This window comes from Roseomonas aerilata DSM 19363 (assembly GCF_000711725.1).
Taxonomy (GTDB): domain Bacteria; phylum Pseudomonadota; class Alphaproteobacteria; order Acetobacterales; family Acetobacteraceae; genus Roseomonas; species Roseomonas aerilata.
Genome location: NZ_JONP01000001.1, coordinates 224,455 through 279,539 on the forward strand (window position 1 = coordinate 224,455; position 55,085 = coordinate 279,539).

A 55,085-nucleotide genomic window follows, 5' to 3' on the forward strand; every position below is an offset into this window, starting at 1 on the left:
TAGAGGGAGCGGGCGCCGCCGGTGCCGCCGCCGGTCGGGATCTCGTCGGAGTCGCCCTGGATGATGCGGATCTTCTCGACGGGCACGCCGAGCTCGTTCGCGGTGATCATGGCGTAGGCGGTCTCGTGGCCCTGGCCGGTGGACTGGGTGCCGACGAGGACCTCCACCATGCCGTCGGCGGCGAAGCGGACCTCGGCGCGCTCGCTGTCGGCGCCGCCCGTGGCCTCGAGGTAGTAGGCGAGGCCGATGCCGCGGCGGCGGCCCCTGGCGGCGGAGGCGGCGCGGCGGGCGGAGAAGCCGGGCCAGTCGATGGCGGCCAGGGCGTGGTCGAGCACCTGAGTGAAATCGCCGGAGTCGTAGGTCTGGCCGACGGGCGTGGTGTGCGGCATCGCGGAGGGCGGGACCATGTTGCGGCGGCGCAGCTCGACGCGGTCGATCCCGGTTTCGCGCGCGGCGGCGTCGATCAGGCGCTCCACCATGTAGTTCGATTCGGGGCGGCCCGCGCCGCGATAGGCATCGACCGGCACGGTGTTGGTGGCGACGCCGATGACGTTCGCGTGGATGGCGCGGAAGCCATAGACGCTGGCGAGCACCTTCGTGCCCGCGGCGGTCGGGATGAAGGGCGCGTAGGTGGAGAGATAGGCGCCCATGTTCGCGATGTTGCGCGTGCGGAGCGCGAGGAACTTGCCGTTCGCGTCGAGCGCGATCTCGCCGGTGGTGATGTTGTCGCGGCCGTGGGTGTCGGAGAGGAAGGCCTCCGTGCGCTCGCTCGTCCAGCGGACGGGGCGGTGCAGGCGGCGGGCAGCCATCATGCAGAGGGCGTATTCGGGATAGGTGAAGATCTTCATCCCGAAGCCGCCGCCGACATCGTGGGTGACGACGCGGATCTTCTCGGGCGGGATGCCGAAGGTGGCGCCGGCCAGCGTGCTCTTCAGCGGCCAGGAGCCCTGGGTACCGGCGTGGAGCGTGAAGCGCTCGGTGGCGGGGTCGTAGTCGGCCAGGGCGGCGCGGCCCTCCATGGAGGCGACGACGACGCGGTTGTTCACGATGGTCAGGCGCGTGACATGGGCGGCCGTCGCGAAGAGGCGCTCGGTCTCGGCGGGGTCGCCGGTTTCCCAGTCGAAGACGGTATTGTTCGCGATCTCCGGCCAGACCTGCGGCTGGCCGGGAGCTGTGGCGGTCGCGAGGTCGGTGATGGAGGGGAGGGTTTCGTACTCGACCTCCACCGCCTCGGCCGCGTCGCGGGCGGCGTCGTAGGTCTCCGCGACGATGAAGGCGACGGGGTCGCCGACATGGCGGACGAAGCCGTCGGCCAGGGCGCCGCGGGGGGTATTTCCGCGGGGCGAGCCGTCGCGGTTCTTCATGGGGACGGCGCAGGGAATCTCGCCCAGGCCTTCCTCCTTCCAGTCGGCGCCGGTGAGGACGGCGAGCACGCCCGGAAGCGCCTTCGCCGCCGCCGTGTCGATCGACAGGATGCGGGCATGGGCGTGGGGGGAGCGGAGGATGTAGCCCCGCGCGGCACCCGCCGCGATGCCGTGGGCGGGCAGGTCGTCCGTGTAGCGGCCGCCGCCGATGAGGAGGCGGGGATCCTCGATCCGCCGCAGGGGCTGGCTCAAGCCGAACTTCGCCATGGTCGCGTCCCTCTGATCAGCCGTTCGGCGCATCATGTGCGATGCGGCGGGTGATCGGGAAGGGGGGCTTCAGGCGAAGACGATGCCGCCCTCGATCCAGCTCGCCGTCGTGGTCTTGAATTCCGTGCTTTCGGAGAAAGCGAGCACGAGGTCGGTGCGGGTCAGCGTGCCGGCGTCGATGCCGGTCTTCCAGTAGTTGAAGCCCGTGCTATCGGGCGCGCGGCCGAGGACGTTCACGTAGAGCTGGTTGATGAAGCCGGCATTGTCGGGGCTGCCGAAGCGGGCCGCGAACTCGCTGCTGGCGGTGAAGGCGACAGCCATGTCGCTCAGCGAGAGGCCGTTGTCGAAGGAGGTGTCCCAGTAGCGCAGCCCGGTCTCGTCCGGGTGGCGGCCGAGGGTGGCCTGGTAGAGGCGCGCGATGGAGGCGGCGTTCTCGTCCCCGTCCCAGAGGCCGTTCGGCAGGGTCGCGGCGATGCGGGTCTTGAACTCGGAGGATTCCGAGAAGTTGACGACCACGTCCTGCCGGGTGGCGCCGTGGGAGAGGTTGTTCAGCCAGTAGTTGAGGCCTGTTGGGTCGGGGGCGCGGCCGAGGACGTTCCTGTAGGTGAGATTGACGAAGCCCGCGTCGTCGAGCGCGCCGAAGCGCGTGTTGTACTCGGTGCTGTTGACGAAGCCGGCGGCGACGGCGGCGAGGCCCTTGCCGGCCTGCAGCTCGGCCGTCCAGTAGTTCTGGCCGACGCTGTCGGGGGCGCGGCCGAGGGCAGCCTGGTAGAAGCGGTAGACCTGCATGGCGGGGTCGTTGGAGGCGTAGACGAGCCGGCCGTCGAGGAAGGCGAAGTTCTCGACCGTGTAGAAGGTCGTGGTCTCGTCGCCGGAGCGGATTGTTCCGCCGAAATAGGGTACGGGACCGCCGTTGATGGTCTGCGTGGCGCTGGCGCTCGGGGTGATCGTGATGGCGGTCGCGCGGCGGCCGTGCTCGACGGCCAGCGTGTCGATACCGGCGCCGGCATAGACGGTGTTGATGCCGCTGCCGCCCGCCAGCCAGTCGTTCCCGGAGCCGCCGTATAGCGTGTCGTTCCCGACGCCGCCAAAGAGAGAATTCGCCCCGTTGCCGCCGTTGATGCTGTCGTTGCCATCCTCGCCGAACAGGCGCTCGTCGCCGGCGCCGCCCAGGATCGTGTCGTTGCCGCCGCCGGCGAAGACGACGGAGCGGCGGTTGGTGTTCCAGATCGTCTCGGCGCTCGCGTCGCCGGTCATGACGACGGAATCGGTGTCGGCGTCGTAGCGCGCGCTCGTCGCCCAGGCGGGTTCCTGCGACTGGGAGCCGTAGATGTAGGAGATGGTCGCGAGGTCGTAGGGCTGGAGGCCTGTCGGGTTCGGCGAGGAACGGTCGTAGGACATGACCGTGTTCGCCAGCTTGTCGAGGGCGGCCGGCAGGACCGTCAGGTTGCCGACGGTCCTGTCAAAGGGGTGTTTCAGGCCGAGCGTGTGGCCGATCTCGTGCAGCAGGACGAGGTAGCCGTAGGAGCCGGGCACCATGCTGTCCGCGCCGTTGCCGTATAGGGCGGAGGAGAGACGGATCGTGCCGCCCATCGGGTACTCGCCGGTCCCGGCGTAGGCCGAGGACATGTTCTCGTGCATGAAGCGGATGTCGATGCCGGCGCCGCCGGCATGGTCGGGCACCTCGACGAAGGTGAGGCCGGAGGCGCCCGCCCAGGCGCTGAGCGCGAGCCTGGCCGAGGCCATCTGACCGGCGCTGAGCGGGCTGAAGCCGTTGGCCGGGGTGCCGGCCTCGGGTGATTGGGCGAAGCTGAAGTTCACCACGCCGCCGCGCCCGATGGCGCCGTTCCAGCCGGGGTTCGAGTTGGCGAGGAGGGCCTGGATCTCGACCGGGAGGGCGGCGGCCTGGTCCGGCACGGGGGCTCCGGCGGCCTCGCCGGGGCCGTTCTCCTCCGGCATGGCGGAGCAGCCGAGGCCCGCGGCAAGGCTGGCAGGATCACACAAGGCGCACACGGGCCGACTCCGGGGCTTACAGCAACGTTACGATGCTCGTCCGTTCTCCTGTGCGCAAGGGCAATCCGGCGGTTTTACTCCGCCGGGCCCGTGCTGGGCACCGTAGCGGGCGTGCCCGGCGGCTTGGCGCCGAACCATCCCTTCACGCGCTCGCGCGTGGCTTGGAAGACCACGTAGAGCATCGGGATCATGAAGATGCCGATGATGGAGGCCGCGAGCATGCCGCCGAAGACCGGCGTGCCGACCGCGCGGCGGGAGACGGCGGCCGCGCCTTCGGCCGTCACCAGCGGCACGAGGCCGAGGACGAAGGCGATGGAGGTCATCATCACCGCGCGGAACCTCAGGCGCGCGCCCTCGGCCGCGGCCTCGCGGATGGGCATGCCGCGCTCGCGCGCCTCCTTGGCGAACTCGATGATGAGGATGCCGTTCTTGGCGGCGAGCGCGATCAGCACGACGAGGCCGATCTGGGCGTAGATGTCGAGCGAGAGATCGGCCAGCACGATGGCGCCGAAGGAGCCCAGCACGCCGACGGTGATGGAGAGAAGGACCGGGATGGGGATGGTCCAGCTCTCATACAGGGCGACGAGGAAGAGGTAGGCGAAGAGGACCGCCAGCGCGAGGATGTAGGCCGTCTGCCCCGTGGCGAGCTTCTCCTGGTAGGCGGTGCCGGTCCAGGCGTAGCCGTAGCCGCTGGGCAGCACGCGGTTGGAGAGCTCCTCCATGGCCGCGAGCGCCTGGCCGGAGGAGATGCCGGGCTTCGGCGCGCCGTTGATCGAGATGGCGCGGTAGTTGTTGTAGCGGAAGATCGTCTGCGGCCCGAGGACGGTGCGGATGTCGGCGAGGGCGCGGAGCGGCACCATCTCGCCGCTGTTAGAGCGGACCTGGATGCGCCAGATGTCGTCGATGTCGTTGCGGTCCGCGGCCTCGGCCTGGATGTTCACCTGCCAGACGCGGCCGTAGAGGTTGAAGTCGTTAACGTAGATGCCGCCCAGCGCCGCCTGGAGCGTGGAGAAGATGTTGGCGATGGGCACGCCGAGCGCCTGCGCCTTGTCGCGATCCACGTCGAGGTAGAGGGAGGGGTTGTTGGCCGCGAAGGTCGAGAAGACCGCGGTGAGGTTCGGGTCCTGGTTGGCGGGCACGATCAGGCCGAGCATGGCGGCGGAGAGGGCGTTGATGTCGCGGCCCTCGTAGTCCTGCAGGATGTACTCGAAGCCGCCGCCGGTGCCGAGGCCGATGATGGGCGGCAGGTTGAAGGCGAAGACGTTGGCGGTGCGGATGCCCTGAGTCTCGCCGAAGACGCGGCCGATGGCGGCCTGGACGGAGTTCGCCACGCCCTCGCGGTCCGCGAAGGGCTTCATACGGATGACGAGGAAGGCGGAGTTGGACTGGGCGCCGCCGTCGATGAGCGAGAAGCCGACGATGCCGAGCGTGCCCTGGACGGAGGGGATGGGGCGGACGATGTCCTCGATCTGGCGCACCACCTCCCGCGTGCGGGAGACGCTGGCGCCGGGCGGGAGCTGGGCCTGGACGAAGAAGGCGCCCTGGTCCTCCTGCGGGAGGAAGCCGGTGGGGGTGACCTTGCTGATGGTCCAGATGCCGAAGGCGAAGCCGGCCGTCAGCAGGAGGGAGAGGACGGAGACGCGGACCAGGCGGCGGACGCCGCCGGCGTAGCGGTCACGCGTCCAGTCGATGCCGCGCAGCACGTAGCCGATCGGGCCGCGGCGGGGGCCGTGGTGGGGCTTGAGGATGATGCCGCAGAGCGCGGGGGAGAGGGTGAGCGCGTTGATGGCCGAGATGACCATGGCGGCCGAGATCGTGACCGCGAACTGGCGGAACAGCTCGCCCGAGAGGCCCGGGATGAAGGCGATGGGGACGAAGACCGAGAGAAGGACGAGGGTGATGGCGATGATCGGCGCCGTGATCTCCTGCATCGCCTTCTTGGTGGCGTCCTTCGTCGATAGCTCCGGATGGTCGGCCATCACGCGCTCGACGTTCTCGACCACCACGATGGCGTCGTCGACCACGATGCCGATGGCGAGCACCATGGCGAGGAGCGAGACCGTGTTCGCGGAGTAGCCGAGGCCGAGAAGGATGATGAAGGCGCCGATGAGGGAGACCGGCACGGCGATGGTCGGGATGATGGTGGCGCGCCAGGAGCCGAGAAAGAGGTAGACGACGACCACGACGAGGGCGAAGGCCTCGAGCAGGGTCTTGATGACCTCGTGGATCGTCTCGTTCACGAAGTCCGAGCTGTCGTAGAAGACGGTGTAGTCCACGCCCGTGGGGAAGCGGGTCTTCAGCTGCTCGAGCTGCGCCTTCATGGCGTTGGAGACCGTGACGGCGTTCGCGCCCGGGGCGAGGTAGACGCCGAAGGCGATGGCGGGCTGGCCGTTGAAGCGGTTCTCCGTGTCCATGTTGGCCGCGCCCATCTCGACGCGGGCGACGTCCTTCACGCGCAGCACCGAGCCGTCCTGGTTGGCGCGGACGACGATGTCGCCGAATTCCTCGGGCGTCGTGAGTCGGCCCTTGGTCTCGAGGTTGATCTGGAAGGACTGGTCGTCGCCGATGGGGCGGCCGCCGAGGCGGCCGACGGCGGCCTGGACGTTCTGCGCCTGGATGGCGGCGATGACGTCCTGCGGCGTCATGTTGAGCGAGATGAGGCGGTCCGTCTCGAACCAGACGCGCATGGAGTAGTCCTGCGCACCGAAGACGTTCACCTGGCCGACGCCCTGCACGCGGGCGAGGTCGTCGAGCATGTTGATAGTGAAGTAATTGGAGAGGAAGAGCGGGTCGAGGTTCGTCGTGGAGTAGACGAAGCCGAACATCAGCACGGCCGAGGACTGCTTGCGGACGACGACGCCGGTGCGCTGCACCTCCTGCGGCAGGCGGGCGAGGGCGGCCTGGACGCGGTTGTTGACGTTCACCGTGGCCAGGTCGGGGTCGGTGCCGAGGGAGAAGGAGACGTTGAGCGTGTAGCTGCCGTCATTGGCGGAGTTGGAGCGCATGTAGATCATGCGGTCCACGCCGTTGATCTGGCCTTCCAGCGCCTGGCCGACCGTCGATTCCACCACGGCCGCCGAGGCGCCGGGATAGCGCGCGGTGACCGAGACCTGGGGCGGGACGATGTTCGGGAACTGCGAGACGGGGATGCTCAGCATTGAGATCGCGCCCGCGATCAGGGTCAGGATCGCGATGACGATCGCGAGCCGCGGGCGGTCGACGAAGGTGCCGGAGATCATGGTTTTCTACCCGGCTTTCTAACGGGCCGTGCCGGACTGGTTGGCGGGCGGATTGGCCGCCGAGGGCTGGCTGGTGCCGGGGTTGCCGGTCGAGGTCGCGGCCGGGGCGCCCGGGGGCGAAGCGCCGGCGCCGCCGGGCGCGCCCTGGGCCCGGCCCTGGTTCGCCCCGCCGGGGGCGGCGGAGGCGGGGCTGTTGCCTGCTGCGGCAGGACGGTCGCCGGCCGCGCTGCCGGAGGCGCTGCCGCCCGGGGCGGGGGCGCCGCCGCCGGGGGAGGAGCCGGGGGCGCCGGGCTGGCCCGGGCCGGGGGCTACGGGCGCGGCGTTCACCTGCTGGCCGGGGCGCACGCGCTGGATGCCCTCGACGATGACCTTGTCGCCGGGGTTGAGGCCTTCCTCGATCACCGCGACCTCGGGCGTGCTCTTGCCGAGACGGAGGTTGCGGCGCTGGGCCTTGCTCTCGGCGTCCACGACGAAGACGTAGCTGCCCTGCTGATCCTGGAGGACCGCGGCGCGGGGGATGGTGATGGCGAGCACCGGCTCCACGCCCTGGACGTAGACGTTGACGAACTGGCCGTCGATCAGGTCGCGATCGCCCTCGTTCCCGGTGGGCGGGTTGGGGACGCGGGCCCGGATGAGGATGCTGTCGGTCGCCCGGTTGATCTGGTTGTCGATGAAGTCCACGCGGCCGATCTGGGGGGAGAGTCGGCCGTCCGTTGTGCGGAAGCGGATCTGCACGGCATCCGCCCCGCCGCGGGAGGCGTAGCGGTCCCGCAGCTCCAGCGCCTGGCGCTGGGAGACGGGGAAGGCGACGCGCATCGGGTCCTGGCTGACGATGGTGGCCAGGGTGCCGCTGGTGGGGCCGACGACATTGCCGATCGTGACGTTGGTCCGGCCGATCTTGCCGTCGATGGGCGAGGTGATCTCGGTGTAGGCAAGGTTGATCTCGGCCGAGCGGGCGGCGGCGCGGGCGGCGAGGAGCTGGGCGTTGGCCGTGCGCTCCTGGGCAGTCGCGTTGTCGAGCGTCACGCGGGTGCCGGCGCCGGTGCGCTGGAGTTCCTGCGCGCGGGAGAGGGCGACGCGGGCGTTGGTCAGCTCGGCCTCGGCAGAGGCGATGTTGGCCTGGGTGCGGGCGACCTCGGCCTCGAAGGTCTGGCGCTCGATCCGGTAGAGGACGTCGCCGCGCTTCACCTCCTGGCCCTCCCGGAACACCACCTCCTGGAGGAAGCCGGTGATGCGGGCGGCGATGTCGACGCGCTGCACCGCCTCCACCCGCCCGACGAACTCGGTGCTCTCGGTGACGGGGCGGCGGGCGGCTTCCTGGACGCCGACGGCCGGCGGGCCCTGCGGGCCGAACTGCGCCAGAGCCGGTGCGGGCGCGCCGCAGGCCAGGCCCAGCGCGACAGCCAGGAGGAGGGCGGGGGCGGCCGGCCGTGCCGGACGGATTGTGCGACGCGTCATGGCGCGCATGTGGCGGAGCCTTCCCGATGCTGCAAGCGGGCTGAACCGTTTAGTTCAGCGCTGAGCGCTCCGCATAACGCTCTGAGGAACGTTTTCTGCGGACTGAGAATGCAACTAACGCGCGGTTCCGTATCGCGCTACAAATTTTCCTTCGCATATGTTTAAGTCACCTCTGCTAGTCTGATGTGCGGCCGTAGCATTGTGGTGAGCCTGGCCTTGAAGCGGGCTGAACCATTTCGGCTGGAATAACGGCGCGCCGGCGCCAGGAACGGGAGCTAAGCCTTTGGATCCGAATGTGCTGACCGACGAGGCGGCGACGATCCGGACGGAGATTTCCCCGCGGCCTGCAAGCTCGGGCGGGGATTGGGGGCGTTCCAAGGCACCCAAGGGGCGCCTGCTTTCGCCGCCCTCCACCGCATCGGGCGTGGCCGCGGTCGGGCGGGCAATGACGGTGCTCGGGGCTTTCCGCCCCGGCGACACGGCGCTGCCGCTGCGGGTGCTCGCGGCGCGGACGGGCCTCTACAAGAGCACGATCCTGCGGCTGCTGGCCTCGCTGGAGCGGTACTGCTGCGTGCGGCGCAATGCCGACGGGTCCTGGTCCCCGGGGCCGATGCTGCTGCACTGGGGGTCGCTCTACGTGCGCGGGCTCGGGCTGGAGACGCTGGTGCAGCCGGTCCTCGACTCGCTGACCGAGGCGACAGGGCAGGGGGCGACCTTCTGGGTGAAGCTCGACGACGAGCGGCGGATCTGCCTCTACCGCGCGGCGCCGCCGCGGACGCTACGGGTGGCGGTGCAGGCGGGCGACATGATGCCGCTCGGTTCGGCCGCGACGGGCCGGGTCTTCGCCGTGTGGGATCCGGCGGCCGGCGAGGCGGCGGAAGCGGCGCCGGAGGTGCCCGCGGGCGGCTACCCGGTGATCGCGACCCAGGGCAGCCGGGAGCTGGATGCGGCCGCCATCTCGGCGCCGGTTTTCCAGCCGGGGCGCGTGCTCTGCGGGGCGCTGACGCTGTCGGGCTCGAACGAGCGGCTCTGGCCGGAGGTGGAGCGGGTGAAGCCGCTGGTGGCCGAGGCGGCGGCGGGGCTTACCCGGGCGCTGGGGGGATAGGGGCGCCGCCGCCCCACCCTGTCAGCCCGCTGTAAGCTTCGGGTTCGTTCACAACTTGTTATTGCACTAGGTGGATAATTCTGCTCTCATTGTCGTGAGGGAGATCACCGATGTCGACTTCGATCACGAGCCTGAAGACCGAGATTGCGGATGCCGCGAGCGCCGCGCCCGAGCGGCTTCGGGTCGGGACGAGCGTCGCCGTGATTGGCGTTCTCTCCGGCGCGCTCTGGTACGGCATCTACGCCGCGGCAGCCTTTCTGTTCGACTGAACCTTCCGCCACAGCCCTTCCTGGGCGGGGCGGGAGAGCTTCTCCGGATATCGGCGGGCCCCTGAGGTCCGCCGTTTGCATTTCCGGAACCTGGAGCCGCCGTGTCAGGCGGGGCGGCGGGTCAGCAGGATGAAGGCCGTCGTGCTGGCGGCGATGGCCAGCGCGAAGAAGACGAGGCCGGAGCCGATGCCTCCTGCGGCCACGACCGGGCCGGAGGCGGCTTGCAGGAGTGCCGCGCCCGAGAAGAAGGCGAGATTGATGGCCGACATCGCCTTGCCCGCGCTATCGGCCGAGACCGCCGTGCGCGCCATGGCGAAGACGAGCGGCTGAACCGAGATCATCAGGTCGAAACTGAGCAGCATGGCGCCGTCCCAGGCGGGGCGGAGGGCGCCGAAGGGGCCGCCCGGGCCGCCGAGGGCGACGAGTGCCAGGCAGACGGCCGCGCCCACATGGCCGGCGATGAGCAGGGCGCGGCGGTGGCCGAGCCGGCGGTCCGCGATGCCCCAGAGGGCGGGGCCGACCACGAGGGCGGTGGTGGCGAGGAGGAGGATGTTGCCGGCCTCCACGCGGGGGAGGCCCTTCATCTCCATCAGCCAGGGGCCGCCCCAGAGGCCGCGCACGCCGATGACGGCGGCGAAGGAGGAGAAGGCGAGGATGGCTGCGCCGCGGAGCGGGGGCGAGGCCATGATGCGGAGGACTTCGCGGGCCTCGCGCGCGGGGCTGCGGCCTTGCGCGGCGGAGGGGCGGTCGTGGACGAGGAGGGCGACGAGGGCGATAGCCGCCAGGGCGAGGGCGGCCGAGGCCCAGTAGCCGGCGCGCCATCCCGCGGCCTCCACCAGAAGGGCGAGGGGGCTGGCCGAGAGGAGCATGCCGCTGTTTCCGATCGCCTGGATGAGGCCGGACCAGAGGCCGAAGCGGGCGGCGGAGAGGTTCTTCGCGGCGTAGGTGACGGGACAGATGAGCATGCCCGCGCAGCCCAGGCCGAGCACGACCTGGCCGAGCAGGAAGCCCGCCGCGCCGCCCGCGATGGCTGCGAGCACCGTGCCGAGGGCGATAACGGCGATGAGCGCGAGGGCGGTGCGGCGCACGCCGAAGCGGTCCAGCGCGACGCCGATCGGGATCTGCGCGAGGGCGAAGGAGAGGTTGTAGGCGCCGGTGAGGGAGGCGAGTCCCTGGGCGGTGACGTCGAGGTCCCGCCCCAGCATGTCCGCGGTGATGGCGGGCAGGGTGCGGACGGTGTTCGAGATGACGTGCCCGAGGGCGAGGGCGACGATCGGGGCGGTGAAGGCGATCGAGGTTTCCCGGACGTCGGGTGACGCCAAGGGGGCACCGGATGGGGCCATGGGAAGCGTTCTCTCCGCGCCCCGCCCGGCGATGGGGCGGGGTCGTTTTGTTCGTGAGTGCCCGGAGGGCTAGTTCCGGAAGATCTTGCCGGGGTTGAGGATGCCCTTGGGGTCGAGGGTGGCCTTGATGCTGCGCATCACGGCCAGGGCCTCGGGGCCGTGCTCGGTCTCGAGGAACTCGGCCTTGCCGATGCCAACGCCGTGCTCGCCGGAGCAGGTGCCGCCGAGCGAGAGGCCGCGGGCGACGATCTTGCGGTCGAGCGCCCAGGCCTGCTCGATGGCGGCGGGGTCGTCCTGGTCCACGAGGATGACGGTGTGGAAGTTGCCGTCGCCGACATGGCCCACGGTGCAGCAGGCGAGGCCGGAGGCGTCCACGTCCTCCTGCGCGCCGAGCAGGGCCTCGGCGAGGCGGGAGATGGGGACGCAGACATCGGTGGTGATGCCTCGGGAATTGGGCCGGCTGGCGATGGCGGCCCAGTAGGCGTTGTGCCGGGCGGTCCAGAGCTTGTTGCGGGTCTCCTGGTCGGCCGCCCAGGCGAAACCGAGGCCGCCCATCTCGGTCGTGATGGCCTGGACCGATTCCGCCTGCTCCTTCACGCCGGCCTCGGTGCCGTGGAACTCGAGGAAGAGGGTGGGCAGCGGCTCCATTCCCTCCAGCTTCGAGTAGGCGATGCAGGCGGTCATCTGGGCGGTGTCGAGCAGCTCGATGCGGGCCACGGGGATGCCGAGCTGCATGACGGCGATGACGGATTCGACGCAGCCCTTGAGGTCGCGGAACTGGACGACGGCGGCGGAGGTCGCCTCGGGGATGCCGTAGAGGCGGAGGCGGATCTTGGTCACGATCCCCAGCGTGCCCTCGCTGCCGATGATGAGGCGCGTCAGGTCGTAGCCGTTGGCGGCCTTGCGGGTGCGGCTGCCGGTGTTGATGACGCGGCCGTCCGCGAGGACGACCTCCAGGCCCATGACGTTCTCGCGGATGGTGCCGTAGCGCACGGCGTTGGTGCCGGAGGCGCGGGTGGCCACCATGCCGCCGAGGGTGCAGTGGCTGCCGGGGTCCACGGGGAAGAAGAGGCCCTGGTCGCGCAGGTGGTCGTTGAGCTGGTGGCGGGTGACGCCGGGCTCCACGAGGCAGTCCATGTCCTCCTGGCTGACGTCGAGGATGGCGGTCATGCGCGAGAGGTCGAGGGTGATGCCGGCGCGGACGGGGGTGACGTGGCCCTCGAGGCTGGTGCCGGCGCCGAAGGCGGTGACGGGCACGCCGTGGCGGTGGCAGAGGGCGAGGAGCTGGGACACCTCCTCGGTGGTCTCGGCGAAGGCGACGGCGTCGGGCAGGACGGGGGTGGTGGTGTCCTCGCCCCGCGAGTGCTGCTCGCGGATGGCGTTGTTGGTGGAGATCCTGTCGCCGAGGAAGGCGCGGGCCTGCGCGATGACGTGGTCGACGGGGCGGGTTTCGGCGGTCATGGCGGGTGGCTCCGGCCGGGGTGGTCTGGAAGGGTCGTAGGAGCTTCGCGGGACCCTGGGAAGGAGGGGCCGGGCCGATCCCGAAGCCGTGCGGCGGCGCATTCCCGGGATGGGGCGGATTGCGCGAGCGGGACGGCGGGGGAAGGATGCCGCCGCAGGCCACGCCGCAGATTCCCGTACCGGGAACAGGGGCGGGCGGGGATGGAGGAGCGCCGGATGGCGAACAAGCTCAAGGATGCCTGGAAGGCCGGGAAGAAGACGGTGAACGGCTGGCTGGCCTTTCCGACCGCCTTTTCGGCCGAGGTGATGGCCAGCCTGGGCTTCGACAGCCTGACGGTGGACCTCCAGCACGGGGTGCAGGACTACCAGTCCGCCGTCGCCTGCTTCCAGGGGATGCAGGGGCAGGGGCCCGCGGCTTCCCCCACCGCCATGGCGCGGGTGCCGTGGAACGAGCCGGGGATCATCGGTAAGCTGCTCGATGCCGGGGCGCAGGGGTTGATCTGCCCGATGGTGAACACGCGGGAACAGGCGGAGGCCTTCGTCGCGGCCTGCCGCTACCCGCCGCACGGGACGCGCTCGAACGGGCCGATCCGGGCGTCCCTTTATGCCGAGCCGGGGCGGTACTTCTACAACGCCAACGACGAGGTGCTGTGCCTGCCGATGATCGAGACGAAGGAGGCGCTCGACAACCTCGACGCCATCCTCGACGTGCCCGGCGTGGACGGCATCTATATCGGGCCGAGCGACCTCGGCATCTCGCTGGGCATCCTGCCGCCGATCATGGACCGCGAGGAGCCGGAGATGCTGCGGACCTACGAGCGGCTGGTGCGCGCGGCGACCGACAAGGGGCTCGCGATCGGTATCCACTGCACGACCGGAGCCTATGTGAAGCGCATGCACGGGATGGGCTTTACCTTCGGCACCATGGGCAGCGACATGACGAACATGGTGATCGGCGCGAAGGCGCAGATGGCAGCGCTGAAGGGCTGAGCGGGTGACTCCGGGGAGAGGAAGAAAGAATTCTTCCTCTCCCCGGACCCCTCTCCATCATCTTTTTCTTCAAGTTTGAGCGGCGCCAGTGGCCGGTGCGCCTCGGGTCGTGGACCCGAGGCGACTGCACGCGCAGGAAGGTCCCGCGACAGCCAAATAGGGATCCGAGGGCCTCAGGCCCTTGGCGGGTGAGGATCGGAGAGGGCAGGGCCCTCTTCGCGGCTCCGCCAGGGAAAGATCACCGCGTCTGGGCGATCTGGCGCATCAGGCGCAGTTCCTCGTGGTCGGTTTCGGCCAGGAGGCCGGTGAGCATTTCCTCTGAGGTCGTGCTTCCGGCCTCGTGCTCGATCAGCGCGCGTCGGGCGCTGCGGATGGCGGCCAGTCTGATCTGCAGGCGGGCGAGCATTTCCGCCTGGGTGCCGCCGGCGGCGACGCCGGAGTAGACGCGGTCGATGTCGCGGAACTCGCCCACCAGGTCGCGGGCGATGGCGCCGTCGAGCGGGCTGTCGAGCCGGCCCTGCACCTCGTCGAGCGCGGCGCGGGCCATGACGCGGCGAGCGGCGGCTTCCTCGCGGTCCATGCCGTCGCGGCCGGGGAGGGCGACCTTCAGCCGCATGATGATCCAGCCGAGCGTGGTGCCCTGGACCACGAGGGTCGCGAGGATGGCTACGAAGGCGAGAAAGACGAGCAGCTCGCGGTGCGGGGTGTCGTTGGGCAGGGCGATGGCGGTGGCCAGCGAGACCACGCCGCGCATGCCGGCCCAGCCGATGACTGCCGCTTCCCGCGGGAGAGGCAGGCCGTCTTTCTCCGCGAGAAAGCGGGCAAGGGAGGGGGGCAGCAGCGCGAAGGGCATGACCCAGGCGAGGCGGGAGAGGATAAGCGTGGCAGAGAGGGCCGCCGCGGAGAGGGCGAGGAAGCCGATGGGGTAGGGGCCGAGCCGCTCGAGGATGCCGTGCAGCTGGAGGCCAACGAGGATGAAGACGAGGCTGGTGAGCGCGAACTCGACGAAGCCCCAGGTAGCGCGCGCCTCCGTCCGCGTGCGCGCGCTGAGCAGGTTGCGCTGGCCGCGGACGAGGAGGATGCCGCAGGTGACGACGGCCATAACGCCGGAGACCTGAAGCGCCTCCGCGGCGAGATAGGCGACGTAGGCGGTGAGGAAGGTGAGGGCGACCTCCAGCAGGCTGTCGCCGAGGCGGGGGGTGAGGCGGCCGGCGACCCAGGCGACGGCCCAGCCGACCGCCATGCCGCCGAGGCCGACGCCGAGGAAGGTGAGCGCGGCCAGCGCCGGAGAGACGCTTCCGGCCGCGAGGGCGCCGACCGCGAGGCGGAATAGCACGAGGGCGGAGGCGTCGTTCATCAGGCTTTCCCCCTCCAGCACGGTGACGACGCGCTGGGGCAGGGGAAGGCGCTTGAGGACGGAGGCGGCGGCGACGGCGTCGGGCGGGGCGACGACGGCGCCGAGGGCGATGGCGGCCGCCCAGGGCAGGTCCGGGAGGAGGAGCCGGGCGACGACGGCGACGCAAAGGGCGGTGAAGAGCACCGCCCCGAAGGCGAGCAGGAGGATGGGGCGGATCGAGGCGCGGAATTGCCGCCAGTCCGTGCGCCAGGCGCTGGCCTGCAGGAGCGGGGGGAGGAAGGCGGCCAGCGCCAGTTCGGGGTCCAGCCGGAGATGTGGAAGGCCGGGGACGAAGGCGAGGCCCATGCCGCCGAGGACGAGGACCACCGCATAGGGCAGGCGCGTGCGGCGGGCGAAGACCGCGAAGGCGACACAGGCCGCCATCAGGGCCACGGTGATCTCGAGCAGGTGCATGGCGCCAGTTTGGGGCCGCCCGGCGGGCGGCGGAAGCGGCGCTACTTGCGGCCCAGGATCGCGAGGACGACGACGATGAGGGCGATCAGGCCGAGGGCGACCATGCCTGGACGACGGCGAAGTTCTCCGCCTCCCGCGAGGCGATGAGGGCGGCAATGGCGCCGGCGACGATGAGCAGGATGCGGAGCGGCATGGCGGCGGGTTCCGTGGGGAGAGGGGGCGACCGGGGCGGCGCCCCCTCTTCCATCCTGGCGGTCAGGCCCGGCCGTAGGTGTCCTCGAAGCGGACGATGTCGTCCTCGCCGAGATAGGCGCCGGCCTGCACCTCGATGAGGGTGAGCGGGATCATGCCCGGGTTCTCCAGCCGGTGGACGCAGCCCAGCGGCAAGTAGACGGACTCGTTCTCGCGCAGCAGCAGGCGCTCGGCGTCGCGCTCGACGATGGCGGTGCCGTTCACCACCACCCAGTGCTCGGCGCGGTGGTAGTGCTTCTGGAGGGAGAGCTTCTCGCCGGGGCGGACGAGGATCTTCTTCACCTGGAAGCGATCGCCCTGGATGAGGCCCTCGTAATGGCCCCAGGGGCGGTACATGCGGCGGTGGGCGCCGGCCTCGGGGCGCTTCTGGGCCTTGAGCTGGTCCACCAGCTTCTTCACGTCCTGAGCGCGGTCGCGGTGAAGGGCGAGCACCGCGTCCTCGGTCGCGACGACGATGACGTCCTCGAGGCCGACGACGGTGGTGAGGATGCCTTCGGAGCGGACGTAGCAGTTCGTCGCGTCCACGAGGGAGACGGGGCCGTGAGTGGCGTTGCCTGCGGCGTCCTTGGGCGAGACCTGCCAGAGCGCATCCCAGGAGCCGACATCGGACCAGCCCATGTCGGCCGGGACGACGGCGGCGTGGGCGGTGCGCTCCATCACGGCGTAGTCGATGGAGATGGAGGGGGCCTCGGCGAAGGCGGCGCCGAGGCGGACGAAGTCGAGGTCGCGGCCGGCGGTCTCGACGGCGGCGCGGACGGCCGAGACGAGCTCGGGCGCCAGGCGCTCCAGCTCGGCCAGAAGGGTGCTGGCGCGGGCGACGAACATCCCGGCGTTCCAGAGGTGGCGGCCGCCGGCGAGGAACTCGGCCGCGCGGGCGGCGTCGGGCTTCTCGACGAAGGAGGCGATGGCCGAGGCGCCTTCCAGGCCCGGCAGAGGGGCGCCGGCCTCCATGTAGCCGAAGCCGGTCTCGGGCGTGGTGGGGCGCATGCCGAAGGCGACGATGTGGCCGGCGCGCGCCGCCGCGGCCGCGCGGTCGAGGGCCGCGTGCAGCGCCGGCAGGTCCTTGATCGCGGCGTCGGCGGCCATGATCCAGAGGAGGGCGTGCGGGTTCTCCTCGGCGGCGAGGATGGCGGCGGCGGCGATGGCGGGGGCCGAGTTGCGGGCCGCGGGCTCGAGCACGATGCGGCCGCCGGCGACGCCGGCCTCGCGCAGCTGCTCGGCGACGAGGAAGCGGTGGGCTTCCGCGCAGATGATCATGGGGGGTGCAAAGCCGGGGCCGGTGGCGCGGCCGACCGTCTCCTGGAGCATGGTGGAGGTCCCGACCAATGGCCAGAACTGCTTCGGGAATCCCTCACGCGACAGTGGCCAAAGGCGGGTGCCGACGCCGCCGGACAGGATCACGGGAACAACACGATCGTCGGACATGGGCTCTCTCTGCGGACGCGGGAGAGGTAACGGAGAGGAGAGCAAAAGAAAAGCCGCCCCGGTTTCCCGGGGCGGCTTTGGCAGGGCCTGTTGTGGCCGGGCTACTCGGAAGGCGCTACTCGGCCAGGGCCTTGTCCTTGCCCGAGCGGAGACCCGGCAGGAGCATCGCGGCGAGCGCGATGAAGGCGATGCCGAGCAGAGTGGCGCTGATGGGCCGCTCGACGAAGATGGTGATGTCGCCGCGGGAGAGCAGCATGGCGCGGCGCAGGTGCTCCTCCATCATCGGGCCGAGCACGAAGCCGATGAGAAGGGGCGCGGCCTCCATCTTAAGCTTGGAGAAGATGTAGCCGAGGATGCCGAAGAACAGGGTCTGGTAGACGTCGAAGACCGAGTTGTTCAGCGAGTACACGCCGATCGCGCAGAAGACGAGGATGGCGGGGTAGAGGAACTTGTAGGGCACCTGGAGCAGCTTCACCCACATGCCGATGAGCGGCAGGTTGATGACGAGGAGCATCAGGTTGCCGACCCACATGGAGCAGATGAGGCCCCAGAAGAGGTCCGGCTGGGCCTCCACCATGCGCGGGCCCGGCTGGATGCCCTGGATGATCAGGGCGCCGACCATCAGCGCCATGACGGCGTTGGCGGGGATGCCGAGGGTGAGCAGCGGGATGAAGGAGGTCTGGGCGGCCGCGTTGTTCGCGGACTCAGGACCGGCCACGCCCTCGATCGCGCCCGTGCCGAACTCGTGGCGGTGGGACGAAACCTTGCTCTCGAGCATGTAGGAGCCGAAGGCGGCCAGCGACGCGCCGCCGCCGGGCAGGATACCAAGGACGGAGCCGAGCAGCGTGCCGCGGAGCACCGGGGCGACGCAGCGCTTGGCCTCTTCCCGGGTCAGCATGAGGCTGCCGACCTTGCTGGAGAGGACCGAGCGGGCCTCGGGGCGCTCGAGGTTGAGGATAATCTCGCCGATGCCGAAGATGCCCATGGCGATGGAGACGAAGCCGAGGCCGTCGGACAGTTCGGGCACGCCGAAGGTGAAGCGCTGCTGGCCGGTCTGCACGTCCGTGCCGACGAGGCCGAGGGTGACGCCGAGCACCACCATGGCGATGGACTTCAGCACCGAGCCCTGCGCGAGCACGGCCGAGATGACGAGGCCGAGCAGCATGAGGGAGAAGTAGTCGGCCGGGCCGAAGGAAAGGGCTACCTGGGTCAGCAACGGACCGGAGGCGGCGACCAGGAGGGTGGCGAAGCTGCCGGCGATGAAGGAGCCGAGCGCCGCGATGGTGAGCGCGGCGCCCGCGCGGCCGTTGCGGGCCATCTTGTAGCCCTCGAGCGTCGTGACGACCGAGGAGACCTCTCCGGGCAGGTTCAGCAGGATCGAGGTGGTCGAGCCGCCGTACTGCGCGCCGTAGTAGATGCCGGCGAGCATGATGATGGCGGTGGTCGCGGGCTGGCCGAAGGTGATCGGCAGCAGGAGCGAGATGGTGGCCACGGGGCCGATGCCCGGCAGCACGCCGATGGCCGTGCCGATCAGCGCGCCGAGCAGCGCGAAGAGCACGTTGTTCAGCGTGAGAGCGACGCCGAATCCGTGCGAGAGGTTGGAGAGAAGCAGTTCCATGGTTTCTTGGCCCTTCCTATGCCCGTCGGTTCAGAAGCTACCCGGCCAAACAGGCACACGGATATCGAGCTGGCGGATGAAGACGAACCAGCAGAGGGCGCAGAGAAAGACGCACATGCCGGCGACGCCCAGCGGCCTATGGTCGCGGTCCGCGAACGAGGCGATGACGCAAAGGGCGACGATCGAGACCATCAGGCCGAGGGGCTCGAGCAGGAGCCCGAAGACGGCGAAGGAGCCGAGCACCATGCCGAGCGGCCGCCAGGCCGGGGAGATGGCGAGGAGGAGCAGGCCGATGAGGCAGGCGGCGCCGACCTGGATGTAGTTCGTGTTGTAGCCCGTGGCCTCCATCACCCGCCAGATGAGGATGCCCACCGCGATGGCGACGGCGAGGGTGACGAAGTCGAGCTTCTTCCAGTCCTCGAGGTCGTCGGGGCCGCCGCGCAGCCCGACGATGAAGACGATCGCGCCGAGCCCCATCTGGAGCCAGAGCACCAGCATTGGCATGTAGCCGGGGCCCATGCGTCGGGCGGTGCCGAGGGTGTGCTGCTCAAGGCCGAGGCCGAGGAAACCGCCGTTGATCCACAGGCCGATGAAGGCCAGGAACATGAGCAGAAATCCGGCCCAGAGATCCTTCTGACTTATTTTCATGAACGCTCCACCCTTTGCAGGCCCTCGTCGATTGCTGATCCGACCGGCAGGCGCGACGGGGGAGGGGGAGGTGAGGGCCATGCCGACGCCGGCCAGGCACCAGAGGTGTCGGCCGCCACGTCTCCTGCTCTCCGTCCCTTCTTCCCTGACGTGCCTCCCGGTACGCGGAGTCCCGGCAAACTATGGGGCACGGCTCGGCTCCACAAGCGGCAGATTCGCTGCGACCTTGTCATGGATGCTTCTTCACCTAGGGTGCAGCGCAACATACTTGCGAGAGGAGGGATCATGTCGGAGCCTAACGGCATGAGAATCAATGATCCTGACCGCCAGATCGCCGAGGCCGCGGAGGCGCTGACACCCGGGCTCGTCGCCATCCGCCGCGACATACACGCCCACCCCGAACTGGCGATGGAGGAGGTGCGGACGGCGGGAATCGTTTCACGAGAACTGGAGCGGCTCGGGATCGCGCACCGCACGGGGCTCGGGCGGACGGGCATCGTGGGCATGATCGAGGGCGGGCGGCCGGGGCCGACGCTCGCGATCCGCGCGGACATGGACGCGCTGCCGATCCACGAGGAGACGGGGCTGCCCTTCGCCAGCACCGTGGACGGCAAGATGCATGCCTGCGGGCACGACATCCACACCTCCACGCTGCTCGGCGTCGCTTCCGTGCTGAAGGATCTCGCGCCGATGCTCGCGGGGCGCGTGGCGCTCGTGTTCCAGCCGGCGGAGGAGACGCTGGAGGGCGCGGCGGCGATGATCGCCGATGGCGCGGCCGAGGGTTTCGACATGGCGCTCGGCTTCCACAACCATCCGGACATGCCGGTGGGAGAGACGGGCTTCGTGCGCGGCGCCTGCCTCGCGGCGTCCGATCGCTTCGACCTCGTGCTGCGCGGGAAGTCCGGCCATGCGGCGCATCCTGAATCCGCCGTCGATCCCATCGTGGCGGCCGCGCATTTCGTGGCGCAGGCGCAGACGGTGGTGAGCCGCGAGGTCGATCCGCTGAAGCCCGCCGTGGTCACGATCGGCATGCTGGCGGGCGGTGCGACCTACAACATCATCCCCGAGCGGGTTGCGTTGAAGGGAACGGTGCGGACGCTCGACGCCGGCACGCGCGGTATCGCGGAGGGCGCGCTTCGCCGGCTCGTCGCGGGGCTGGAGCTGGGGTTCAGGGTGCAGGCGTCGCTCGATTACCGGCGTATGGTGCCGGCACTGGTGAACGACGATGGCGTGCTGGACCGTGTGCTGCCGGCGGTGGCGGCGCAGCTCGGCCGCGCGCCGGTGGAGGGGGTGCCGAGCATGGGCAGCGAGGATTTTTCGGAGTTCGCGGCGCTGGTGCCGTCCATGCATCTGCGCGTCGGCTCCGGCGCGCCAGGCCGGGCGGACCGGCTGCACAATGCCGGCTACCAGCCGGACGAGGGCTGCATTCCCGTCGGCGTGCAGGCGCTGAGCCGGGCCGCGCTGGAGTTGCTCGCATGAAGGTCTGCGTTTTCGGCGCCGGGGCGATCGGCGGGCATGTGGCGGCGCGGCTCTCCCGCGGCGGTGCGGAGGTGAGCGTGGTGGCGCGCGGCGCCAACCTCGCGGCGATCCGCGAGCACGGGCTGACGGTGGTGGCGCGCGACGCGACCTTCACCGCGCGGCCGGCCGCGAGCGCCGACCCGGCGGAGCTGGGCCCGCAGGACGCGGTGGTGGTGACGGTGAAGGGGCACCAGCTCGGCGGCGTGGCGGAGGCGATCGCGCCGCTGCTGCGGGCGGACACGCCGGTGGCCTTCGTGATGAACGGCATCCCCTGGTGGTATTTCGACCGGCACGGCGGCGCGCTGGACGGCACCGCGCTTCCGTCACTGGACCCCGGCGGCGCGGTGCGGCGCGCGGTGGGCGTGGAGCGGACGGTGGGCGGCGTCGTTTATTCCGCCTGCACCATCACCGCGCCCGGGCGCATCGAGGTGGAGAACGAGCGGAGCAGGGTGGTGCTCGGCGGGCTGGACGGGACGGTGGGGGAGCCGGTGCGCGCCCTTTCCGCCGCGCTGGAGGCGGGCGGCATGGGCTGCCCGATCGTGCCGGACATCCGGCGCGAGGTCTGGGCGAAGCTCGTCTCGAACCTGTCGAACGGGCCGCTTTGCCTTCTGTCGCGCCAGGGGCTGGCGGCGACGCTGGTCGATCCCGCCATCCGCGAGGCGGCGCGGGCGGGGCTGGCGGAGGGGGTGGCCATCGCGCGCGGGCTCGGGATCGAGCTCGACGTCGATCCGGCGGCGCGGGTGGAGGCCTCGCGCACGACGGTGCACAAGCCGTCGATCCTCCAGGACATGGAGGCGGGCAAGGCGATCGAGATGGAGGCGATGCTGCTGCAGCCGCTGGCCCTCGCCCGGATGGCGGGGGTGCCGACGCCGGTGCTGGACCTGGTGGTCGGGCTGGCGAGGAAGGCGGCGGAGGCGACGGGGCAGTACGCAGCCGCGGCCTGAAGACCCGGGGGCCGGTGATCCGGCCCCCGAACCGGTCAGTAGCGGTAGTAGCCCGGCGCCGGCGGGTAGTAGGCGACCGGCGGCGGCGCGTAGTAGGCGCGCGGCGGGGCCGCGATGGCCGCGCCCGCGATGGCGCCGAGCGCGAGGCCGCCGATGATGCCGCCGGCGATCGCGCCGCCGCTCGGGCCGCGACGGTGCCAGCCTTGCGCCTCCGCGGGGACGGCGGCCATGAGGGTGGCGGCGGCGATGCCGCCCAGGACGAGACTGCGGAACCTGTTCATCGACTTGCCCTCCGGGGGCTGTTGAGACTTGCTCTGTCTCAGGGAACGTATCGGAAGATCATCGCCGGATTGTGGCGGCGGCGGGGTCGCATCGTGGCCGCTTCGCGGGCCGGAAGTCCATCGTGGAACGCGCCTGGGCGCCGGTCCGATGCGTAACAAATGGTGGCCTGTGGCCCCGTCATCAACCGGGGCGGGGAAGTGCGGTCTGGCCGAGGACCCAGCCCTCCCAGCGGCGGACCCAGGGGTCGTCGGGGATGAAGTCGGGGCGGGCGCCGTCGAGCACGGCGACGACGCAGAGGAGGCCGAGGAGGCTGTCGATCCGGTCCTCGCCGGCCGCGTCGGAGCCGAATCCGTCCTCGATGGACCTGGCCAGGGCGGGGGAGGGGATGACGGCGAGGCGGTCCATGGCCTGGCGCAGGGTCGGGGCGGCGGCGCGGCGGGCGGACTGGGCGCGCTTGCTGCCGGGAAAGCGGACACCGAGGTGGCGCATGGCTTCGGCGGGGTAGGTTTCGGCGAGGGCGGCGGTGCCGGGGGCGAGGAGGGTGGCGAGCGGGCCCTCGAAGGGCCAGAGGCGGAGGCGGGCACCCGCGGCCAGGGCGGGCGCGATCCAGTCGCGCCAGGCGGAGATGGCGGCCTTGCCCGTCTGGTTCGCGCCGAGGGTCCAGAAGAGGGGAGCGCCGGCCGGGCGCTCGGCGGTGGCGCGATCGCAGAGGCGGGAGAGCTCGGCAGGGCCCGCGAAGCCCAGGGCGGCGGCGTGGGCGGCGCGGGTCATGCCGCGGAACCCGCGGGCGGGGTAGAAGGGGCGGTCGGGGGAGACGGTTTCGAGCGTCTCGCTCACGCGCAGGAAGTCGGGGTTGCCGGGCAGGGCGCGGAGGAAGGCGGGGAAATCCGGTTCGGGGCGCGCGGCGGCCCAGGCGCGGGGGAGGCCGAGCGGGAGGTCGAGGCCGAGGGCGACCGGTGCGCCCTCCGCGACCAGGGCGGCCGCGAGGGCGGCGGGGTCGCCGACCGGGCGCGGAGCCTCGGCGCGCCAGGCCCCGCCCTGCCGGCGGGCGATGCTCACCCAGCGCTTGGCGGGGTGGGCGGACCAGTCGGCATGGGCGGCGAGGAGCGCGCCTTGCGGGCTCAGCGGGAGGGCTTGAGGGGCTGCTGCGCGCGGTCCAGCAGGCGGCGGAAGAGGTTCGGCTTCTTGGGCGGGGCCACCTCCGCGGTGCGGCGGGCGGTCTCGGCCGTGGTCGCGCGGCGCTCCTCCTCGCGCTCCTTCTCCTTCAGGGCGAGCCACTTCTCGAGGCTCATGCCGTTCTTGGCGGCGCGCTTGGCCTCGTAGGCGCGCTGGGCGTCGGTCATGCGCGGGGCCGCGTTCGGCTTGGGGCTGGTGGCCATGGGGAACTCTCGCGGTCGTGTGAGGCGTGGTGAATGGCGCGGCGGAGCGCGGGCAGCAAGCCCCCGCGCAGATGCGCTCGCCGGCCCGCTCTTGCCAGGGCCCGCGCGCGGGGGCAGGGCAGCGCTCGGAGGGATGGTATGATGGAAGCGCGGGTGAAGGCGGGGCTCTGGGCCTCCATGGCGATCCGGATGGGGGACCAGGCGGGCCGGCCGGGCGTGGTCCTGCGGAAGGGCGACGCGGACAGCGGCGGCATCCTGTGCGTGCTGCGCGGGCGGGAAGGGCTGGTCGTGCTCTCCCAGACGCGGGACGCCCGGGGGCGGCCGGCCTGGATGCGCGGCACCGGCGCGGCGCCGGTGGACGACGCGGCGGCCGACGCCTACGTCGCCCGGCAGGTGAAGCGCGACCCGGACCTCTGGGTGCTGGAATTCGAGGCGCCGGACCTGCTGCCGCCCTTCGAGGCGGTGATCGTCTAAGGGCGGGTGCCGGTGGTCCCGGAGAGGGCTCTGTCCTCTCCGGACCTCGCCCGCCAAGGGCCTGAGCCCCTTGGATCGCCGTCTGGCTGTTGCGGACGCGATGACCAACGGCCGGTTCCGTATCCTGGCGCCCTTCCCGGGCGTGCAGTCGCCTCGGGTCCATGACCCGAGGCGAACCGGCTATCAGGCATTTCAGACCGATGGAAAAAGATGATGGTGAGGGGGCCGGGGAGAGGAAGAATTCCTTCTTCCTCTCCCCGGCGTCACCCGAGCCGCCGCATCGAGATCAGCGATCCGTGAGCCGCAATTCGATGCGCCGGTTGCGGGCGCGCGCGGCCGGGGTGTCGGCGGTGTCGATGGGTTGGAACTCGCCGAAGGCCGTGGCGGCCACACGGTTCGGGGGCAGGCCGTCCTGGATCATGAGTTGGGCGACGGCGATCGCGCGGGCGGCGGAGAGTTCCCAGTTGCTGGCGAAACGGGGATTGCCGCGGATGGGCAGGTTGTCGGCGTGCCCGTCCACGCGGAGGACCCAGTTGGTGCCCTCGGGAATGCGGCGGGCAATGTCGAGGAGGAGGGTGGTGACGCTGGCGACCTGTTCCTTGCCGGCGTCGGAAAGGTCGGCACTGCCCTGGGGGAAGAGGACCTCGGACTGGAGGACGAAGCGGTCGCCGACGATGCGGATCTCGGGGCGGTCGCCCAGGACGTCGCGGAGGCGGCCGAAGAAGTCCGAGCGGTAGCGCTGGAGTTCCTCGACACGGGCGGCGAGGGCGGCGTTCAACCGCGTGCCGAGGGCGGCGATCTGGGCGTCCTTCTCGCGGCCGGTGGCCTCCTGGGCGTCGAGGGCGGCGGCGACGCGGCGGAGTTCGGCGCGCAGCGCGTCGAGCTGCTGGTTGAGGAGGGCGGCCTGGGCGCGGGCGCTCTCGGAGAGGCGCGCATAGGCGCCGGCGCCGGCCTGGAGCTCGGCCTCGGCGGCGCGGCGGGCCTCGGCCTCGCGGGTGGCGTTGCGGGTGGCCTCGGCGGCAGCGGCTTCGGCAGTCTGGCGGGCGCGGGTGGCCTCGGTGGCGGTCGCCTCGGCGGCCTGGCGGGCGCGGGTGGCCTCGGTGGCAGTGGCTTCGGCGGTTTGGCGGGCACGGGTGGCGTCGGCGGCGCCTGCTTCGGCGGCCTGGCGCGCGCGGTCGGCGGCGGTGGCGGCGGCCTCGGCCTCGCCGCGGCGGCGGTCGGCGGCCTCGGCACGGGCGAGGGCTTCCTGGGCCGACTTCTCGGCCTGGTCGCGCAGGGCCGCGAGGGCGCGGAGCTGGTCGTTCAGGCGGGCGATGTCGGAGAGGCGGGCCTCGATGGTGCCGCGGTCCACCGCCACCTGCTGGTCGAGGGCGGCGGCCTGCTGCTGGATGGCGGCGAGGTCGCGGCGGGCGGCCTCCAAGGCGGCGCGGGTTTCGGCAAGGTTCTGTTCGGCCCCCTGGCGGGCGGTTTGTTCCGTGGCCAGCGCCCTGCGGGTCTCGGTCAGGCCGCGGACGGTGCGGGCGGCGTCGGTGCCAGCGGCGTCGAGGCCGCCGAGGGCTTCCGTCAGGCGGGCTTCGAGGCCGGCGATGCGCTCGGCATTGCCGCGGGCGGCGAGGTCGGCGTCGGAGAGGCGGGCGGCGAGTCCGTCGCGCTCCTCCCGCAGGGCGTCGCGGGCGGTGGCGGCGCGGGCGGCCTCGGTGCGCAGGCCCGCGAGGTCGCGGCGGGCGGCGTCGCGCTCGGCGGCAGCGGTGCGGGCTTCCTCCTGGCTGCGGCCGAGATTGGCGCGCAGGTCCTCGGCGCCGGCGCGCTCGAGCGAGAGGAGTTCGGCCAGTTCGGCCACCTGGCGGTTCAGCCGGTCCAGCGCGCGGTCCCGCGAGGAGAGGGCGACGGAGAGGAAGCCCTGCGCCAGCACGAAGACGAGCAGGACGAAGATGATGATGATGAGCAGCGTCGCGAGGGCGTCCACGTAGCCCGGCCAGGCATTGGCGGATTCGCGCACGCCGCGGCGGCCGTTCCCTAGCGCCATGGGCGGCCCCCTCGCGCGGTGTCGCTCATGGCGGGGGCGGGGCCTCGGCCAGGGCGGCAATGGTGCGGGCGAGCACCTTGATCTCCGAGCGGATCTCCTGGGTGGACTGGGCGCGGCCTTGCGCGGATTCCTCGAGCATGCGGGCGAGGTAGAGCTCGACGTTGCGCATATGGGCGCGGGTGGCGGATTCGTGCTCGCCGGGCTCGGCCATGCGGTGGAGGAGGGGGGCGAGGCTTGCCTGGGCCTCGGCCACGCGCTGCATGAGGTGCTGGCTGGCGCGCATCTGGTCGGTGAGGACGGAGAGGCGTTCCGTCAGCGTCTCCAGCGAGCGGGCGGAGTTGCTGCCGCGCTCCTCCCCGCGGGCGAGGAGGCGCTGGAGGCCTTCCAGGTTCTCGGCGGTCTGCTCCAGCAGGGCCTGGACATAGGCGGGCACGGAGCCGCCCTCCGCGGCGTCGCTGCCGAGCACGCCGGAGGAGAGGCGGGTGACGCCGGCGAGCCATTCCTCCAGCTCGTTGTAGAAACGGGCCTGGGCCTGCCCGGCCGTGAGGTCGAGGAAGCCGAGGACGATGGAGCTGGCGAGGCCTAGCATCGAGGAGGAGAAGGCGACGCCCATGCCCTGGAGCGGCTGGGCAAGGCCGGATTTGAGCTGGTTGAACAGGTTCGTCACGTCGCCCGTGCCGACCGACATGTTCTGGATGACGTCCGAGACCGAGCCGATGGTCAGGATCAGGCCCCAGAAGGTGCCGAGCAGGCCGAGGAAGATGAGCAGGCCCGTCATGTAGCGGGATAGTTCGCGGTCCTCGTCGAGGCGGGAGCCGATGCCGTCGAGCACGCTGCGCATGGCGCCCGTGGAGAGGGAGAGGTGGTCGGTGCGGCGGCTGGCCAGCATGGAGGCCATCGGGCCGAGCAGGCGCGGCGGCGGCTGGGCGGGCTGGCCGGGCTTGGCGGAGCGGAAGGCGTTCAGCCAGGCGGCCTCGCGCTTCAGCAGGACGACCTGGCGGATGCACCAGGCGATGCCGAGGGCGAGCACGGCGAGGATGAGGGAGTTGAGCACCGGGTTGACCGCGAAGGCGTGCTGCAGCTCGCCGAAGAGAAGGGCCGCGACCAGCGCCACGAGGGCGAGGAAGAGGACCATCCGCAGGAGGTAGCGGGTCGGGTTCGTCATCGGCTCGGCCCTCCTCCTGGCCCCGTATTGGCCGGGGTGCTGGCGGGATTGTTGGCGCGGCGCTGGGCGGGCGCGGGGGCCGGCCTTGCCTGGGGCGAGCCGGCCCTTCCGGCGCGGGGGGCCGGTTCGGCGGGGGGCGGGGGGATCGGCGGCGGCTCCGGCGCGGGCGGCGGCGGCTCCTCCTTCGGCGGCCGGGCCGCGGGGGCGATGATGTCGAGCGCGTCCCGCCCCTCGGGCGTGCGGCCCAGGGGCCGAAGGTCGATGCGCGTGCCAGGCAGGCCGCCGCCGGTGAGGGCGGATTTCACGGAGATGGCGCGGGCGAGGCTCGTGCGGCGGGCGATCGAGGGGTCGTCGGCCGGGCCGGAAACCTGGGCGACGACGGTGACACGGCCCGTGGTCTGCTCCGCGAGGTAGCGGCCGATGGTTTCGATGGACATGCGCGCGCCGTGGTCGGCCTCGCCCTTTCCGGCGCGGCCGGTGATGCGCCAGCCGCCGATGGGCAGGCGCGCGAAGCTCGGGCCGAGCTGAAGGTCGGGGAGGACCGGGATGTTCGCGCGCAGCGGGCCGGTGGCGAGGCTCGCCGGGGCGGGGGCCGATTCCGCGGGGCCGGCGGGTGCCTCTGGCTCGGTGGCCGCGGCTGTTTCCTGGGCGCGCGCGGCGCCCGGCAGGGCCCCCGGCGCGGCGGCGAGCAGGAGAGCGAAGGCCGTTGCGGCGGCGCGTCGGATCGAGGGGAAGGTCACGCGGCGCAGGCTAGCCCAGGAAGGGGCCCCGTTGAAGCAAGTGGCGCCACGAGGGCGGGCGTTTCGTGGCGGGCTTCGTGCCCCCGTTCGGGCTGGGCGGCCACGGCGGTTGTCCCACTGGTTCGTGCAGGGAGGCGACAACGTATCGGGAGGCGTTGCCGCGTTGCCCGGTTGCGGTTCGGCCGGGGCGTTGCCCGCGCGGGCTCTCAGGCCTCGCGAGCCGGCCCCGCCGCCTCGGTGCCGGCGCGGCGGCCGGCGACATAGGCCATGCCCTCGGCCACCGCCTCGCGCAGCTTGGCGTGGAGGAAGGGGTTGCCGGCGACGATGTTGCCGGTGGCGTAGGGGTCCTCGTCGCCCGGGCCGGTGACGTAGCCGCCGGCCTCCTTGACCATGATGATCCCCGCCGCGCAGTCCCAGCGGTGGAGGCCGAGTTCCCAGTAGCCCTCGTAACGGCCGGCGGCGACCCAGGCGAGGTCCAGCGCGGCGGAGCCGAAGCGGCGGATGCCCGCCACCTGCGGCATGAGCTTCGCGAGGGTGGTGCTGAACTCCGCGCGGTGCGGCACCTTGGCGAAGGGGATGCCGGTCGCGAAGAGAGCTGCGTTCATGTCCCGGCGGCCGGAGACGCGCAGGCGCTTGTCGTTGAGAAAGGCGCCACGCCCCTTCTCGGCCCAGAAGAGCTCGTCGGTCGCGGGGTTGTAGATGACGCCGGCCACGACCTCGGTGGCGGTGGGGCTGAGGCGGTGCTCGATGCCGACGGAGATGCACCACTGGGGGATGCCGTGGAGGAAGTTGGTCGTGCCGTCCAGCGGATCGACCACCCAGCGCCATTCCCAGTCCTCGTTGCCGCTCTCGCCGCTCTCCTCCATGAGGAAGGAGAAGCCGGGGCGGGCGCGGCGGAGTTCCTCGCGCAGCGTCTCCTCCGCGCGGAGGTCCGCCTGGGAGACGAAGTCGCCCGGGCCCTTGCTGCTGACCTGGAGGTTCTCGACCTCCGCGAAGTCGCGCAGCAGCCGCCGCCCGGCCTTGCGGGCAGCGTTGATGACGACGGTCATCGCGGGGGAGAGACGCGAGGAGGGCTGGGCGCCGGACATTCTCGTTTTTCCTGGAAGGGCCTCAGCCCTTCGCCCGCTCCAGGTAGGTCGCGTCCTCGGTGCGGACGACGATCTTCTCGCCGGCGGTGATGAAGGGGGGCACCATGACCTTCACGCCGTTCGAGAGCACGGCGGGCTTGTAGGAGGAGGAGGCGGTCTGGCCCTTCACGACGGGGTCGGCCTCCACGACTTCGAGCACGACCGTGTCGGGGAGTTCCATGCCGACGGGCTCGCCCTCGATGAGGCGGACGTTGACGGTCATGTTCTCGACGAGGAAGGGCAGGCGGTCGCCGAGGATGGCGCCGGGGACGGTGGTCTGCTCGAAGGTCTCAGGGTCCATGAGCACGATGTTGTCGCCCTCGGCGTAGGAGTAGGTGAACTCCTTGTCCTCGGTGTTCAGGCGCTCCACCGTGTCGGCCGTACGCCAGCGCTGGTCCTTCTTCGCGCCGGTCTTGATGTTGCGCATGTCGACCTGGATGATCGCGTTCCCCTTGCCGGGGATCATGATGTTCTGGCGCAGGATCGTGTAGCGCTGGCCCTCGAACTCGATGACCATGCCGGCGCGCATCTGGTTGGCCTGCATCTTCGCCATGGGCGGGGCGTCCTGTTCGTCTTCTGTGGGGCGCGCGGTCGGGCGCGCCTGGGGAGCGCGCCGGGGCGCGCCGGTGGGGCACGCCGAGGGCGTGCGGGAACTGGGGATTGGGCGCGGGCCATACACGCGCGGCGGGGGTTCTGGCAACCGTGCCGGGCACCCGGGCTGACCTGCCGCGGGTGGCAGGCTTGGCCGGCAGATGGGGTTCCTCGCAGCTGCAACAGAATCCACAGGCTGCTCACGCGCCCGGGAGGCCACTTGCGGGGAAAAGCTGTGGCGGGGGCTCTGAGCTGGACGGTATGTATTTGACAAACAGCAGTATTTCGGAAGTCAAGCCTGTGGAAAACCCTGTGAGGAACCTGTGCCCGTTCTGTGCCTTCATGGGGAAGTGGCCGGGCCGGAAGGTTGTGCACCGTGCCTTTCGGGCAGGCCGCGCGGGGGCGGATCGCGCCCCCGGCGGGATCAGTCGGCGTAGCCGTTCGTTGCTTCGATGATCGGCTTCCACTTCGCGATGTCGGCGGTCCAGAAGCGGCGGTGGGCCTCGGGCGTCGCGTCCTCCTGGGACACGGGGGCCGTGCCGATCTCGGTGAAGCGCTGAACGATGCGGGGGTCGCGCAGCGCGGCCTGGAGGGCCGTGGTGAGGCGGGCGAGGACGGGCGCCGGGGTGCCCCGGGGCGCGTAGAGGCCGTGCCAGACCGTGATCTCGAAGCCGGGAAGGCCGGCCTCGGCGGTGGTGGGTATGTCCGGCAGGGTCGCGATGCGGGTGCGGGAGGGGGTGGCGAAGACCTTCACCGCGCCGCCGCGGATGTATTCGGTGGTCTGCGTCGTCTGGTCGCAGAGGAGGTCCACGCGGCCGCCGAGGATTTCCTGCATGGCGGGGCCGGTGCCGCGGAAGGGGACGACGGTCGGCTTCGCGCCGATGGCGTTGGCCAGCAGGGCGCCACAGAGGGCGGAGGAGGAGCCGATGCCGGCATCGGCGAGGTTGAACCGGTCGCCGCTCGACTTCATGAGGGCGACGAGTTCGGCGAGATTGGCCGCGGGGAGTTCCTTGCGGCCGACGAGGGTCATCGGCACCTCCGTCACCAGGCCCAGCGGTTCGAAGCCGTTGACGGGATCGTAGGCGAGGCGGCGGTACATGGTGGGGATCACCCCCATGCCGATGTGGTGGAGCAGGATGGCGTAGCCGTCCGGGCGGGCCGTTGCCACGCGCTGGGCGCCGAGGGTGCCGCCGGCGCCGGTGGTGTTCTCCACGACAACGGGCTGGCCGAGTTCGCGCGACATGCTCTCGGCCAGGAGGCGGCCGACGATGTCGGTAGGGCCACCCGCGGCGAAGGGGATGGTCATGGTGATCGGGCGATTCGGAAATCCGGCCTGAGCGCGCGCGGAACGGGCGGCGAGGCCGGCGATCGCGGCCGCCGCGAGGGTGCGGCGCGTCGTCTTGGTCATGGATGGTCTCTCCCTGTGCGGCGCCCTTTTCGCGGGGTCGCTTGCGGGGAAGTCTGGCGCGCCCGCCGGCCGGCGGGAAGCCGTTCCGCGGGCGCGCGGGTTCAGGTGGCGATGCGGCGCGGCAGAGGGAGCTCCGCAGCCGCGTCTGGCTGGAAGTGGTCTCCGCCGAGGGGACCGCGGACGTGCCAGCCGCCCTCCCGCCGCTCGGCGAAGTCGGGGCCGATGGGGGCCTTGCCCTGGCCCTCCGGCAGGTCCAGCGCGTAGGTCGGCCAGGCGAGGCCGGTGAGGCGGCCGCGCAGGCCCTCAAGCAGGGCGCGGCCCTCGGCGATGGGCACCTCGAAGCGGGCGGTGCCGGGCGCGCGGTCGAGCTGGTGGAGGTAGTAGGGCTTCACGCGGTGGGCGAGCATCGTGCGAAGCAGGTCCTCCATCGCCTCGGGCGTGTCGTTCACGCCGCGCAGAAGCACCGACTGGCCGAGGAGGACGACGCCGGCGCGGGAGAGCTGGCGCAGGGCGGTGCGGGCCTCCCCGGTGAATTCGCGGGCGTGGTTGGCGTGGAGGCAGAGGAAGAGGGCGGTCTCGGTGTCGAGCGCTTCCGCCATCGCCTCCGTCACGCGTGCGGGGTCGGCGACGGGCACGCGCGTGTGCAGGCGGATGATCCCGATATGCGGCATGGCCGAGAGGCGGGCCACGATGTGCCGCAAGCGGCGGGGGGAGAGCATCAGGGGGTCGCCGCCGGTGAGGATGGCCTCGCGGACCCCTGGGTGCGCGGCGAACCAGTCGAGGGCGGTGTCGAGTTCGGCCTCGGTCAGAACGCCGCCGGCGGGGCCGACCTGTTCGCGGCGGAAGCAAAAGCGGCAATAGACGGGGCAGGCGAGCAGGGGCTTGAGCAGGGCGCGGTCGGGGTAGCGGTGGGTGACGCCTTTCACCGGGGTGTGGGGGGCGTCGGCGATGGGGTCCTCGCGCTCCTGCTCGGTGGCGTCGAGTTCGGCTGCCCGGGGGATGTATTGGGCGGCGATGGGGTCGGCGGGGTCGGCGGGGTCGATCAGCGCGGCCATGGCCGGGGTGACGGAGACGGCGTAGCGGGCCGCGACCGCGCGCAGGGCGGGCAGGGCTTCGGGCGGGATCAGGCCGGCGGCGGCCAGGGCGTCGGCGTCGCGCAGGGGGCGGGGAGGATGGGAGCCGTCGGGCATGGCGGGGCTGGTAGCCCCATCCGGGGCGATGTGTCACGGAGCGGGCGATCTCATCCCGTTCCTGGAGCCTATGCGGTGCCGCACCAGCCGCTTCCCCCCTGGCGTCCCGAGGCGCTTTCCGCCCGGCTTCCCGCGCTGCGGCGCCGGGCAGCGCTGGTGCGGGAGACGCGCGCCTTCTGGGAGGCGCGGGGCTGCATGGAGGTCGAGACTCCCTGCCTGGTACCCGTGCCGGGGATGGAGGTGCACCTGCACGGCTTCGCCTCGCGCTTCGAGGCGCATCTTGGGCGGGGGGAGGGAATGGACCTTTGGTTGCGGACCTCGCCGGAGCTGGCGATCAAGCGGCTGCTGGTGGGCGGCGTGGGGAGCGTGTTCGAGCTCGCGCGGGTCTGGCGGAACGGGGAGGTCTCGCCCAGGCACGCGCCGGAATTCACGATGCTGGAGGTTTATCTCGCCGGCGAGGGGCTGGAGGGGCTGATGGACGCGGTGGAGGGTTATCTCCGCGCCGTGCTGCCGCCCATCGTGGCCCATGCGGGGGTGGAGACGGACCTTTCCCTGCCCTTTGAGCGGGTGACGGTGGCGGAGGCCTTCGCGCGGGTGGGGGTGGACGTGCTGGCCTCCGTCGATGCCGCGACGGCTGAGGGGAACGGGGCGGTCCTGGCGGCCTCCGCGCGCGCGGCGGGGCTGGCGGTGCCGGCGGGGCTGGGCTGGGAGGACCTGTTCTTCCACCTGATGCTGGAGCACGTGGAGCCGCATCTCGGGCGGAGGCGGGGCACCTTCCTCACCCACTGGCCGGCGCCCCAGGCGGCGCTGGCGCGGCGGGATCCCCGGGATCCGCGCGCGGCGCTGCGCTTCGAGGTTTTCGCGGCCGGGCTGGAGCTGGGCAACGCCTTCGACGAACTGCGCGACCCTGCGGAGCAGCGGGCGCGCTTCATCCGCGACGTGGCGGAACGGGAGGCGCTTCACGGGCCCGGCTGGGGGGTGGACGAGGACTTCCTGGCGGCGCTCGACCATGGCCTGCCGGCGGTCTCGGGCATCGCGATGGGGTTCGACCGGCTGGCGATGCTGGCGGCCGGGGTGCCGGACCTCGAGGGGGTGCGCTGGCTCGGCGGCTGGCCCTTCCGGGACGGCTGAGCGCATCGAAGCGGGCCAAGAGGCGTTGTGAGCGTTCCAAAGGAGGATACTCACATGGTCGATACGAGGTCGTTGCTTGAAGGTTTTCTGGGCGGTGGGTCGCGCGGTGGCGGGATCGGCAGCCTCGGCGGCGGGTCGAGCGGGGGCGGCATCGGCAGTCTCGGCGGCGATGACCGGGGCGGCGGGGGCGGTGGCCTCTTCGGCGGCTCGGGTGGTGGGATCGGCAGCCTCGGCGGCGGCGGCGGCGGGTCGCTGCGGGACGTGCTGGGCGGGCTCTTCGGCGGCTCGGGCGGCGGCATCGGCAGCCTCGGCGGCGGGAGCAGCGGCGGCGGCGGAATTTTCGGCGGGCCGATCGGCAGCCTCGGCGGCGAGGACCGTGGGGGCGGCGGGCTGTTCGGTGGCGGCGGAATCGGCAGCCTTGGGCGTGAGGGGACGGTGCAACCGCCCTCGCAGGAGGATGACCGCGGTGGCGGCGGGCTCTTCGGCGGCGGCATCGGCAGCCCGGGCACCGGCGGCATGGGCGGGGGCGGCTTCGGCGGCGGTCTCGGCGGGATGCTGGGCGGTGGCCTGGGCGGCGGGCTCGGATCGATGGCGGCGGGCGGCATCCTCGGCTCGCTGCTCGGCGGCGGGCGGCGGCGGAGCGGCGGCGGCAGCCTGATGCAGATGGGCGGGATGGCCGTGCTCGGCACGCTCGCCTATCGCGCCTGGCAGAAGTTCCAGGAGTCGCAGGGGGTGCCGGAGTCGGCCCGCGCGGGTGCGGGCACCGCGCCCTCCGCGCCGCCTTCCTCCGGACCCTGGGCCGGGGCCACGGCGGCACCGGCCGGGGCGCCCGTCGGCGCGCAGGGAAGCGTGCCGGACCCGAAGGAGTTCGCGCAGGACGAGGTTCCGGCCGCCGACGGGCAGCCCTTCGGGCTCTCGATCATCAAGGCCATGATCTCGGCCGCGAAGGCGGACGGGCACATGGACAACGACGAGCGGAACCGCATCTTCGACGAGGTGGAGAAGCTCGGCCTCGATGCCGAGGCGAAGGGCTTCGTCTTCCAGGCGATGGACGCGCCGACCGATCCGGGCGCGGTCGCGGCGCTGGCGCGGACGGACGCGCAGAAGGCGGAGATCTACCTCGTGTCGCGCATGGTGGCGGAGCCGGACACGGCGGCGGAGCGGGCCTATCTCGACGCGCTGGCGCACCGGCTGGGGCTGGCGGCGGGGCTGCGGCAGTCGCTCGACGCCCAGGCGGCGGAGGCCCATGAGCTCGTGGAGTCCGGCGCGTTGCAGGCGCCCCAGCAGGGGGGCGCCACGCCGCAGCTCTGATCTAGTCGGGCAGGAGCGCGCGGGCTTCCGCCGCGCGCTCCACTGGCCAGGCGTAGAAGTTGAAGATGTAGGGGTCCGACGCCTCGAAGACGGAGGGGTCGGGGCTCGCACGCTGCATGGTCGGGCGGTGGAGGGCTGACATGGGGTGCCACTGCCCCCTGTGCTCGAAAGCGGTCTCGTAGCCGAGGGCGTCGAGAAAGGCGGGCACGGACCAGGTGCAGCCCTCCGCGTGGCGTTCCTCCAGCTCGAGGGTGAGGACGGGGCGGCAGCGGGCGAGGGTGGCGCGGGCGCCGCGAAGGATGGCGTATTCGGCGCCCTCCGCGTCGATCTTGATGGCCGTGAGATCGGACAGGGCGAGGCTGTCGAGGGTGATGACGGGCACCCTTTCGCGGCGGACTGTGACGCGCGGGGATTCGTGGGCGGCGTAGGTCTTCGCCGTGCTCGCCCATTGCCACTGGGGCACGCCGTCCAGCAGCGGCAGGGAGAGGTCGAGCGTGCCGTGGGCGGCGCCGAGCGCCTCGGGCCGGAGGGCGATGGCGGGGTTGCCGGCCGCGGCGCGGGCGAGGGCCTCGCGAGCCTCGGGCAGGGGCTCGAAGGCGATGACGCGGGCGCCGGGCAGGGCGGCGAGCGGCAGGGTGAGCAGACCCTCATGCGCGCCGACATCCACGATCGTGCCGGGGCGGTGGAGGGCGGTGAGGAAGGCGAGCTCGTCCATCGGGCCTCTTTGCCGGCGAATCGGGCGGCGAATCGGGCGGCGATTCGGGGCCGGAGCCTTGGCTGTAGCCGCTGCGGCGGCAACTGGGCAGGGCGGGAGGGCGTTCCATCCGCTGCGAACGACACATCCGATGAGGCTTGCCATGCGGTTTCTGACCCTTGCGGCAGCGATGGTGCTCGCCGCCACGCCGGCCTTCGCGAATCTGTACGACGGGCGCAGCTCGACCGGGCGCTCGCCCGGCGCGCCGCTGGATCGCGGGCCCTATTCCTCGCGAGCGGACGGCGCCTATGCGGGCGGCGGGCTGGTGCTAGAGGGCGCGCCCGGCGCCCCGGCCCCGATGCCCTACCAGACGGCGCCGGCGGGCTCGCTGATGCCGGATCGCGGCTTCCGCGACCGCGCGGCCTCGGGGATGCCTGACTCGGGGATGCCTGAGCGGATGGATGACCGCACGGCCTCGAGCGCGCCCTACGGCGCTTACGGTGGCATGCCCTCGCGCCCCATGGCGCCGATGTACGCGCCGAGCCCCTATTCGGGCGGGATGAGCAGCGACATGTCGAGGCAGGGCATGATGCAGGAGCGCATGCCGCAACCCATGCCGATGGCGCAGCCGATTCCGATGCGCTGAGCGGCGTATCCTTCGCGTTCGATGCGGGCTGTGCCCTTTCCCGGGCACGGCCCGTTTCCTTGCCCGCCTTCCCCGAGGGGCTGCGCAACGGTCAGGCCGGCGGGTGCGTTTCCCCGGTGCAACGACACGGAGAGCCGCCATGCGTATCGCCACCCTTGCCGCCGCCCTGGCGCTCGTCGCCGCACCGGCGCTCGCGAACCTGAATGACGGGGTGAGCACGACCGGCCGCTCGCCGGGAGCGCCGCTGGACCGCGGGCCGACCTCCTCCGCCAGCGACCGCGCCTATTCGGGCGGGGGCGCGGTGCTGGAGGGGGCGCCTGGTGCGCCGGCGCCGGCGCCGTTGCCGACGGCCCCCGCCGGTTCCACCCGGCCGCAGGACATGCCGGCGCGCTGAGCGCCTAGCGCACCGGGCGCGGGGCGGCGGCGATGGCGGCGTTCATCGCGCGCAGGCCCGCGGCCGGTCCTTCCGGGTGGTTCCAGACGGCACCGACGACCGCAAGGAAGTCGGCGCCCGCCTCGACGAGCGGCGCGCAGTTCGTCGCGTTGATGCCGCCGATGGCGACGCAGGGGATCTCGAAGATCGAAGACCACCACTCGAGGATCTCGGGATCCGGGTGGTATTGCGCCTCCTTCGTGGTGGTCGGGAAGAAGGCGCCGAAGGCGACGTAGTCGGCGCCCATCTCGCCCGCGCGCATCGCGAGGTGGCGGCTGTCGTGGCAGGTGATGCCGAGCGTCGCGCCGCCGAGCAGGGCGCGGGCCTTGGCGTGGTCGCCGTCCTCCTGCCCGAGATGCGCGCCGTCGCACCCGGTCTCGGCCGCGAGCTGCGCGTCGTCGTTGAGGATGAAGGCGACATCGCGGGATTGCGCGACGGGGCGCAGCGCGTCGATCGCGCGGCGCACCTCATCCTGCTCCGCATCCTTCAGGCGGAGCTGGAGGCAGGCGCAGTCGCCGGCGTCGAGGGCGCGGGCGAGGTCGTCGGGGAAGGTCGCGAGGTCGATGCGCGGCGGGGTGATGAGGTAGAGGCGGCAGTCATTCGCGCCGGGTGCGGCAGCGGGCGGCGTTCGGGCCAAGCTGGTGGTTCCTTATCCTGGCCGGAAGTGGCCGCCCCTTGCCTGTTCAGGCCGGGTTCGCCGCGGCCTCGGCCTTGTAGGTCTCGATGATGTCGGAGAGCAGCGCCAGCGCCTCGGCCTTGGGGCGCTGGAAGGTGTTTCGGCCGATGATGGAGCCGTTGCCGCCGCCCTGGTGGATGCCGCGGGCCATGGCCATCATCGCCTCGTTCGTGCCGGCCTCGCCGCCGGAGAAGACGACGAGGCGGCGGCCGTTGAAGCAGGCCTGGACGACATGGCGGATGCGGCCGGCGAGGTCGTTGATGTCGGGCACGGGCGACTTCTCGTAGGTCTTCTTGGCGGCGTCGAGGAAGATCGCCTCGGTCGGCGGCTTCACCTTGATGATGTGGGCGCCCAGCAGCGCGGCCATGTGCGCGGCATAGGCGCAGATGTCGAGCGCGGTTTCGCCGACCTTGTCGAGCATCGGGCCGCGCGGGTAGCTCCAGACGACGACGGCGAGGCCGACGGACTTCGCCTCCTCCGCCATCTCGCGCAGTTCCTCCATCATCTCGAACTGGTATTCGGACCCGGGATAGATGGTGAAGCCGATGGCCGAGCAGCCGAGGCGCAGCGCGTCCGATACCGATCCCGTCACCGCCTGGTCCTTGGTGGTGGAGAGGGAGTTGGAGGAGTTCACCTTCAGGATGGTGGGGATGGCGCCGGCGAAGGTCGAGGCGCCGGCTTCGATCATGCCGAGGGGGGCGGCGTAGGCGTTCAGCCCGGCCTCGATCGCCAGCTCGAAATGGTAGCGCGGATCGTAGGCGGCGGGATTGGGGGCGAAGGAGCGGGCGGGACCGTGCTCGAAGCCCTGGTCCACCGGCAGGATGACCATGCGGCCGGTGCCGCCGAGGCGGCCCTGCATGAGGATGCGGGCGAGGTTGCCCTTCGTGCCGGGGTTGTCGCTCTCGTACCAGGAGAGGATTTCCCGGACCTTCGGCGTCAGCTGCATCGGCGTGCTCCCTCTTCTCCGGCCCCTGCCCTGGCGTCGCGGGGCCTTCTCCCGGAGGTAGCCGAGGGCGCCGCGGCTGTCACGGCTGCGGGGGCGTGCCGCGCAGATGGCGGGCGAGGATGGCACGGCCGCCGGGCTTCTGGAGATCGAGGGTGGAGAGGTCCAGCACCGGGGGCGCGGCGGGGAGAAGGGTGGCGCCGACCTCCTCCGCCGCGCCGACGACGGCGGGGAAGGCGGGGTGGGTGTTGTCGAGCACGAGCAGGCGCCAGCCCTGGCGCAGGGCGTCCAGCGCGAGGCCGGGCGCGCTGCCGCAGTCGAGAGCGGCGGTGAAGGGGATGCCCGGGTGGCGCGCGGCGGCCTGGCCGAGCATGGCCGCGACCGCGGCGGCGCCCGGCCAGGCGGCGGCCGCGGGGGCGGAGAGGAGGAGGAGGCCCCCCGGCGGCGGGGTGGCGGCCGCTTCCTCGAGCGCGGCGGCGGCCTCGGCGGCGCTGAGGAAACGGATCGCGGCGGGCGTCACGGTTGACCCTCTTGCGGGTGGATGCGTAAAGCCCCCAGGTTTGGCGGTCGCGGAACGGGGTGCCCCTTGGGCCCTGGCTTCGGGCCGTCACAGCTTGGCACAGGTCGGGTCCCGCTGTTACGGCATGAGCGTGATGAAGGCGGAACGACCCCTGGGCAAGGGGACGGGCGGAGGTTGGCACGGCATGTCTGAGGGCCTTTCGGGGGCGATCGGAAAGCTCGAGGCGGCGGTGGAGCGCCTCGCGGAGGTCGCGCGCGGCGTCGCCGAGGAGCGGGCTGCCCGTGCGCGCGGCGACGGGGAGCCGGCCGGCGTGCCGCCCGCGGAGGTGGCTGCCCTTTCGGCCCGGCTGGAGGCGACCATCGCCCGCCTGCGCGCCGCGCTGCCCGAAGGGGCTGAGGCGGGCGCCGAGGTGGACGAGCTCGGATTGCCGGAAGACGGGGCAGAGGACGGGACCGAGGATGGGGCGGACGACGCCCTGGACGAGGGCATCGACGAAACGGGCCGCGGAGGCAGGGCTTCCGGCGCGCCGCGCGGCGCCGGGGAGGGTTGAGTCTTGGGACAGGTCACGGTTCGCGTCGGCGGATACAGCCATCCGGTCTCCTGCGAGGACGGGCAGGAGGCGCATCTTATCGCCCTGGCGGCGGAGGTGGACCGGCGGGTCGCCTCCGTGAAGACGATGGGCGGCAGCTACGGGGAGCCGCGGCTGCTGCTGCTGGCCGCCCTGCTGCTGGCGGACGAGGTTCACGACCTGAAGGTTGAGGTGGCGCAGGCCAGGGCGGGCATTCCCGCCTCCACGTCTCCTGCGCCGGTGGCCGCGGCGCCGGCTCCGGCGGCAGACCCGATGCTGGCCGAGCGGCTGGCGCGGGTCGCGGAGCGGATCGAGGGAATCGCGACTGATCTCGGCAAGGGCTGAATCCGGCCCTTTCCGCGGTCATCCACTGGTGCCGGGGGGCGGGAAGGCCTACATGGGTCGGGCGGGGCTGCCTTTCGCGCCAGGCAAATCATCCCCAGGGCCAATAAGCATCCTCCGGGAGCTGGCTCTGTCCGGACCCTGGTCCGGGTATCTGGTGCCCACCTGCGCTAGCAGGCCTTGGGAGGACGAATCGCCAGCGGTCATGGCGGCTCCGCACCCTTCTTCCCCTCGATCGAGTCGGCCACTCTGCGCATGAGCGGGGGCGGCGAGGATCCGCGCCTGCGCGCGGCCAAGGTGGTGGCGCGCGAGGAGGCGCAGGCGCGCCGGGCCTCCGCCCTGGCCGCGGGGGCCGGGCCGGCGCTGTGCGCGCATGTTCTGCGCGAGACGCCGCCGCCCGCGGGCGCGGTGGTCGCGGGCTTCTGGCCCATGGGGCACGAGATCGACATCCGGCCGCTGCTGCGGGCGCTGGAGGGGCGCGGGCACCGGCTCTGCCTCCCGCGCACGCCGAAGCGCGGCCTGCCGCTCGACTTCCGCGCCTTCGCTTTCGGAGATGCGATGGACAAGGGGCCCTTCGGGACCTTGCAGCCCCTGGCGGAGGCGGCACCTCTCACCCCTGGCTTCGTCATCGTGCCGCTGCTGGCCTTCGACGGGGCGGGGAGGCGGCTGGGCTATGGTGGCGGGTATTACGACCGCACGCTGGCGGCGCTGCCGGGGGTTCCGACGCTCGGCGTGGCCTTCGCCTGCCAGGAGATGGACGAGGTGCCGGCGGGTCCGCTCGATGCGCCGCTGGACGCCGTTGCGACGGAAGCGGGGGTGATGCGGTTCCGATGACGCGGGTGCGCGGGTTTTCCGAGGGGTGGTTGGGTTGAGGATCCTGTTCCTGGGCGACGTGGTCGGGCGCGCGGGCCGCGATGCGGTGGTCGAGCGGCTGCCGGGCCTGCGTGCGGAGCTGCGCGCCGACCTCGTGGTGCTGAACGCCGAGAACGCCTCTCACGGCTTCGGCCTGGCGCCGGAGATGGCGCGGGCCTTCCTCGCGGCCGGGGCGGATGTGCTGACGCTCGGCAACCATGCCTGGGACCGCAAGGAGATCATCCCCTACATCGAGGGCGAGCCGCGCCTGATCCGGCCGATGAACTACCCGCCGGGCACGCCGGGGCGCGGCGCGACCGTGGTGGAAGTGCCGGGCGGGCGCCGGGCGCTGGTGATCCAGGTGATGGGCCGGCTGTTCATGGAGCCGCTGGACGACCCCTTCCGCGCCGCCCAGGCCGAACTGGCGCGTCACTCGCTGGGCGCGCACGGCTCCGTGCAGGCGGTGGTGGTGGATATCCACGCGGAGGCGACGAGCGAGAAGCTCGGCTTCGGGCACTCTTTCGACGGGCGGGTGAGCCTCGTGGCCGGCACGCACACCCACGTGCCGACGGCGGATCACCAGGTGCTGGAGGGTGGCACGGCCTATATTTCCGATGCCGGGATGTGCGGCGACTACGACAGCGTGATCGGCATGGCCAAGGCCGGCGCCTCGATCCGCTTCTGGCGGAAGGTGCCGGCCGAGCGGCTGGCGCCGGCGGAGGGACCGGCGACGCTCTGCGGCGTGCTGGTGGAGACGGACGACGCGACGGGGCTCGCGCAGCGGATCGGGCCGCTGCGGGTGGGTGGACGGCTCTCGGCGATCACGCCGGGATTTTAGCGGGCATCACGTCCGGGCGCGGGCGGGAAACCAGTCCTGCCGGGGGTCGCTTTGAAAAGGGGGCTCGTGGAAGGCGAAGGCCGACCGCGCCTTCGGCTTTGGTGGCGCCATGTCTGCCAGGGACCGGTGAGCCCACCAGCCTGGAGTGCCCCAACGCATGCAGCAGCCCCGCCGTTCCGATGCAGCGCGCCCGTGTCCGCTCCTCGCCTGGCCGGGAAGGGTTCTGCGTGGGGGATGGTTGGCGGTGCTGCTGGCAACCGCGCTGTTGGCGGGGCCCGCGCGGGCGCAGGACGCGGCCTCGCTGACGCCAGCGGAGGCGCGGCAGGCGCTTGAGGTGCTGCAGGACGCGGGCCGGCGGCGGCAGGTGATCGAGGTGCTGCGCGCGATCGCGGCGGCGGGACCGGAGGAGGTGGCGGAGCGCGCGCCGGCCCCGGCCACGGGCGGCGCCGCGCCGCCGGCCCGCACCGCCCCGGCGGCAGGCGCGGCCGCTCCGGCGGCGGAGACGGTCTCGCTGACCTCTGACAGCCTGCTCGGCGCGATCATCGCTTCCTCCTCCACCTGGCTCTCAGGGCTATCGGGGGTGCTGGCGGCGGCGGGGAGCGTGATCGGGGGCGCGCCGCTCGTCTGGAACTGGTTGGCGCGGACGGCGACGAATCCCTTCGCGCAAACTGCCGTGCTGGACGTCGCCTGGCGGCTGGTGGTGGTGGTCGGGCTGGCCTGGGCACTGCGCTGGCTGCTGGCGCGCGCGCTGCGCCGGGCCGTGCGGGCGCTGGAGCGGCGGGCCGAGGCCCGGCGGGCGCGCCGGCGCGCGGCGCCGGAGGTTGCGCCGGGCATCGCCAGCCGGCCGGAGCGCCGGCTGCTGCACCGGGCGCCGCTGGCGGCCCTCTGGCTGCTGCTGGAACTCGTGCCGCTGGCGGGCTTCGCGGCAGCGGGGAATCTTCTCGTCACCACGCCGCTCGGGGGCGCGGGGGGCATCGCGCCGCTGATCATCCTTGTCGCGGTGAATGCCTTCGTCGTGCAGCAGGCGGCGATGGCGATCGGCCGGGCCGCGGTGTCGCCGGAATCGCGGGAGCTGCGGCTGTTCCGCCTCTCGGACGAGAGCGCGGCCTATGTGGAGGTCTGGCTTGGGAGGATCACGGGGGTCGCGATCTACGGGATGGCCGGGCTGGATGTCGCGCGGCTGCTCGGCCTTTATCCCGCGGCCTACGACTCCGCGGCCAAGCTGCTGATCCTGCTGAACCACCTGCTGCTCGCGCTGGTGGTGATGCAGTGCCGGCACGCGGTGGCGGTCGCCATCGCGCCGGCGGGCCATGCGAGCGGGACGGTCGCGGTGCTGCGCCACTGGTTCGCGCGCATCTGGCACGTGGTCGCGATCTTCCTGCTGATCGCGGTCTGGTTCGTCTGGGCGCTGCGGATCGACAACGGCTACGCGCTGCTGCTGCGCTACGTGGGCGCGACGGTGGTGGTGCTGGTCCTCGCGCGGCTGGCGGCGGTGGCGGTGCTCGGGGCGCTGGACCGCGTCTTCCGCATCGGCGAGGAGACGGCGCAGCGGCTGCCCTCTCTGGCGGGGCGCGCCAACCGCTACGTGCCGATCCTGCGGCACGTCGTCTCGGGCGCGATCGGGGTGCTGGCGGCGCTGGCGCTGCTGCAGGTCTGGGGGCTCGATGTCACGGGGTCCTTCCACGACGGCGGGCTGGGGCAGCGCGTCGCGGGCTCCGCCGTCGTGCTTCTCGTCGCGGCCGTGCTGGGCGTCGTGATCTGGGAGGGCGTGGACAGCTGGATGAGCCGCAAGATCGCGGGACTCACGGGATCCGGCGAGTACGCGCGCGCGGCCAGGCTGCGGACGCTGCTGCCGCTGCTGCACTCCACGCTGCTCGTCGCGATCGTGCTCGTGGTGGGCTTCACGGCGCTCTCGCAGCTCGGCGTCAACATCGCGCCGCTGCTGGCGGGGGCGGGGATCGTCGGCGTCGCCGTTGGCTTCGGCTCGCAGAAGCTCGTTCAGGACGTGATCACCGGCATCTTCCTGCTGCTGGAGAACACGATGCAGGTGGGGGACTGGGTGACGGTCTCGGGCCTCTCGGGCTCCGTCGAGAACCTTTCCATACGCACGATCCGGCTGCGCGCGGGGGATGGGTCGGTGCACGTGATTCCGTTCAGCTCCGTCAGCACCGTGACGAACACCAACCGCGGCATCGGCAACGCGGCCGTCTCCGTCACCGTCGCCTTCTCGGAGGATCCGGACCGGGTCGGCTGCGTGCTGAAGGAAATCGGGGCGGAGATGCGGCGCGATCCGGCTTTCCGCGACCTCATCCTCGACGACTTCGCGCTCTGGGGCGTGGACAAGGTGGACGGCGCGACCTTCACCGTGCTCGGCCAGATGAAGTGCACCGATGCGGGGCGCTGGGGTGTGCAGCGGGAGTTCAACCGCCGCATCAAGGGTCGCTTCCAGGAGATGGGGATCGAGATCGCGCTGCCGGCGCAATCGGTCATCCTTTCCCGCGCGCCTCGACCGGGGGAAGCGGCGGAGGGCCATGCGGCCGAGGACGTGGTGACGGGCACGGCCTCGGGGGCGGAACGGCACTCGCCGCCGCCTGCGGCTTTGGGGAATACGCAGTAGGGGGGCGCCGGCGCGCTTGGCGCTCCCCCGATAGGCTCAGACCAGGGCCTCAGAGATGGAGCAGTTCCGGCGCGAAGAAGCCAAGGCCGGCGAGGACGGTGCCAAGGACGCCCAGCAGCGCGCCGCCGAGGGCGAGGAGGGGCACGCCGGTGACGATGCTCGCCGAGGCGATGACGATGGCGACCTGGAAGGCGGCGGAGCCGTACTCGTACATGTGGTAGGCGGCCATGGAGCGGTCCCGGATGCGTTCGGCGGCCTTGGCGCGCTCGGCGAGTTCGCGGCGGCCCTCGCCGGTGGAGGGCTCGCTTTCGTAGCGCTGCGCGGTGGCCTGCCAAGCGGCCACCTGGCGGGAGTTGGTGGCGCGGCGGGTCTCGTCGCCGCCATCGGGCAGCAGGGCGGCGGTTTCGGCGGCGGTGCGCAGGGTGGTCTGGCGGATGGTGCGGGCCTGGAAGAAGGCCCAGAGGTTCGAGGCCTCCACGTTGCGCGAGAGGGCTTCGGTCTGCGCGCTCTTCGCGCCGGTCTCGGCGAGCGCGAGGAAGAGGGCGAGGACGGCAATGAGGAGCGCGACGCGCTTGTTCTCGCCGCTGTGGTCGACATGGCCGTGGCCGGTCATGGGGATCCTCTTACATGAAAAATCCCCCATGCCATTCGGTCGCGGGGCTGTGAAGAGGCCCCGCTGGCTCGATGCCTGCCGTGCTACTCCGGCCTGATGCCCACCTCCGCAACGAGGCGCTCGTTGGCCGCGCGCTCGCTCTGGATGAGTGCCTCGAACCGTACGGGTGTCTCGACGACGGGGCGCAGCCCGAGTTCCTGCATGCGGCGGGTGATTGCGGCGTCCTCGACGCTGAGGCGAATGGCTTCGGCCAGGCTGTCGCGCAGGCTCGGGGACATTCGCTTCGGTCCCCAGACGGCAAGCCAGTCAACATTCGAAAGGCTCGGAAAGCCGCTTTCCGACAGCGTCGGCACGTCCGGCAACGCTGGCAGACGCTCCGCTGTCGCGACGGCAAGCGCCTTCACCTGGCGGCTGCGGATCAGGTCGATCGCGGGAGCCATCGGCGCGACCATGAGGGCGATCGTCCCCGCGATGAGATCGCTCATGGCAGGGCCGGTGCCGCGATAGGCGATCGTCAGCGGCTCGATCCCGAGGCTCTTTCCCATGGACGCGGCGACGAGGTGGCTCACCGAGCCGAGGGAGGGATAGCCGAAGGCGTACCTCTGCGGGCTGCTCCGAAGGGCAGCGATCAGGGCGGCCACGTCGTTGGCCTCGACCGTCCGTGGGTTGGCAATGAGGACGTAGGGCTCCTCGGCGAGCCGGGCGATGGGCGTGAAGTCGGCGTAGGGATCGTAGCTCACGGCCTTGATCACGTAGCGCGCCATCAGGTGGACCTTCGGGCTGATCAGCAGCACCTGCCCGTCCGGGGCCGCCTGCGACACGAACTCGCCGCCCACGACGCCGCTCGCGCCCGAGCGGTTCTCCACCACCCAGGTCTGGTTCAGGCGCTCCGACATCTTCGGCGTGATGAGGCGCGCCAGCGTGTCCGTGGTTCCACCGGGGGCGAAGGGCACCACGAGGCGGGCCGGGCCGCGCTGCGCGGTTTGCGCCCAAAGCGCCTTGCCCGGCGGGAGGGCAGCGGCGGCACCGAGACCCAGCGCCAGCCTTCGCGTGATGACGTGATTCATCTCGTCGCGTCTTCCCCGGACTGCTCGACTTGCGCGAGCCGTTATCTTTCGTGCCCCTGCGAGACGCGCTGCCTGCGCTGCGGAACGCCTCTGCAAAAAACTTTGACAGGACATTTGCCCCGCAGCAAGTCGGCCGTGCCGGGCTGGAAGAGTGCGGTGCTGGCGTCCTGGACAGGCACCGGGCGGCGCGCATCCCTCGGCATGTGCCGGGACGAGGCGCACCGTTTCTGCCCCGAGGCCACCATGCGTTTCCCGACGGAGGAGGACCGAGCCTAGTCCTCCCTCACGCGGCCGCGGTTCCGTTTGATGCCCGAGCGCACCTCCTTCGCGGCGAGGCGGCGCTGCTGGCTGCCCTTGGTGGGGCGGGTCGGGCGCCGGATCACGGGGGCGACGAGCGCGTCGCGGAGGAGGGCGGTGAGGCGGGCGCGGGCGGCCTCCCGGTTGCGCTCCTGGGTACGGTGCTCGCGGGAGGTGAGGAGGAGTGCGCCCTCCTCGGTCATGCGCCGGCCGGCAAGTGCCCGGAGGCGGGCGAGGACGGGTTCGGTCAGGCCTGGAACGCGGGTGGTGTCCAGGCGGAGCTGCACCGCGGTCGCCACCTTGTTGACGTTCTGCCCGCCAGGGCCGGAGGCGGCGATGAAGCTCTCCTCCAGGGCATCGGCGGGGATGGTCAGGCGGTGGGTGACGCGGATCGGGTCCAAGTTAGTAGAGTTCGGCCGCGCATTGCGGGGCGACGACGTTGTCGTAGTGGTTCCCGCTCAGGCGGCCGGCGGTGTGCTCGGCGAGCAGCTCACCGCCCGTGGGCGCGCCCACGGGGCGGGGGGCGCCGGACCAGAGGGCGCCGCGGAGAAGGGCGCGCGGGCACTGGATATAGACCTCGGTGACGGAGACGAGGAGGACCGTGGCGGGGGTGGTGCGGCCCATCATCAGCCGCTCGCGCAGGGAGGGATCGGTGGTGATGCGGGCGGTGCCGTGGACGCGCAGCGTCTCGTTCACGCCGGGCACGAAGAAGAGGAGGGCGACGCGGGGGTCGTCGATGACGTCCCGCAGGGCGTCGAGCCGGTTGTTGCCGCGGCGGTCCGGCAGGGCGAGGGTCCGCTCATCCAGCAGGACGACGAAGCCCGGGGCGTCGCCGCGCGGGGTGGCGTGGGGGCCGCGCTGGCCGATGGTGGAGAGGATGAAGAAGGGGGAATTGGCGATGAAGGCGGCGCTGCGGCCCTCGAGCCGGTCGCCCATCTTCGTCAGCACCCGTTCCGTGGGGGTGGGGTAGAGGGAGGACAGGGCTTCCTGGGTGGTGACGTCGAAGGGGTTGGAGGCGGGGTTGGCGTCCATCGCGGGCGGCTCCGGGTTCGAGGGCATGGTGGACGCAGGCAAGGGGCGCGCCAAGCTGTTCCGGAAGCACCGCCGCGGGTGGCGCGGCCCGGCCCGGCCGATTATCATGACAGTCCCGAGCCCCGCCGCGAGGGCCGCCCCGGAACCCTCCGGGGCCTGGTCCCGGCGGGCCGGCGCGCGGCCCGCGGGCTCCTTCGGGGCATCCTGGCCGGCGTGCCGGGACCCAGGAAGGAACAGGAACGCCGACCATGGCCGGCCATTCGCACGCCAAGAACATCGCCCACCGCAAGGCCGCGCAGAGCGCCAAGCGCGCCCAGGCCTGGGGCAAGCTGATCCGCGAGGTCACCGTCTCCGCCAAGCAGGGGATGCCCGACCCCGCGCACAACCCGCGCCTGCGGGCGGCGGTGAAGGCCGCGCTGGTGGCCAACATGCCGCGCGACACGGTGGAGCGCGCGATCAAGCGCGTGGCCCAGGGCACGGACACCGAGAACTACGACGAGGTGCGCTACGAGGGCTACGGCCCGAACGGCGTCGCGATCATCGTCGAGGCGCTGACGGACAACCGCAACCGCACGGCCTCCGACCTGCGCTCCATGTTCTCGAAGAATGGCGGGGCGCTGGGCGAGAGCAATTCAGTGGCCTTCCAGTTCGAGCGGGAGGGGGTGGTGCGCTACCCGCCCTCCGCCGGGGATGCGGACACGGTGCTGGAGGCGGCGATCGAGGCCGGCGCCAGCGACGTGGAGAGCGACGAGGACGGGCACGCGATCCGCACGGCGATCGAGGACCTTTTCACCGTGCGCGATGCGCTGGAGGCGAAGCTGGGCCCGGCCGAGAGCGCCAAGCTGGAATGGCGGCCGAACGCGACGGTGCCGCTGGACGAGGAATCGGCGGGCGGCGTGCTGAAGCTCGTGGACGCGCTGGACGAGCACGACGACGTGCAGAACGTCTACGCGAATTTCGACGTGCCGGACGACGTGCTCGATCGGCTGACGGCTTGAGCCTCTCCGTTCGCATCCTGGGGCTCGACCCCGGCCTCCAGCACACGGGCTGGGGGCTGGTGGAGAGCACGGGATCGCGGCTGCGCCACCTCGGCGACGGGGTGGTGAGCACAAAGGCCGACCTGCCGCTGGCGGAGCGGCTCTGCATCATTCACCGCGCGCTTTCGGCGCTGATCGAGGAGCACCGGCCGCACGAGGCGGCGGTGGAGCATACCTATGTCAACAAGAATCCGGGCGCGGCGCTGAAGCTGGGGCAGGCGCGCGGGGTGGTGCTGCTGGCGCCGGCGATGCTCGGCGTGATCGTAGCCGAGTACCAGGCGATGGAGATCAAGCGCGCCGTGGTCGGCACCGGCCATGCCGACAAGATCCAGGTGCAGGACATGGTGCGGCGGCTGCTGCCGGGCGCCGTGATCAAGCGGGCGGATGCGGCGGACGCGCTGGCGATCGCGATCTGCCACGCGAACCACCGCTCCACCCGGAATGCGCTCGCGCGCGGCTATGTGCCGGCATGATCGGGAAGCTGACCGGGCGCCTCGACTCGGTGCACGAGGGGGGCTGCATCCTCGACGTGAACGGGGTGGGCTACCTTGTCGCGGCCTCCTCGCGCGCGGTCGCGGCGCTGCCGGCGGATGCGCGCGGCACCCTCTGGATCGAGACGGTGGTGCGGGAGGACGCGATCACCCTCTACGGCTTCGCGGACGCGGCGGAGCGGGACTGGTTCCGGCTGCTGACGGGCATTCAGGGCGTGGGGCCGAAGGTGGCGCTGGGGCTGCTCTCGGCGATGTCGCCGGGCGACCTGGCGGCGGCGATCCTGGCAGGGGACCGGGGAAGCCTCACGCGCGCCCCGGGCGTGGGGCCGAAGCTCGCGGTGCGGCTGCTGAGCGAGCTGCGCGAGAAGGTCGGTGGGATGCCGACGGGAGATGCGAGCTTCGTCGTGCCCGCCGCGCCGGTGCCGGAGCGCGGGGCGGCGGCGGATGCGGTTTCGGCGCTGCTGAACCTTGGCTGGCGGCGGCCGGAAGCGGCCTCGGTCGTCGCGCGGGTCATGGACCGGCTGGGTGAGGGCGCGGACCTGAACACGCTGATCCGCGAGAGCCTGAAGGAGATGGCGCCGCGCTAACTCACGCGCCCGGCGCGCCGCGCTTCTTGGCGGGCAGGTCGGGCAGCGGGCAGAGGGCGCGCGACAGCAGCGGCAGGGCGGCGCAGGCGACGGCGGCCACGGCCGGGAGCGAGAGAAGAAGCAGGGCAGGCGTGGTCATGCCAGTGAGCACGGTGGTCTCGTAAGCGGGCTTTCGGGCTGCGGAACTCCTTTCCTGCGCCGGCATCCCCTGTTTGGGGCAGGGCATCATCGCCGTGATTCGGTAAAGAGGGGATTGATGCGGCCCTCCCGCGGGGCGACAGGGGCGGGCGGTCACGCTATGTTCCGGTGATGAGCGCCTCTTCGAACCAGGATCGGATCACGGCCGGCAACCGGCAGGAGGAGGACGCGGCCGAGGCCACGCTTCGCCCCCAGACCCTGGCCGACTTCACGGGCCAGCCGGCGCTGCGGGAGAACCTCTCGGTCTTCGTGCAGGCGGCGCGGGCGCGCGGTGATGCGCTGGATCATGTGCTGCTGTTCGGCCCGCCCGGCCTGGGCAAGACGACGCTTGCGCAGATCGTGGCGCGGGAGCTGGGGGTGGGGTTCCGCGCGACCTCCGGCCCTGTTCTCCAGCGGGCGGGGGACCTGGCGGCGATCCTGACGAACCTGCAGCCGCGGGACGTGCTGTTCGTGGACGAGATTCACCGCCTCCAGCCGGCGATCGAGGAAACCCTCTATCCCGCGATGGAGGACTTTCAGCTCGACCTCATCATCGGCGAGGGACCGGCGGCGCGGACGGTGCGGATCGACCTGCCGCCCTTCACCCTGGTGGGTGCCACGACACGGGCGGGGTTGCTGGCGACGCCGTTGCGGGACCGCTTCGGCATCCCGCTGCGCCTCCAGTTTTACTCGCCGGAGGAGCTGGAGCTGATCGTGGCGCGCGGGGCGCAGAAGCTCGGTTTCGTGCTGACGCCGGACGGGGCGCGGGAGATCGCGCGGCGGGCGCGGGGCACGCCCCGCATCGCCGGGCGGCTGCTGCGGCGCATCCGGGACTTCGCGGCGGTCGCCGGGCGGCCGGCCGACAAGAAGCTGGCGGATTCCGCGCTGGATCGTCTGGAGGTGGACCGACTGGGCCTGGACGCGATGGACCGGCGTTACCTGCGCCGCCTCGCCGACCACCACGGCGGCGGACCGGTGGGCGTGGAAACCCTGGCCGCGGCTCTCGCGGAGAGCCGCGACACGCTGGAGGAGGTGATCGAACCCTACCTCATCCAGGAGGGGCTGATCCTGCGCACCCAGCGCGGGCGCGTGCTGGGGCTGCCGGGATGGAAGCACCTGGGCATGACGCCGCCGCGCAATGCGCTGGCCGCCCAGGGAGATCTGCTGGACGATCCGGGGGCCTGAGGGCTCGGTCTGAGACGGGGTCGCTGGTGACTTCGGGGAAGAGGAGGAAGGGATTCTTCCTCCTCGGTCCCAGCTCTCAGCGCGCCTGGGTGGACGTGTTCCCCGGCGCTGTCGAGCGGCCGGCGACGGAGGGGCCGGCCTGACCGGTGCCGATCTCCGAGTTATTGGGCATGGGGTTGCCGCGGCCGCTCGTGCCCGTGCTGCGGCCCGCTGTGCCAGTGCCAGTGCCAGTGCCAGTGCCGGTGCCCGAAAGGCTGTCGTCGTTGTGGCCGGCGCGGCCGGGGGAGGTGGGGGCCCCGCCGGAGCGCGGCATGGCGCCGGCCGCGGTGCCGCCGGAGGTCGAGCCGACGGCCGGGCCGCTGCTCATGCTGCCACCTGTCTGGGCCTGGGCACCGAGGGCAGTGCCGGCGAGGAGGGCAAGGGCGAGGGTGGCGTGCTTCATGGCTGCCATGGGCTGTCTCCCGTTCTTCCGTGCGGCCGGTTCGCGGGACCGCAGGATGGGATAACGGCCGGGACCGGCATTCTTTGACGCAGAACTGTCGGTCAGGTTCACGTCTCCCGGAGCCGGGGCGCGGTGCGGCGGCCACCGTGGCGCGGAAACCCTTTCGAATCCCGCCTGCACCCCTGGCAGCGAGGCGCGAAGGGCGCTAGGGCGCGGCGCATGGAAGTGCATCGCTTCTCGCTTCGCGTCTATTTCGAGGACACCGATGCGGGCGGCGTGGCCTACCATGCGAACTACCTTCGCTGGGCGGAGCGGGCCCGGACGGAATCCTTGCGCGACATTGGGTTGCCGCATTCGCTTATGATGGAGCGTCACCGTTCGTTGCTTGTGGTGCGGCGCATCGAAGTAGCGTATTTGCGGCCCGCGCGGCTCGACGATGCGGTGGTGGTGGAGACGCGGGTGCTGAAGGCTGGCGCCGCCTCGGTGGATGTCGGGCAGGACGTGTTGGCGGCCGACGGGGGGATGCTGGCGCGCCTGAAGGTCGGGCTTGTCTGCGTCTCGCAGGACACGCTGCGGCCGGTGGCTCTGCCGGAGCCCTGGCGCTCGGCCCTCGGGCCAGCGGTGGGGCCGGCGGAGGGGCGGGGCGACTAGCCGCTTCGCGCTGGGACGGCGCCGCGGGGACGGCGCGCCGCGGGGCGGTTGGCCTGGCGGGATAATGGAATGACCGCTCCCGGGGGGGATGCGGTGGTAGCGCCCCGGTCTGGGGCGAGGGGATGAGGAGACCGCCCGTGGGTGGTGTGACTGCGCAGAACCTGGCCGCGGCCGGGCACGACCTCTCTCTCTGGGGGCTCTTCCTCCAGGCGGACTGGGTGGTGAAGGCCGTGATGATCGGGCTGCTGATCGCCAGCATCTGGGTCTGGGCCATCGTCTTCGAGAAGTGGAACACCATGCGGCGCGTGAACCGCGCGGCGGACGCCTTCGAGGACAAGTTCTGGTCGGGCGGCAGCCTGGAGGACCTCTACCGCACGGATGGCGAGCGCCCGACGCACCCGATGGCCGCCGTGTTCGGCGCGGGGATGCGGGAGTGGCAGCGCTCCGCCGATGGCGGCGCGACCGGCGTGCTCGCGCTCACCGGCATGAAGGAGCGGTCCGAGCGGGCGATGAACGTGGCCGTGGGTCGCGAGATGGACGGGCTCGAGAAGTGGATGACCTTCCTCGCCTCCGTCGGCTCCGTCGGGCCCTTCATCGGTCTGTTCGGTACGGTCTGGGGCATCATGAACTCCTTCTCGGCGATCGCCGGGATGAACAACACGAACCTCGCGGTGGTGGCGCCGGGCATCGCGGAGGCGCTGTTCGCGACCGCGATCGGTCTCGTGGCCGCCATTCCGGCCGTGCTCGCCTACAACAAGATCAACGTGGACCTCTCGCGCTTCTCCGGCCGGCTGGAGGCCTTCTCGGCGGAGTTCGGCGCGATCCTGTCCCGCCAGGCCGAGGAGGCGCCGGCCTCCGTGCCGACCTCCGGCGCCCGTCAGACGGCCCAGGTCTGATCCGGTGGCCGTCTCCCTGAACGCGGGCGGCGGGCGCGGCGGGCGCCGCCGCCGCCGGCCCATGGCCGAGATCAACGTCACCCCGATGGTGGACGTGATGCTCGTGCTGCTCATCATCTTCATGGTGGCGGCGCCGCTGATGACTGTCGGCGTGCCGGTGGACCTGCCCAAGACGAACGCGGCCGCGCTCAACCAGGAGCAGGAGCCGCTGACGATCACGGTGAACCCCGAGGGCAAGATCTTCCTGCAGGAGACGGAGGTGCAGGCCGAGAACCTCGTGCCGCAGCTCCAGGCGATCATGGCGAACCAGCCCCAAGGCCAGCCGGAGCGGCGCATCTTCGTGCGAGGCGACCGTGCGATCGCGTACGGCCGGATCATGGAGGTGATGGGCATCGTCTCCTCCGCCGGCTTCTCGCGCGTGGCGCTGCTGGCCGAGCAGCCGGCGGGCCAGCCGGCGCGCGGTGCCGCGCCGGCCCGTGGCGCGGCACCGCCGGCCCGTCCGGCGGGCACGCCGCAGCGCTAGGACCCGCCATGGCGTCGGAGATCACAGTCTGGGCGGATGGCGGCACCTCGGAGAGCCGCCTCCGGAACTGGGTGGCGGCCTCGCTGCTGCTGCACGCCCTGGTGGCGGCACTGCTGATGGCGGAGCTGCCCGGCCGCAAGATCCCCGAGCCATTGGAGGAGGCAATCCCGGTCGAGGTGGTGGTGCCGGAGGTGCCGCAGCTCTCGGAAGCGCCGGAGCCGCTGCCGCTGCCCGCGCCGCCCGTGCCCGCACCGCCGACGCCGAACGCGGCGCCGACCCCGCCCGAGCCGCCGCGCGCCGAGGCGCCCGCGCCGCTGCCACCGCCCCCGCCGCCGAACCCGGCCGCACCGGCCCCGGCCGCGCCGCCGCCCGCCGCGCCGGTGGAGGCCCTGCCGATGCCAGCGCCGCCGCCGCCCCCGGCGCAGAGCCAGGCCGCAGCCCCAGCGCCCACGCCGCCGATGCCGACCCCACCGGCCCAGGCCGCGGCGCCGACGCCCCCGACGCCAGCGCCCGCGCCGACGCCGCCGGTGCCGACTCCGCCCGCGCAGACAGCGGCGCCGCCCGCGCCCACGCCGCCGCCGCGCCCGGCCACGCCCGCGCCCACGCCGCAGCCGGCGCCGGTCCAGGCGCAGCCGGTCGCGCCGCCGCTTCCCTTGCCGCTGCCGCCCGCGCCACCGGCGCCTGACGCGATCCGGCAGGCCCAGCCCGCGCCGGCGCCGACCCCGCCGCAGCAGCAGGCCGCGGCGCCCGCGCCGACACCGCCGCCGGCCCCGACCCCGCCGCGCCCGGCGCCGCAGCCTCAGGCGGCCGCGCCGACTCCGCCTGCGCCGCCGGCACCTCCCGCCCCGTCTCGCCCGGCCCCCGCACCGGCTCCGGCTCCGGCGGCGACGCCGGCACCGGCGCGGCCGAGCCCGGCGCCGCCGCAGCAGGCGGCCGCACCCGCGCCGCCGGCACCGCCCGCGCCCGCGGCGGCGCCCTCCCGGCCGGCGCCCGCGGCGGCGCAGCAGCACGCCTCGGCGGCGACGCCTTCGCCGGCGGCGCCCGCGCGGCCGAATGCGGTGGCGAACCAGGCGCCGGTCCCGCCGGCGCGGGAGAGCAACGCGCGGCCCGGCACGGGGCAGACCCCGCCCGTGGCAAACCCGGCCGAGCGCAGCAATTCCGTGCAGAGCACGCTTGAGCGCCTGCGCGCCCAGGCGGCTGCCTCCGCGGCTGCGCGGCCGCGGCCCAGCGCCCCGGCCGCGGCGGCTCCGGGCGGCGGCGCGCCGACCGGCGCCGCGCAGCTCACGGCCGGAGAGGTGCGCGGGGTGGCCGACAAGATCAGCGAGTGCTGGTCCGTCGATGCCGGCGCGCCAGGCCTCGAGAGCATCGTGGTCGAGCTTCGCGTGGAGGCCGATGCGGCCGGCGTGGTTCGCGTGGTGCGCCCGGCCGGAAGCGTGCCGACCGAGCCGCGCGCCCGCGCGGTGTTCGAGGCCGCGCGGCGGGCTCTGATGGACCCGAAATGCTCCCCGCTGCCTTTCCCGCGGGACAAGCTGGCGGCCATCAACACCGCGACCTTCCGCTTTAATCCGCGCGGGCTGACGCGGTGAGGCAAGGCCTGCGCGCCATCAATCCGAAGGGCGGACGGGGCGTCGTGCGGCGGGGTGGGTTGCGCCCCCGCGCCGCATCGGCTTCATCCGCCCCTCGCAACACCGAGGGTTTCCATCCATGATGACGACCGACCGGCGCGGCCTGATTTTGGGCGGGGCCGCGCTGCTCACGGTGCCAGCGGCGGCCCGTGCCCAGGGAAGCAGCCAGGGCGCGGTGATCGACATCACCCGCGCGCGGACGGACCCGATCCCGATCGCGGTGCCGGCGCTGGCGGGCGGCGGCGGGCGTGGGGCGGATATTGCCCGCGTGATCGGGGCAAACCTGCGCAACTCCGGGCTGTTCCGCCCCGTGGACAATGCCGCCTTCATCCAGAGCGCCGAGGCCGCGGCCGCGACACCGCGCTTCCAGGACTGGCGGGTGATCGGGGCCAACGCGCTGGTGACCGGCCGGGTGGAAGACCAGGGCGGGCGGCTGCGCGTGGAGTTCCGGCTGTGGGACGTGCTGCCGGAGCAGCAGATCCAGGGCACCGCCTTCACCGCCCCGGCCGCGCAGTGGCGCCGGATCGCGCACCTGATCTCCGACGTGATCTACGAGCGGCTGCTGGGCGAGAAGGGCTATTTCGACACGCGCATCGTCTACGTGGCCGAGAGCGGGCCGCGGGACCGGCGGACGCGCAGGCTGGCGATCATGGACCAGGACGGGGAGAACAACCGCTTCCTGACCGACGGCTCCTTCCAGGTTCTCTCGCCGCGCTTCCACCCGAACGCGCAGCAGATCGTGTTCATGTCCTATTTCCAGAACACGCCGCGGGTTTACCTGTTTG

General features: G+C 72.3%; 54 protein-coding genes and 1 other RNA gene (2 of these 55 only partly in view). 25 read left to right on the top strand and 30 right to left on the bottom strand.

What is annotated here, in order from left to right; all coding sequences use genetic code 11:
• The 4 genes from BO39_RS01045 to BO39_RS01060 form a co-directional block, all read right to left on the bottom strand.
• Positions 1 to 1,631, bottom strand: partial view of a xanthine dehydrogenase family protein molybdopterin-binding subunit gene (locus tag BO39_RS01045; RefSeq protein ID WP_043829146.1) — the 5' portion only. The gene continues 709 nt to the left of window position 1, outside the view; only the first 1,631 of its 2,340 coding nucleotides appear in the window; the start codon lies at positions 1,629 to 1,631; its stop codon lies off the left edge, out of view.
• Positions 1,632 to 1,700: 69 nt separating this feature from the next.
• Positions 1,701 to 3,635: a DUF4214 domain-containing protein gene (locus tag BO39_RS34895; protein ID WP_043829148.1), complete on the bottom strand. Its 1,935-nt coding sequence runs from the start codon at positions 3,633 to 3,635 to the stop codon at positions 1,701 to 1,703.
• A gap of 83 nt (positions 3,636 to 3,718) precedes the next feature.
• Complete coding sequence (locus BO39_RS01055) at positions 3,719 to 6,883, bottom strand: efflux RND transporter permease subunit (protein WP_043829150.1); 3,165 nt, start codon at positions 6,881 to 6,883, stop codon at positions 3,719 to 3,721.
• 18 nt (positions 6,884 to 6,901) lie between these two features.
• On the bottom strand, positions 6,902 to 8,341 hold the full coding sequence (locus BO39_RS01060) for an efflux RND transporter periplasmic adaptor subunit (RefSeq protein WP_245614881.1): 1,440 nt from the start codon (positions 8,339 to 8,341) through the stop codon (positions 6,902 to 6,904).
• 283 nt (positions 8,342 to 8,624) lie between these two features.
• On the opposite strand from BO39_RS01060, the gene BO39_RS01065 reads away from it, so the two are divergent.
• On the top strand, positions 8,625 to 9,446 hold the full coding sequence (locus BO39_RS01065; RefSeq protein ID WP_052401269.1) for an IclR family transcriptional regulator: 822 nt from the start codon (positions 8,625 to 8,627) through the stop codon (positions 9,444 to 9,446).
• Positions 9,447 to 9,556: 110 nt separating this feature from the next.
• Positions 9,557 to 9,715, top strand: coding sequence for a hypothetical protein (locus tag BO39_RS32365; RefSeq protein WP_156963362.1), 159 nt, complete (start codon positions 9,557 to 9,559; stop codon positions 9,713 to 9,715).
• Positions 9,716 to 9,819: 104 nt separating this feature from the next.
• Here BO39_RS32365 and BO39_RS01070 read toward each other — a convergent pair whose 3' ends face one another.
• Both BO39_RS01070 and BO39_RS01075 read right to left on the bottom strand, forming a co-directional pair.
• Complete coding sequence (locus BO39_RS01070; protein ID WP_043829152.1) at positions 9,820 to 11,037, bottom strand: MFS transporter; 1,218 nt, start codon at positions 11,035 to 11,037, stop codon at positions 9,820 to 9,822.
• A 90-nt stretch (positions 11,038 to 11,127) separates the two neighbouring features.
• Complete coding sequence (locus tag BO39_RS01075; protein WP_052401270.1) at positions 11,128 to 12,519, bottom strand: FAD-binding oxidoreductase; 1,392 nt, start codon at positions 12,517 to 12,519, stop codon at positions 11,128 to 11,130.
• 216 nt (positions 12,520 to 12,735) lie between these two features.
• Here BO39_RS01075 and BO39_RS01080 point away from each other — a divergent pair, with 216 nt between their 5' ends.
• Complete coding sequence (locus tag BO39_RS01080; RefSeq protein ID WP_043829714.1) at positions 12,736 to 13,509, top strand: HpcH/HpaI aldolase family protein; 774 nt, start codon at positions 12,736 to 12,738, stop codon at positions 13,507 to 13,509.
• A 238-nt stretch (positions 13,510 to 13,747) separates the two neighbouring features.
• Here the strand turns inward: BO39_RS01080 and BO39_RS01085 are convergent, their stop codons facing one another.
• The 4 genes from BO39_RS01085 to BO39_RS01100 form a co-directional block, all read right to left on the bottom strand.
• Positions 13,748 to 15,319, bottom strand: coding sequence for a Na+/H+ antiporter (locus BO39_RS01085; protein WP_043829154.1), 1,572 nt, complete (start codon positions 15,317 to 15,319; stop codon positions 13,748 to 13,750).
• Positions 15,320 to 15,574: 255 nt separating this feature from the next.
• Entirely contained in the window at positions 15,575 to 16,996 is a 1,422-nt protein-coding gene (locus BO39_RS01090; RefSeq protein ID WP_043829156.1) for a mannose-1-phosphate guanylyltransferase/mannose-6-phosphate isomerase, read from the bottom strand.
• Positions 16,997 to 17,111: 115 nt separating this feature from the next.
• Positions 17,112 to 18,614: a tripartite tricarboxylate transporter permease gene (locus tag BO39_RS01095; RefSeq protein WP_043829157.1), complete on the bottom strand. Its 1,503-nt coding sequence runs from the start codon at positions 18,612 to 18,614 to the stop codon at positions 17,112 to 17,114.
• Positions 18,615 to 18,644: 30 nt separating this feature from the next.
• On the bottom strand, positions 18,645 to 19,220 hold the full coding sequence (locus tag BO39_RS01100) for a tripartite tricarboxylate transporter TctB family protein (RefSeq protein WP_245614883.1): 576 nt from the start codon (positions 19,218 to 19,220) through the stop codon (positions 18,645 to 18,647).
• A 327-nt stretch (positions 19,221 to 19,547) separates the two neighbouring features.
• On the opposite strand from BO39_RS01100, the gene BO39_RS01105 reads away from it, so the two are divergent.
• Positions 19,548 to 20,741 carry a M20 metallopeptidase family protein gene (locus BO39_RS01105; protein ID WP_084697741.1) on the top strand — a complete coding sequence of 398 codons (1,194 nt, stop codon included), beginning with the start codon at positions 19,548 to 19,550 and terminating at the stop codon, positions 20,739 to 20,741.
• Entirely contained in the window at positions 20,738 to 21,724 is a 987-nt protein-coding gene (locus tag BO39_RS01110; RefSeq protein WP_043829160.1) for a ketopantoate reductase family protein, read from the top strand. Before BO39_RS01105 ends, BO39_RS01110 begins: the two co-directional genes overlap by 4 nt.
• 35 nt (positions 21,725 to 21,759) lie before the next feature.
• Here the strand turns inward: BO39_RS01110 and BO39_RS01115 are convergent, their stop codons facing one another.
• The 3 genes from BO39_RS01115 to BO39_RS01125 form a co-directional block, all read right to left on the bottom strand.
• Positions 21,760 to 22,005: a hypothetical protein gene (locus BO39_RS01115; protein ID WP_043829162.1), complete on the bottom strand. Its 246-nt coding sequence runs from the start codon at positions 22,003 to 22,005 to the stop codon at positions 21,760 to 21,762.
• A gap of 181 nt (positions 22,006 to 22,186) precedes the next feature.
• Positions 22,187 to 23,065 carry a DUF429 domain-containing protein gene (locus tag BO39_RS01120; protein ID WP_052401271.1) on the bottom strand — a complete coding sequence of 293 codons (879 nt, stop codon included), beginning with the start codon at positions 23,063 to 23,065 and terminating at the stop codon, positions 22,187 to 22,189.
• 62 nt (positions 23,066 to 23,127) lie between these two features.
• The gene (locus BO39_RS01125; protein ID WP_043829164.1) at positions 23,128 to 23,385 is read right to left on the bottom strand and encodes a hypothetical protein; all 258 of its coding nucleotides are present in this window, start codon (positions 23,383 to 23,385) and stop codon (positions 23,128 to 23,130) included.
• 138 nt (positions 23,386 to 23,523) lie between these two features.
• Between BO39_RS01125 and BO39_RS01130 the strand changes: the two genes are divergently transcribed.
• The gene (locus tag BO39_RS01130; RefSeq protein WP_043829166.1) at positions 23,524 to 23,859 is read left to right on the top strand and encodes a DUF1491 family protein; all 336 of its coding nucleotides are present in this window, start codon (positions 23,524 to 23,526) and stop codon (positions 23,857 to 23,859) included.
• Between the two features lie 286 nt (positions 23,860 to 24,145).
• On the opposite strand, the gene BO39_RS29530 is transcribed toward BO39_RS01130, so the two are convergent.
• The 7 genes from BO39_RS29530 to BO39_RS01170 all read right to left on the bottom strand — a co-directional run bounded on the left by BO39_RS29530 (position 24,146) and on the right by BO39_RS01170 (position 32,106).
• Complete coding sequence (locus BO39_RS29530) at positions 24,146 to 25,885, bottom strand: peptidoglycan -binding protein (protein WP_052401272.1); 1,740 nt, start codon at positions 25,883 to 25,885, stop codon at positions 24,146 to 24,148.
• 25 nt (positions 25,886 to 25,910) lie between these two features.
• Positions 25,911 to 27,050 carry a MotA/TolQ/ExbB proton channel family protein gene (locus tag BO39_RS01145; RefSeq protein ID WP_043829168.1) on the bottom strand — a complete coding sequence of 380 codons (1,140 nt, stop codon included), beginning with the start codon at positions 27,048 to 27,050 and terminating at the stop codon, positions 25,911 to 25,913.
• Positions 27,047 to 27,790 carry a hypothetical protein gene (locus BO39_RS01150; protein ID WP_043829170.1) on the bottom strand — a complete coding sequence of 248 codons (744 nt, stop codon included), beginning with the start codon at positions 27,788 to 27,790 and terminating at the stop codon, positions 27,047 to 27,049. The genes BO39_RS01145 and BO39_RS01150 overlap by 4 nt, the downstream gene beginning before the upstream one ends.
• Positions 27,791 to 27,996: 206 nt before the next feature.
• On the bottom strand, positions 27,997 to 28,839 hold the full coding sequence (locus tag BO39_RS01155; protein WP_043829724.1) for an inositol monophosphatase family protein: 843 nt from the start codon (positions 28,837 to 28,839) through the stop codon (positions 27,997 to 27,999).
• Positions 28,840 to 28,900: 61 nt separating this feature from the next.
• Positions 28,901 to 29,470, bottom strand: a complete 570-nt coding sequence (gene efp / locus BO39_RS01160; protein WP_043829172.1) for an elongation factor P — start codon at positions 29,468 to 29,470, stop codon at positions 28,901 to 28,903.
• Between the two features lie 462 nt (positions 29,471 to 29,932).
• Positions 29,933 to 30,916: a tripartite tricarboxylate transporter substrate-binding protein gene (locus BO39_RS01165; RefSeq protein WP_043829174.1), complete on the bottom strand. Its 984-nt coding sequence runs from the start codon at positions 30,914 to 30,916 to the stop codon at positions 29,933 to 29,935.
• Positions 30,917 to 31,017: 101 nt separating this feature from the next.
• The gene (locus BO39_RS01170; protein WP_052401273.1) at positions 31,018 to 32,106 is read right to left on the bottom strand and encodes a lysine-2,3-aminomutase-like protein; all 1,089 of its coding nucleotides are present in this window, start codon (positions 32,104 to 32,106) and stop codon (positions 31,018 to 31,020) included.
• Positions 32,107 to 32,181: 75 nt separating this feature from the next.
• Here BO39_RS01170 and epmA point away from each other — a divergent pair, with 75 nt between their 5' ends.
• Positions 32,182 to 33,237, top strand: a complete 1,056-nt coding sequence (epmA, locus tag BO39_RS01175; RefSeq protein WP_043829177.1) for an EF-P lysine aminoacylase EpmA — start codon at positions 32,182 to 32,184, stop codon at positions 33,235 to 33,237.
• A 54-nt stretch (positions 33,238 to 33,291) separates the two neighbouring features.
• Entirely contained in the window at positions 33,292 to 34,548 is a 1,257-nt protein-coding gene (locus tag BO39_RS34900) for a tellurite resistance TerB family protein (protein ID WP_052401274.1), read from the top strand.
• Between the two features lies 1 nt (position 34,549).
• Here the strand turns inward: BO39_RS34900 and BO39_RS01185 are convergent, their stop codons facing one another.
• Complete coding sequence (locus BO39_RS01185) at positions 34,550 to 35,263, bottom strand: FkbM family methyltransferase (RefSeq protein ID WP_052401275.1); 714 nt, start codon at positions 35,261 to 35,263, stop codon at positions 34,550 to 34,552.
• A gap of 142 nt (positions 35,264 to 35,405) precedes the next feature.
• Between BO39_RS01185 and BO39_RS01190 the strand changes: the two genes are divergently transcribed.
• Positions 35,406 to 35,888 carry a hypothetical protein gene (locus BO39_RS01190; RefSeq protein ID WP_043829179.1) on the top strand — a complete coding sequence of 161 codons (483 nt, stop codon included), beginning with the start codon at positions 35,406 to 35,408 and terminating at the stop codon, positions 35,886 to 35,888.
• A 139-nt stretch (positions 35,889 to 36,027) separates the two neighbouring features.
• Positions 36,028 to 36,282 carry a hypothetical protein gene (locus tag BO39_RS01195; protein ID WP_043829181.1) on the top strand — a complete coding sequence of 85 codons (255 nt, stop codon included), beginning with the start codon at positions 36,028 to 36,030 and terminating at the stop codon, positions 36,280 to 36,282.
• Positions 36,283 to 36,286: 4 nt separating this feature from the next.
• Here BO39_RS01195 and thiE read toward each other — a convergent pair whose 3' ends face one another.
• The 3 genes from thiE to BO39_RS29540 form a co-directional block, all read right to left on the bottom strand.
• Positions 36,287 to 36,958, bottom strand: coding sequence for a thiamine phosphate synthase (thiE, locus tag BO39_RS01200; RefSeq protein WP_052401276.1), 672 nt, complete (start codon positions 36,956 to 36,958; stop codon positions 36,287 to 36,289).
• Positions 36,959 to 37,004: 46 nt separating this feature from the next.
• Complete coding sequence (locus BO39_RS01205; protein ID WP_043829182.1) at positions 37,005 to 37,943, bottom strand: class I fructose-bisphosphate aldolase; 939 nt, start codon at positions 37,941 to 37,943, stop codon at positions 37,005 to 37,007.
• Between the two features lie 79 nt (positions 37,944 to 38,022).
• The gene (locus BO39_RS29540; protein WP_052401277.1) at positions 38,023 to 38,460 is read right to left on the bottom strand and encodes a hypothetical protein; all 438 of its coding nucleotides are present in this window, start codon (positions 38,458 to 38,460) and stop codon (positions 38,023 to 38,025) included.
• Positions 38,461 to 38,644: 184 nt separating this feature from the next.
• On the opposite strand from BO39_RS29540, the gene BO39_RS01215 reads away from it, so the two are divergent.
• The 6 genes from BO39_RS01215 to BO39_RS01235 all read left to right on the top strand — a co-directional run bounded on the left by BO39_RS01215 (position 38,645) and on the right by BO39_RS01235 (position 43,677).
• Positions 38,645 to 39,010: a hypothetical protein gene (locus tag BO39_RS01215; RefSeq protein WP_043829184.1), complete on the top strand. Its 366-nt coding sequence runs from the start codon at positions 38,645 to 38,647 to the stop codon at positions 39,008 to 39,010.
• Positions 39,011 to 39,013: 3 nt separating this feature from the next.
• On the top strand, positions 39,014 to 39,373 hold the full coding sequence (locus BO39_RS01220) for a cell division protein ZapA (RefSeq protein ID WP_043829186.1): 360 nt from the start codon (positions 39,014 to 39,016) through the stop codon (positions 39,371 to 39,373).
• A 61-nt stretch (positions 39,374 to 39,434) separates the two neighbouring features.
• Positions 39,435 to 39,589: non-coding RNA, 6S RNA (gene ssrS, locus BO39_RS30820), on the top strand.
• Positions 39,590 to 39,625: 36 nt separating this feature from the next.
• A complete protein-coding gene (locus BO39_RS01225; RefSeq protein WP_043829187.1) occupies positions 39,626 to 40,204 on the top strand; it encodes a 5-formyltetrahydrofolate cyclo-ligase in 579 nt (192 codons plus the stop codon).
• Between the two features lie 34 nt (positions 40,205 to 40,238).
• Positions 40,239 to 41,060 carry a TIGR00282 family metallophosphoesterase gene (locus BO39_RS01230; RefSeq protein WP_043829189.1) on the top strand — a complete coding sequence of 274 codons (822 nt, stop codon included), beginning with the start codon at positions 40,239 to 40,241 and terminating at the stop codon, positions 41,058 to 41,060.
• A 244-nt stretch (positions 41,061 to 41,304) separates the two neighbouring features.
• The gene (locus BO39_RS01235; protein ID WP_156963364.1) at positions 41,305 to 43,677 is read left to right on the top strand and encodes a mechanosensitive ion channel domain-containing protein; all 2,373 of its coding nucleotides are present in this window, start codon (positions 41,305 to 41,307) and stop codon (positions 43,675 to 43,677) included.
• A 49-nt stretch (positions 43,678 to 43,726) separates the two neighbouring features.
• On the opposite strand, the gene BO39_RS01240 is transcribed toward BO39_RS01235, so the two are convergent.
• From BO39_RS01240 to BO39_RS01255, 4 genes are all read right to left on the bottom strand, one after another.
• Positions 43,727 to 44,290: a DUF4337 domain-containing protein gene (locus tag BO39_RS01240; RefSeq protein WP_043829192.1), complete on the bottom strand. Its 564-nt coding sequence runs from the start codon at positions 44,288 to 44,290 to the stop codon at positions 43,727 to 43,729.
• Between the two features lie 83 nt (positions 44,291 to 44,373).
• Positions 44,374 to 45,357, bottom strand: coding sequence for a Bug family tripartite tricarboxylate transporter substrate binding protein (locus tag BO39_RS01245; RefSeq protein WP_052401279.1), 984 nt, complete (start codon positions 45,355 to 45,357; stop codon positions 44,374 to 44,376).
• 272 nt (positions 45,358 to 45,629) lie between these two features.
• Complete coding sequence (arfB, locus tag BO39_RS01250; RefSeq protein WP_084697746.1) at positions 45,630 to 46,055, bottom strand: alternative ribosome rescue aminoacyl-tRNA hydrolase ArfB; 426 nt, start codon at positions 46,053 to 46,055, stop codon at positions 45,630 to 45,632.
• Position 46,056: 1 nt separating this feature from the next.
• On the bottom strand, positions 46,057 to 46,686 hold the full coding sequence (locus BO39_RS01255; protein ID WP_043829739.1) for an MSMEG_1061 family FMN-dependent PPOX-type flavoprotein: 630 nt from the start codon (positions 46,684 to 46,686) through the stop codon (positions 46,057 to 46,059).
• Between the two features lie 248 nt (positions 46,687 to 46,934).
• Between BO39_RS01255 and BO39_RS01260 the strand changes: the two genes are divergently transcribed.
• Genes BO39_RS01260 through ruvA form a run of 3 tightly spaced genes read left to right on the top strand, consistent with a single transcriptional unit; the run spans position 46,935 to position 48,801 of the window.
• The gene (locus BO39_RS01260) at positions 46,935 to 47,684 is read left to right on the top strand and encodes a YebC/PmpR family DNA-binding transcriptional regulator (RefSeq protein ID WP_043829194.1); all 750 of its coding nucleotides are present in this window, start codon (positions 46,935 to 46,937) and stop codon (positions 47,682 to 47,684) included.
• Entirely contained in the window at positions 47,681 to 48,196 is a 516-nt protein-coding gene (ruvC, locus tag BO39_RS01265) for a crossover junction endodeoxyribonuclease RuvC (RefSeq protein ID WP_043829196.1), read from the top strand. Before BO39_RS01260 ends, ruvC begins: the two co-directional genes overlap by 4 nt.
• A complete protein-coding gene (gene ruvA / locus BO39_RS01270; protein ID WP_043829198.1) occupies positions 48,193 to 48,801 on the top strand; it encodes a Holliday junction branch migration protein RuvA in 609 nt (202 codons plus the stop codon). The genes ruvC and ruvA overlap by 4 nt, the downstream gene beginning before the upstream one ends.
• 1 nt (position 48,802) lies before the next feature.
• Here the strand turns inward: ruvA and BO39_RS32375 are convergent, their stop codons facing one another.
• A complete protein-coding gene (locus BO39_RS32375) occupies positions 48,803 to 48,940 on the bottom strand; it encodes a hypothetical protein (protein ID WP_156963366.1) in 138 nt (45 codons plus the stop codon).
• A gap of 170 nt (positions 48,941 to 49,110) precedes the next feature.
• On the opposite strand from BO39_RS32375, the gene ruvB reads away from it, so the two are divergent.
• A complete protein-coding gene (gene ruvB, locus BO39_RS01275) occupies positions 49,111 to 50,163 on the top strand; it encodes a Holliday junction branch migration DNA helicase RuvB (protein ID WP_052401280.1) in 1,053 nt (350 codons plus the stop codon).
• Between the two features lie 76 nt (positions 50,164 to 50,239).
• Here the strand turns inward: ruvB and BO39_RS01280 are convergent, their stop codons facing one another.
• Positions 50,240 to 50,614, bottom strand: coding sequence for a hypothetical protein (locus BO39_RS01280; protein WP_043829200.1), 375 nt, complete (start codon positions 50,612 to 50,614; stop codon positions 50,240 to 50,242).
• Between the two features lie 210 nt (positions 50,615 to 50,824).
• Here BO39_RS01280 and BO39_RS01285 point away from each other — a divergent pair, with 210 nt between their 5' ends.
• The 5 genes from BO39_RS01285 to tolB form a co-directional block, all read left to right on the top strand.
• Positions 50,825 to 51,256, top strand: coding sequence for a YbgC/FadM family acyl-CoA thioesterase (locus BO39_RS01285; protein WP_043829202.1), 432 nt, complete (start codon positions 50,825 to 50,827; stop codon positions 51,254 to 51,256).
• Positions 51,257 to 51,378: 122 nt separating this feature from the next.
• Positions 51,379 to 52,152: a protein TolQ gene (gene tolQ, locus BO39_RS01290; RefSeq protein WP_052401281.1), complete on the top strand. Its 774-nt coding sequence runs from the start codon at positions 51,379 to 51,381 to the stop codon at positions 52,150 to 52,152.
• 4 nt (positions 52,153 to 52,156) lie between these two features.
• A complete protein-coding gene (gene tolR, locus BO39_RS01295) occupies positions 52,157 to 52,675 on the top strand; it encodes a protein TolR (protein WP_043829204.1) in 519 nt (172 codons plus the stop codon).
• Positions 52,676 to 52,683: 8 nt separating this feature from the next.
• Entirely contained in the window at positions 52,684 to 54,261 is a 1,578-nt protein-coding gene (locus BO39_RS29545) for a hypothetical protein (protein WP_052401282.1), read from the top strand.
• Between the two features lie 118 nt (positions 54,262 to 54,379).
• Positions 54,380 to 55,085, top strand: the 5' portion of a protein-coding gene (gene tolB, locus BO39_RS01305; protein ID WP_043829206.1) for a Tol-Pal system beta propeller repeat protein TolB. It continues 629 nt past the right edge of the window; only the first 706 of its 1,335 coding nucleotides appear in the window; the start codon lies at positions 54,380 to 54,382; its stop codon lies beyond the right edge, outside the window.

Coding starts and splice junctions, on each gene's coding strand:
- BO39_RS01055 (WP_043829150.1), bottom strand. CDS start 6,883: ATGATCTCCGGCACCTTCGTCGACCGCCCGCGGCTCGCGATCGTCATC.
- BO39_RS01190 (WP_043829179.1), top strand. CDS start 35,406: ATGCGGTTTCTGACCCTTGCGGCAGCGATGGTGCTCGCCGCCACGCCG.
- BO39_RS01240 (WP_043829192.1), bottom strand. CDS start 44,290: ATGACCGGCCACGGCCATGTCGACCACAGCGGCGAGAACAAGCGCGTC.
- BO39_RS01145 (WP_043829168.1), bottom strand. CDS start 27,050: ATGACGAACCCGACCCGCTACCTCCTGCGGATGGTCCTCTTCCTCGCC.
- BO39_RS29545 (WP_052401282.1), top strand. CDS start 52,684: ATGGCGTCGGAGATCACAGTCTGGGCGGATGGCGGCACCTCGGAGAGC.
- BO39_RS01115 (WP_043829162.1), bottom strand. CDS start 22,005: ATGAACAGGTTCCGCAGTCTCGTCCTGGGCGGCATCGCCGCCGCCACC.
- BO39_RS01085 (WP_043829154.1), bottom strand. CDS start 15,319: ATGCACCTGCTCGAGATCACCGTGGCCCTGATGGCGGCCTGTGTCGCC.
- BO39_RS01125 (WP_043829164.1), bottom strand. CDS start 23,385: ATGGCCACCAGCCCCAAGCCGAACGCGGCCCCGCGCATGACCGACGCC.
- BO39_RS01255 (WP_043829739.1), bottom strand. CDS start 46,686: ATGGACGCCAACCCCGCCTCCAACCCCTTCGACGTCACCACCCAGGAA.
- BO39_RS01110 (WP_043829160.1), top strand. CDS start 20,738: ATGAAGGTCTGCGTTTTCGGCGCCGGGGCGATCGGCGGGCATGTGGCG.
- efp (WP_043829172.1), bottom strand. CDS start 29,470: ATGGCGAAGATGCAGGCCAACCAGATGCGCGCCGGCATGGTCATCGAG.
- BO39_RS29530 (WP_052401272.1), bottom strand. CDS start 25,885: ATGGCGCTAGGGAACGGCCGCCGCGGCGTGCGCGAATCCGCCAATGCC.
- BO39_RS01060 (WP_245614881.1), bottom strand. CDS start 8,341: ATGACGCGTCGCACAATCCGTCCGGCACGGCCGGCCGCCCCCGCCCTC.
- BO39_RS01090 (WP_043829156.1), bottom strand. CDS start 16,996: ATGTCCGACGATCGTGTTGTTCCCGTGATCCTGTCCGGCGGCGTCGGC.
- BO39_RS01245 (WP_052401279.1), bottom strand. CDS start 45,357: ATGAATCACGTCATCACGCGAAGGCTGGCGCTGGGTCTCGGTGCCGCC.
- BO39_RS01165 (WP_043829174.1), bottom strand. CDS start 30,916: ATGACCAAGACGACGCGCCGCACCCTCGCGGCGGCCGCGATCGCCGGC.
- BO39_RS01130 (WP_043829166.1), top strand. CDS start 23,524: ATGATGGAAGCGCGGGTGAAGGCGGGGCTCTGGGCCTCCATGGCGATC.
- BO39_RS01075 (WP_052401270.1), bottom strand. CDS start 12,519: ATGACCGCCGAAACCCGCCCCGTCGACCACGTCATCGCGCAGGCCCGC.
- BO39_RS01195 (WP_043829181.1), top strand. CDS start 36,028: ATGCGTATCGCCACCCTTGCCGCCGCCCTGGCGCTCGTCGCCGCACCG.
- BO39_RS01170 (WP_052401273.1), bottom strand. CDS start 32,106: ATGCCCGACGGCTCCCATCCTCCCCGCCCCCTGCGCGACGCCGACGCC.
- BO39_RS01205 (WP_043829182.1), bottom strand. CDS start 37,943: ATGCAGCTGACGCCGAAGGTCCGGGAAATCCTCTCCTGGTACGAGAGC.
- BO39_RS01155 (WP_043829724.1), bottom strand. CDS start 28,839: ATGACCGTCGTCATCAACGCTGCCCGCAAGGCCGGGCGGCGGCTGCTG.
- BO39_RS01280 (WP_043829200.1), bottom strand. CDS start 50,614: ATGGCAGCCATGAAGCACGCCACCCTCGCCCTTGCCCTCCTCGCCGGC.
- BO39_RS34900 (WP_052401274.1), top strand. CDS start 33,292: ATGGTCGATACGAGGTCGTTGCTTGAAGGTTTTCTGGGCGGTGGGTCG.
- ruvB (WP_052401280.1), top strand. CDS start 49,111: ATGAGCGCCTCTTCGAACCAGGATCGGATCACGGCCGGCAACCGGCAG.
- BO39_RS01225 (WP_043829187.1), top strand. CDS start 39,626: ATGAGCGGGGGCGGCGAGGATCCGCGCCTGCGCGCGGCCAAGGTGGTG.
- BO39_RS01185 (WP_052401275.1), bottom strand. CDS start 35,263: ATGGACGAGCTCGCCTTCCTCACCGCCCTCCACCGCCCCGGCACGATC.
- BO39_RS01105 (WP_084697741.1), top strand. CDS start 19,548: ATGTCGGAGCCTAACGGCATGAGAATCAATGATCCTGACCGCCAGATC.
- BO39_RS32365 (WP_156963362.1), top strand. CDS start 9,557: ATGTCGACTTCGATCACGAGCCTGAAGACCGAGATTGCGGATGCCGCG.
- ruvA (WP_043829198.1), top strand. CDS start 48,193: ATGATCGGGAAGCTGACCGGGCGCCTCGACTCGGTGCACGAGGGGGGC.
- BO39_RS01285 (WP_043829202.1), top strand. CDS start 50,825: ATGGAAGTGCATCGCTTCTCGCTTCGCGTCTATTTCGAGGACACCGAT.
- BO39_RS01100 (WP_245614883.1), bottom strand. CDS start 19,220: ATGTTCCTGGCCTTCATCGGCCTGTGGATCAACGGCGGTTTCCTCGGC.
- BO39_RS01260 (WP_043829194.1), top strand. CDS start 46,935: ATGGCCGGCCATTCGCACGCCAAGAACATCGCCCACCGCAAGGCCGCG.
- BO39_RS01215 (WP_043829184.1), top strand. CDS start 38,645: ATGTCTGAGGGCCTTTCGGGGGCGATCGGAAAGCTCGAGGCGGCGGTG.
- BO39_RS01095 (WP_043829157.1), bottom strand. CDS start 18,614: ATGGAACTGCTTCTCTCCAACCTCTCGCACGGATTCGGCGTCGCTCTC.
- BO39_RS01080 (WP_043829714.1), top strand. CDS start 12,736: ATGGCGAACAAGCTCAAGGATGCCTGGAAGGCCGGGAAGAAGACGGTG.
- BO39_RS32375 (WP_156963366.1), bottom strand. CDS start 48,940: ATGACCACGCCTGCCCTGCTTCTTCTCTCGCTCCCGGCCGTGGCCGCC.
- tolQ (WP_052401281.1), top strand. CDS start 51,379: ATGAGGAGACCGCCCGTGGGTGGTGTGACTGCGCAGAACCTGGCCGCG.